This is a genomic window from Pyxidicoccus caerfyrddinensis (assembly GCF_010894405.1).
Classification (GTDB): domain Bacteria; phylum Myxococcota; class Myxococcia; order Myxococcales; family Myxococcaceae; genus Myxococcus; species Myxococcus caerfyrddinensis.
Genome location: NZ_JAAIYA010000022.1, coordinates 170,815 through 214,190, shown reverse-complemented (window position 1 = coordinate 214,190; position 43,376 = coordinate 170,815). Strand labels below are relative to the sequence as shown.

Below are 43,376 nucleotides of genomic sequence, written 5' to 3'. Positions count from 1 at the left end.
TCGACGTGGGCGTAGTGCCGGTTCTTCGTCTGGTACTCCACGTGCGCGGTGGAGATGGTGATACCGCGCTCACGCTCCTCCGGCGCCTTGTCGATCTGGTCGTACGCCATGAACGTGGCGCCGCCCGACTTCGCCAACACCTTGGTGATGGCGGCCGTCAGCGACGTCTTGCCGTGGTCCACGTGTCCGATCGTGCCGATGTTCACGTGGGGCTTGTTACGCTCGAACTTCTCCTTGGCCATGACCTCTCCTCGCGGGGCTGCCGGTCAGTGGACCCGGCGCGCGTCTCAATCTCGGAAAACAACTGCGAAGGTGCTGCGTCCTGCTCCAAACGTGCCGCAACGTCAACTGAAATCGCCCGGCGAGCACTCCGCCAGACGTACCGCGGTCACCGGTTGAGCGCCGTCTTCGGCGCGGGCGCGTAGTGACTGAACTGCATGGTGTACGTCGCCCTTCCCTGGCTGCGGCTGCGCAGGTCGGTCGAGTAGCCAAACATGGCGGCCAGGGGCACCTGTGCCTGGATGGCCTGCACCCGACCGGGCCGGGGCACCATCCCCAGCACCTTCCCGCGGCGGCCGTTCAGGTCGCCGATGACGTCGCCCATGAAGTCCTCGGGCGTGACGATCTCGCAGCTCATGATGGGCTCGAGCAGCACGGGCGTCGCGTTGCGCACGGCGTCCCGGAAGGCCAGGGAGCCGGCGATCTTGAAGGCCATCTCGCTGGAGTCCACGTCGTGCATGGAGCCGTCGTAGGCCTCCACCTTGACGTCGACCATGGGGTAGCCCGCCACCGGTCCGTTCTGCATGGACTCGGCGACGCCGTCCCGCACCGCGTCCACGAACTCCTTCGTCACCGCGCCGCCCGTCACCTTGTTCTCGAAGGCGAAGCCCTTGCCCGGCTCATTGGGCATGACGCGCAGCCAGATGTGGCCGTACTGGCCGCGGCCGCCCGTCTGGCGGATGTACTTCCCTTCCGCCTGCGTCTGGGTGGTGATGGTCTCCCGGTACGCCACCTGCGGCTTGCCGATGTTCGCGTCGACCTTGAACTCGCGCAGGAGCCGGTCGACGATGATTTCCAGGTGCAGCTCGCCCATGCCGGCGATGATGGTCTGCCCCGTCTCCTCGTTCGTCTTCACGCGGAAGGACGGGTCCTCCATCGCCAGTCGCTGCAGCGACTGGATGATCTTGTCCTGGTCCGCCGTCGACTTCGGCTCGATGGCGATGTCGATGACCGGCTCGGGGAACTCCATCCGCTCCAGGATGATGGGCTGCTTGTCGTCGCAGAGCGTGTCGCCGGTGCTGGCCAGCTTCAGGCCCACCACCGCGCAGATGTCGCCGGCGAAGCACTCGGTGAGCTCGTCCTTCTTGTCCGCGCGCATCTGCACCAGGCGGCTGACGCGCTCGCGCTTGCCCTTCACCGAGTTCCACACCGCCGTGCCCGCCTCGAGCCGTCCCGAGTAGACGCGCAAGAACGTCAGCGTCTGCGACTGGAACGCGGGGTCGTTCATGATCTTGAACGCCAGCGCGCTGAAGGGCGCGTCGTCCTTCGTCTCGCGGATGGCGTCGTCGCCCTTGGGCGTCTTGCCATGGATGGGCGGGACGTCGAGCGGGCTGGGCAGGTAGTCCACCACCGCGTCCAGCAGCGGCTGCACGCCCTTGTGGCGGAACGCCGAGCCGCAGAACACGGGGAACAGCTTCAGCCCCACGCAGCCCTTGCGGATGGCGCCGCGAATCTCGTCCTCGGTCAGCTCCTGGCCCTCGAGGAACTTCTCCGTCAGCGCGTCGTCCTGCTCGGCCGCGGCCTCGAGCAGCTCTCCGCGGGCCGCCTCGGCGGCCTCGCGGAACTCCTCGGGGATGTCCACCTCGTCGTAGCGGCTGCCCTGCTCCGAGTCGTGGAACACCAGCGCCTTCATCTTGATGAGGTCGATGACGCCGCGGAGCTTGTCCTCGGTGCCCAGCGGCAGCTGCATGCGCACCGCGCGCGCGCCGAGCTTGTCCTTGATGGTGCCCACGGACATCTCGAAGTCCGCGCCCACCCGGTCCATCTTGTTGATGAAGCAGATGCGGGGGACCTTGTACTTGTCCGCCTGGCGCCACACCGTCTCGGACTGCGGCTCCACGCCATTCACGCCGTCGAACACGGCGACGGCGCCGTCGAGCACGCGCAGCGAGCGCTCCACCTCGATGGTGAAGTCCACGTGTCCCGGCGTGTCGATGATGTTGACGCGGTAGCGCTGATCGTTGCGCGTCCAGAAGGCCGTAATCGCGGCGGACGTAATGGTGATGCCGCGCTCGCGCTCCTGCACCATCCAGTCGGTGGTGGTGGTCCCCTCGTGCACCTCGCCCATCCGGTGGATGGCGCCTGTGTAGAAGAGGATCCGCTCGGTGGTCGTCGTCTTGCCGGCATCGATGTGCGCCATGATGCCGATGTTGCGGTAGCGCTCGAGGGGATGCTCACGGGCCATGACTCAATACCTCTCCAAAAAGCGGGACGGGCCTCCACGCCGCGTCACCCACCGACCGGACGATTTCAGAGAACCTGCGCCATCTAACAAAACCGCCCGGATGCAGCATCTGCATCCGGGCGGCAACCGCGAAGCCTCGAGGGCCTACCAGCGGTAGTGAGCGAAGGCCTTGTTGGCCTCGGCCATCTTGTGCGTGTCTTCACGCTTCTTCACCGCGTTGCCGCGGTTGTTGGCGGCGTCCATGATCTCGCCGGCCAGCTTCTCCTGCATGGTCTTCTCGCCACGCGCCTTGGCGTAGCTGATGATCCACCGCATGCCGAGGGCGACGCGGCGATCCTGACGGACCTCGACGGGCACCTGGTAGGTGGCGCCACCGACGCGGCGGCTCTTCACCTCGAGCACCGGCTTGACGTTGTCGAGGGCCTTCTTGAACGTCTTGAGGGGGTCTTCCTTCGCGCGCTCTTCGATGAGGGCAAAGGCGCCGTAGCACACGCCCTCGGCGATGGACTTCTTCCCCTTCCGCATCAGGTCGTTGACGAACTTGGTGACCAGGCGGTCCTGGAACTTCGGATCCGGCAGAATCTTGCGCTTGGCGACTACGCGACGACGAGGCATCTCTTCTCTCTTCCCTTACGCCCCACTCCCACTTGGAGAGCAATCACAACGGGGCTTCATGAGCTGCTGGAGGAACTGCCAGGGACGCTCCCCAGGGTGTGGGGCAAGACGTCCGGAAACACTGCGCGACGAAGGTGGTCCGCGTGACGAGCGATCAGCTCGGACGCTTGGCTCCGTACTTGGAGCGGCTCTGCTTGCGACCCGCGACGCCCACGGAGTCCAGCGTTCCACGGATGATGTGGTAGCGGACGCCCGGGAGGTCCTTCACACGGCCACCGCGGATCATGACCACCGAGTGCTCCTGGAGGTTGTGACCCACGCCGGGGATGTAGGACGTGACCTCGATCCCGTTGGTCAGACGAACACGGGCCACCTTGCGGAGGGCCGAGTTCGGCTTCTTCGGGGTCGTGGTGTACACGCGCGTGCAGACGCCACGCTTCTGGGGGGACTCCTTGAGGGCCGGGCTCTTGCCCTTGACGACGAGCTTCTCGCGGCCCTTGCGAACCAGCTGGCTGATGGTCGGCAACTGATACCTCTTCTTCGGGGTTGGCCACCGCCAGACACACCAGGCGGCGCATATCTACCTACAGGACTACGGAAAGGGCCGCGAGTATAGGGAGGGACCCCTCCGTGTCAAGCACGGCCTGGACCCTGCCTATGAACCGGCAAGGCCCCGGAGGTCCATTCCCCAACGCCCGGAGCGCCAGAGCACCGCAGGTATACGGCGGGGCGGTCGTCTACTCCGCGTGCGGCTAGAAGTCGAGGACCATGACGATGGCGTCCTCGCCCTCGTCCACGTAGTAGTTCGGCCGGATGCCCACCGGGCGGAAGCCGAGCGACTTGTAGAGCTGGAGCGCGCCCTCGTTGCTGCGGCGCACCTCCAGCGTGGCCAGGGTGCAGCGCCGGTTCTTTCCCCGGGCGAGCACCTCGTCCATGACGGCCCGGGCCACCCCGCGCCGCCGGTGCTCCGGGGCGGTGGCCACGTTGAGCACGTGCACCTCGTCGTGGACGATCCAGAAGATGGCCAGCCCCAGCAGCAGCGGGCCGCCCTCCTTCAGTTCCTCCTCCACGAGGAGGATGGTGGACCACTCGTGCTGCAGCTCGCGCTGGAGCAGTTCCGGGGACCAGGGGTTCCTGAAGGCCTGCTTCTCCAGCGCCATCACCGCGGGCATGTCCGCCACCGTCATCTGCCGGATGACGAAGTCGGGCTTCCCGTGCGGCACGGAGTCTTCGCGCATCCGCCTCATCGCCGCGCCTCCCGCGCGAAGGGGGCCACCCGGCGCACCTGCGCCGAGGCCCGGACCTGGGTCAGCTCCTCCGCCGCCAGTACCCCGTACCGCTCTCGCACCAGCTTCTCCCGGATGGCCGCGCGCACCGCCTCGTAGTCCGAGGGGTACTCAGCCGCGTGCTGCTCGAAGTAGCGGCGGACCTCCGTCTCTCCCACCTGCGCGCGCAGGCGGATGCGGCTGTCCAGGATGCGCTCCGCCCGGAGCCCCCGGGCCAGGACGCCCTCCAGCGCGTTCTGATCCATGTCGTGTCGCGTGAGGAACCGGTGCAGCGCGGCCTCCCCGCCCACGCGAGCCTGGAACGCGGCCAGCCGCGCCTGGACCTCGGCCGGCTCGGCGGGGAACGCCTGGAGCCGGTCCGCGTTCAGCACCTGGAGCCGCTGGTTGATGATGAGCTCCAGGGCCCCTCGGAGCGTGTCCTCGTCGAGCGGGGCCTCCAGGGCCTGTACGCCCCCTCGCTGGACGAGCGCCACCCGGGCCTCGAAGCGCAGCTCGCTCAGGGTGAGCACCTGGCCCTCGATGATGGCCACCACCCGGTCGATGACGCGGGAGTCGGCTTCTGGCGCGGATGCGGTCCGGGCGTCCGGGGCTGGCGGGGGCGCGGCCCGGGCCCCCGCGACGGGCACGAACAGGAGCCAGACCACCAGCCACAGGGTTCCCGCTCCAGCCTGGCGCGGCGCTTCCATGGCCTCCCTCATCTTCCGGCGACTTTATACATCTCCCGCCAACCGGGCACTCCAAGCTGGCGCGCTCCCACCGGCTGGTTACGTTCAATCAGGTACATCACGGCGGGAACAAATGGCGGACGACTATTACCAGATTCTCGGTGTGGACCGGGGGGCCTCGGCGGAGGACGTCAAGAAGGCGTACCGCAAGCTCGCGCGCAAGTACCACCCGGACGTCAATCCGGGGAACAAGGCCTCCGAGGAGAAGTTCAAGCAGGTCAGCTCCGCCTTCGAGGTGCTGTCGGACGCGAAGAAGCGCAAGCTCTACGACGAGTTCGGCCCCGACGCGGAGAAGATTGGCTTCGATGAGAAGAAGGCGGAGGCCTACCGCGCCTACAAGTCCGCGGCCGCGAGCGGCGGCGGTGCGGGCGGCATGCCCTTCGGCGCCGAGGGCTTCGACCTGGGCGACCTCTTCAGCGACCTCTTTGGCGGCCGGGGCGGCGGCGGTGGCGCGGGCGGCTTCGACGCGGCCGACATGTTCGGCCGGCGCAGGGCTTCAGGCCCGGAGCGCGGCGAGGACCTGACGGCCCGCGTGCAGCTCACCCTGAACGAGGCCGTCGCCGGCACGGAGCGCACCCTCTCCATCTCCCGGCCCGGGCGCTGCTCGGCGTGCAGCGGCCGGGGCGACTCGGGGCGCATGGGCACCTGCCCCACCTGCAACGGCACCGGCCGGCCCCGGCGGGCGGGCCTCTTCGGCGGCAGCGGCGTGTGCCCCAACTGCCAGGGCACCGGGCGGGCGATGGAGCCCTGTCCCCAGTGTGGCGGCTCGGGCATCAAGGAGGAGACCACCCGGCTGACGGTGAAGATACCGGCCGGGGTGCAGACGGGCTCCAAGGTGCGGCTGTCCGGCCAGGGCGCCGCCGGCCCCCGGGGCGGCCCGCCGGGCGACCTCTACATCGAGACCGAGGTCGCCGAGCACCCGCTGGTGCGCCGCGAGGGCGACGACCTGCACATCGACCTGCCAGTCACCGTGCCGGAGGCGATTCTGGGCGCGGACGTGCGCGTGCCCACCTTCCAGGGGGAGGTGACGGTGAAGGTGCCCGCGGGCTCCCAGTCCGGACGGCGCATGCGCCTGAAGGGCCGCGGGGTGCCCTCCCTCAAGGGCGGGGCGCCTGGAGACTTCTACCTGCACCTCCAGGTCAAGGTGCCCGAGGACGCCAGCGCCGAGGCGCGTGCCGCCGCCGAGACACTTTCCCGCGCCTATCGCGACGATGTCCGCCGCGAGCTGACGCTCTGACCCTCTTGTCTCTTGTCCCAGGCGCCGCCTCGGCATAGACGGCACCTCCTACTTTCACGCTGTCGCAGGAAACGGAGCACACGCGCACATGGGCCTCTTAGACATCTTCACGGGCGGCTCGGGCCCCGACAAAGCCCTCAAGCTCAAGTCCAAGGTGACCCAGAAGTACGGGGACCCGGCGACACGGCAGAAGGCCATCGAGCAGCTGGGGGACATGAAGTTCCCCGAGGCTGTCAGCGTGCTGCTCAGCCGCTTCACCATCACCGTGGACCCGCTCACCACGGACGCCGACGAGAAGGAGCGCACGTTCGACCTCGTCAAGAGCTTCGGCAAGGACGCCGTGCCGCCCATCACCGAGTTCCTCGGCAAGAACGAGGCGGCCACCTCGTGGGCGCTGCGGCTGCTGGGTGAGCTCCTCACGGAGGACGAGGTGCTCGGCGCCTGCGTGGAGGCGCTCCGCCACCTGTCCGCGCACTACACGAAGAACCCCGAGAAGAAGGTCGTCCTCCTCCACCACGTCACGGGCAAGGCGGACCCTCGCATCGCCCCGGTGGTGCTGCCCTTCCTCGAGGACATGTCGGACGACGTGAAGATCGCCGCACTCAAGGCGCTCGGCTCCTTCAAGTACGAGCCGGCTCGCGAGCCCATGCTGAAGCTCCTCACCGCCGACGAGACGGCCCGCCGGGTGCAGACCTCCGCCCTGGCCGCGCTGGCCGAAGGCGGCTTCTCCGTGGACGGCTACCAGACGAAGGTGCAGCCGCTCCTGGTGGAGCCGTACGCCCTGGGTCAGGACGGCCGCATCCAGCGCCGGGCCTGAGGTCCGGGCTGTCGGGCAGACGACACGGCCACTGTCCTCCGGAAGGCCCTGCGAGTCAGGGCCGTTCCCTCGCGCGCGGAACATGGAGCAGGATCCTCACGTGCGCTCGAAGAAGAAGGGGCCGCTGGCCGAAGTCGTACCGCTGCGTCCCATTGCGAAGACTGTCAAGAAGCCCACCCGGCGGACGGTGAAGCCTGCCCCCCCGGTGGATGCCGATGTCGCCAACCGTGCCCTGCTGGAGATGGCGCGGCACCTGACCGACAACGCGGGGCCCACGGAGGCCCTGCGCTCCCACCTGCAAACCATCCACGCGCTGCTGAAGCCGAAGGTCTGCTACGTGGCCCGCCACTTCCCCTCCCGTGAGCAGCTCCACGTGGAGCACGTGCGCGGCCGCTACGACGACCGCGTCACCGCCGCCGTCCCGGGCGAGGGCGTCGTGGGGCGCGCCTTCGCCACGAAGACGCTGCTGCGCGAGGGCGACACCGTGGCCGTCCCGCTCGAGAGTCCCCAGGGCGTCACCGGCGTGCTGGTGGTGCTCGGGGCCCGGCGCGAGCCGTCCGACACGCTGCTGGAGTCGCTGGCCGCGCAGCTCACCGCGGCCTACGAGGTGGCGCGCCTGCGCGATGACAGCGCCCGCCGCAACAAGGACCTCCAGACGGCCATCGCCGGCCTCAAGAGCCTGGAGCAGAACCGCGAGGAGCTGCTCGGCAATGTCTCGCACGACTTGAAGAACCCGCTCACCACCATCAAGTCCTACCTGGCGATGATGGGGCGCGAGAAGCTGGGGCCCCTGACGGACTCCCAGCGCCGCGCGGTGCAGATCTGCGACCGGAACTCGGACCGCATGCTGCGCATGGTGAATGACCTGCTGCTCATGTCCCGGCTCCAGTCCGGAAAGATGCAGCTCAACCAGCGCCCCTTCGGCCTCAAGTCCGTGGCCGAAGAGGTGGTGCGCGCGCTGGGCGCCCTCGCGGAGCACTGCAAGGTGCGCGTCGTGATTCCGCCCTGCCCCGAGGTCTTCGTCCGTGGAGACCGCGAGCGCATCGCCGAGGCCATCCACAACCTCGTGGAGAACGGCATCCACCACAGCGAGGCGGACGACACCGTCGAGGTGCGCGTGTCCGCCGAGGACGGGCTGGCCACCTTCACCGTCAAGGACAGCGGCCCCGGCATGTCCGCCGAGGCGCTGGAGCACGTCTTCGACGCCTTCTACCGCGCGCAGCCGGGCATGCCCCGTCCTCCTGGCGCGGGCCTGGGCCTGCCGCTGGTGGGCAAGATTGTCGCCCTGCACGGCGGACGCATGGATGCCTCCAGCGTGCTCGGCGAGGGGAGCACCTTCCAGATGGTGCTGCCGATGTTCGCCGGGGCCGTCAGCACGCCGGAGATGAACCAGGCGGCGCCCAAGTCCGGCGGCATCCTCCTCGTCGAGGACGACGCCGACTGCCGCGAGGTCCTCCAGCAGGTGCTGGAGCAGGAGGGCTACCGGGTGATGGCCACCTCGGGGGCCTCGGAGGCGCGCTCCATCCTGTCCCACATCCGCCCGGCCATGGTGCTGCTCGACTTGCGGCTGAGCGAGGAGGACGGCCAGTCGGTGCTGCGCTTCATCCGGGGCAACGAGTCGCTGGCCGACATCGTCGTGTACATCATCTCGGGAGCCAGCGAGGTGGCGTCCCTCACCTCGGGCCAGGGGCTGGAGCGCATCGACGGCTTCTTCGAAAAGCCCCTGCAGCTGCCCAAGCTGCTGGACACGGTGTCCGCGGTGGTGCGGCCCAGCCGTCGGGCACCAGCCGTACCCTGAGTGACGGAATGAGCCTGGGCGCGAACAAGAGGTGGCCGGAAGGCCTCTCGGTTTGTCTAGTATCGCCGCGTTCCCATGAGCTCCTCCGTCTACTCCCGATACCGCGCCGCATTCGCCCAGGGCCTCGCCACGGCCCTGGGTGTGCCGGCGTCCGAGATTGAAGCGCAGATCAAGCCCGCCGAGCCCGCGCACGGTGACTTGAGCTTCGCCACCTTCCCCCTCGCCAAGGCGCAGAAGAAGGCGCCCCCCGCCATCGCCGCCGGGCTCGCCCAGTCGCTCAGCGTGCCAGGGCTCGAAATCAAGGCGGTGGGCCCGTACGTCAACGCGCGCTTCGCTCCCCTCCCCTTCACGGCCGAGGTCATCGACGCGGCGCGCTCGGCGGGGCTGGCCTACGGCGGTGACGCGGACGCGGGGCGCGGGAAGACGGTGGCCATCGACTACTCGTCGCCCAACATCGCCAAGCCCATCGGCTTCCACCACATCCGCACCACGTTCCTCGGCCACTGCATCGCCAACATCTACCGGGCGCTGGGCTGGAAGGTGGAAGGCATCAACTACCTGGGCGACTGGGGCAAGCAGTTCGGCCTCGTCGCGGTGGGCTTCCAGGAGTACGGCGACCCGGCCCGCATCGACGACATGGCGCACCTCGTGGAGGTGTACGTCCGGGCCAACAAGCGCGCCGAGGCGGAGCCCGAGTTCGACGAGAAGGCCCGCGAGTTCTTCCGGCGCATGGAGGCCGGCGACGCCGAGGCGCTCAAGCTCTGGAACCAGTTCCGCGAGACGAGCATCAAGGGCTTCAAGCAGATCTACGCGCGGATGGGCATCGAGTTCGAGCACATCGAGGGCGAGAGCCGCTACCAGGGGAAGATGGACGCGGTCATCGAGCAGATCGCGAAGAAGCCCGGCGTGAAGGAGTCGCAGGGTGCGCTCATCGTGGACCTGCCCTACGCCGACAACGAACCGCCCATCCTGCTGAAGAAGAACGACGGCAGCACGCTGTACGCCACGCGTGACCTGGCGGCGGCACAGGACAGGTACGAGCGCTTCCACTTCGACAAGTCGCTCTACGTCGTCGCGCAGGACCAGGCGCTGCACTTCCGCCAGGTGTTCCGCACGCTCAACGAGATGGGGCAGCCTTGGGCGGACCGCGTCGTGCACGTGGCCTTCGGCCGCATCCACGGCATGAGCACGCGCAAGGGCCAGGTGGTGCAGCTCAGCGAGGTGCTCGACGAGGCGAAGGAGCGCGCCTCCGCGAAGGTGAAGGAGAACATCGAGGCCGGCCGCATCCACACGGGCGACGCGGACCAGCTCTCCGAGCAGATCGGCCTGGGCGCCATCGCCTTCGGCGACCTCAAGCACAAGCGCGCCAGCGACTACACCTTCGACTGGGACGAGGTGCTCAGCTTCGAGGGCCACACGGGCCCCTATCTCCAGTACGCCCACGCGCGCACCGTCAGCGTGCTGCGCAAGGGGGGCGGCGCGCCCGCGAGCTACGACGCGGCCCTGCTGACGCTGCCCGAGGAGCAGGCGCTGCTGCGCGAAATCATGCGCCTGCCCGAGGTGGTGACCGACGCGGCCGAGCAGTACGAGCCGAGCCTGGTGGCGCGCCTGCTGCTGGACGTGGCCGCGGCCTTCAGCCGCTACTTCACCGCGGGCAACCAGGACCGCGAGAAGCGCATTCTCGTAGAGGACAATGATGCACTTCGCGCGGCGCGACTGGCCCTGACGGACGCGACCCGGGTTACGCTGGCGGCGGGCCTGACGCTGCTGGGCATTCCGACGCCGGACAACATGTAGCCGGGGGGCTACCGTGGACACCGTGCTGACTCAGACTGGGAATCAGGGTGAGGCCTCGCTGAAGGAAGAGTTCGGCCCCATGGGCCGGGCGCTGGGAGCCCGTTATCTGGACGGGGTCCACTTCTCCGCGGAGACCGAGGACGAGCTGCGCTCCCTCCACGCGAAGGGCTTCGTGGTGCACGTCATGCGCTCCACGGCGTGGGTGAACTTCCTCTACCTGACCTGGGCCATGGTCCGCCGGGCGCTGCCGCCCGTGCGGGCCGTCTGCAACCTGCGCCCGTGGTTCACCCGCCCCTGGCGGCAGACGAAGCACCAGGGCGACTACGCGCAGCGGTTCGAGTACGCACGGCAGACGGGCGGCAGCGGGCTCGTCTTCCTGCGCCGCACTGCGCTGCTGGCCCCCTCCGGGAAGGAGACGCGCGAGGACCCCTTCCCCTTCCTGGTGGCCATGGCGCGCCAGTCTGACCGGCCGGTGTACCTGGTGCCGGAGTTGTTCATCTGGGAGAAGCGCACCGCGCGCCTCAAGCCCAACTGGGTGGACATCGTGTTCGGGAGCCCGGAGGCACCGGGCTTCCTGCACTCGATGCTCGCCTTCTTCCGCAACTACAAGCGCGCGCAGTTCCGCGTGGGCGAGCCCATCGACCTGCGGCGCTTCGTGGAGGAGAACCCGAAGGACTCGGACGAGGTGCTGGCGCGCAAGGTGCGCAGCACGCTGCACGTCCACCTGGCCCGCGAGACGCGCGCCGTGTTCGGCCCGCCGGTGAAGCCCGCCGCCCGGGTCATCGACGAGACGCTGCGCGACAGGGCGCTGCGCAAGGTGCTGGACGAGCACGCGGCCTCGACGAACCGCAAGCAGGAGAGCGTGCTGCGCGAGGCCCGGCGCAACCTGGAGGCCATCGCCGCTCGGCCCAGCCCAACCACGCTGGCCTTCATCGCGCCCGTGCTGGAGTGGGTGTTCAACCGCATCTACGACGGCATCGAGGTGGACGAGGCGGGCCTGCACCGCGCACTCAAGGCCGCAGGCAAGGCACCGCTCGTGCTATGCCCCAGCCACAAGAGCCACGTCGACTACCTGGTGATGAGCTGGATTCTGTGGAGCCGCGGCTACACGGTGCCGCTGGTGGCCGCGGGCGCCAACCTCTCCTTCTGGCCGCTGGGCTCCATCTTCCGCCGCTGCGGCGCGTTCTTCCTGCGGCGCTCGTTCAAGGACGACAAGGTCTACTCGGCGGCCTTCAAGGCGTACGTCCGCAAGCTGGTGCATGACGGCACCCACCAGGAGTTCTTCCCCGAGGGCGGGCGCTCGCGCACGGGCAAGCTGCTGACCCCCAAGCTGGGCATGTTCACCTGGCAGGTGGAGTCCGTGCTCGAGGGCGCGCGCAACGACCTCATGTTCGTGCCGGTGGCCATCGACTACGAGAAGGTCGTGGAGTCCGGCAGCTACTCTAAGGAGCTGGCCGGCGGGGAGAAGAAGCCAGAGGACCTGAAGGCGCTGCTGAGCACGCCCAAGGTGCTGGCGGCGCGCTACGGGCGCATCCACCTGAGCTTCGACGAGCCCATCTCCCTGCAGGAGTTCATGCAGGCTCGCGGGCTCAACCCCGAAGAGCCGGTGACGGACGAGCAGAAGAAGAGCCTGGTGCGCGCGCTGGGCAACCGCGTGATGTACGGCATCAGCAAGGTGTCCACCGTCACGCCGCACGCACTGGTGAGCACGTCCCTGCTGGCGCACCGCCGGCGCGGCCTCACGCAGCGCGAGCTGGCGGACCGCATCAGCGTCCTGCGCCGCATCGCCCTGGAGGACGGCTCGCCGCTGTCCGTGGAGCTGCGCAACGCCCCGAGCAACCCCGAGACGATGGGCCCCATCCAGGACGCCATGCGCACCTTCATCTCCGACGAGATGGTGCGTACGCAGGAGGCGCGCGGCGAGGTCATCTACCAGGTGGAGGACGCCCGCCGCCCGGAGATGTCCTTCTACAAGAACACGCTGATGAACCTGATGGCCGCGCGCAGCCTCGTGGCCAACGCGCTGCTCGCCAGCGGCTCACCCGCGCCGTACGACTCGGTGAAGAACCGGGCGCTGTTCCTGTCGCGCCTCTTCAAGGTCGAGTTCATCTACCGGGTGGGCCTCACCTTCGACACCATCTTCGCGGAGACGGTGGAGCGGCTCGTGCGCATGGGCCTGGTGATGCACGAGGGTGGCACGCTGACGCTCGCTCCCGAGCCCCACGCGCGCCCGGAGCTGGAGTTCCTGGCGGACCTGCTGCGCGACTACCTGGAGGCGTACCTGCTGGCGGCGATGACGCTGGAGGACGTGGCCACGGGTGTGGCGCAGGACCGCAAGGCCTTCATCAAGCTCGCGCTCGAGACGGGCCGCGCGGAGTACCACGCGGGCCGCATCACCGCCGCCGAGTCTCTCGCCAAGGTCACCCTGGAGAACGCGGTGGCCTATCTGCTCGACCAGAAGTACCTCGTCGAGAAGGACAAGAAGCTCGAGGTGGCCACCACCGAGCAGGGTGAACGCAACCGGAAGCAGCTCGCCGACGACATCCGCGAGTACCTCAAGCGGGCATGAGTGTGCCGCCGCGGTCCCTCCTTCCCGGGGTGCTCTGCTCCGCGGCCCTGCTGTTCTCCTGCCGGAGCACGCCGCCGACGGCTCCAGACGCGCGTGCGCACGCCTGCGGCTCGTCCATCTCCGACGTGGCGTGGATGGCGGGCGACTGGCAGGGCCCGTCAGGTGCGGGAACGGTCGATGAGCATTGGACCCAGGCGTCGGGGGATTCCATGCTCGGGATGAGCCGCCTCGTGTCGCAGGGCAGGACGGTGTTCTTCGAGTACCTGCGCATCGAGGCGCGGCCGGACGGGCTCTATTACATCGCCCATCCGAAGGCCCGCCCGGGCGTCGAGTTCAAGCTCGTGCGCTGCTCGGAGGGGGAAGCCCTCTTCGAGAACCCCGAGCATGACCACCCGAAGCGCATCCTCTACCGGCGCGAGTCGGCGGACAGGCTCACCGCGCGCATCGAGGGTGACGAAGCTGGCAAGGCCGTGGCGGAGGACTTCCTCTACACGCGGATGTAGCTCACGGCCCGGTGGTGGTGCGGAAGGCCACGCGCACCTCGCCGGTCAGCGGGTTGCCCTCCAGGTCCGTGAGGCTGTCTCGCAGCACCAGTGTGTAGGCCGTGGCCGGCTGGAGCGGGCTGCCCTCCGCCGCCGTGGCCTCCACCATGTACGGCCGGTCTCCCCGCTCCACGTCCGCGTCCACGTCGGACACGGCTGGCGCGGCCACGGTGAGCGCCACCTCGTCCCGGCCCGCGAAGACGGCGATGCCCGGGCGCAGGGAGCGCGGGTCCATCGTCTCCGAGAAGGTGATGCGCAGCGTCCCGCCCGGCGCCACCGTGCCTCCCGCGATGGGCGTCGTGGACAGCACCTCTGGCGGGTCCGTGTCGCGGAGTGAGTAGATGGGGTCTCCGGGCTCCAGGCAGGCAGGGAGTCCGGTGAGCACCGGCACGGCCAGCGCCGCGAGCATGAAGCGACGGAGGCGCCCTTCCCGCCCGGAGCCCGCCGTCAGGGCGGTGCCGCCGCGCTCCAGGGCCGGCGCTTCGCTCGTGAGCCGCCGCCGCATCACCGGCACCCCTTCTCCGCCAGACTCTCCGGCGTGTGGCACTTGAGGCAGGCCCTGTCGTTGGCCCCCGCCAGCCGCTTGCAGGCCTGTGCGAAGCCCGCCGGGTGCGGGTTCACCTGCCGGCGCGTGGACAGCGACGAGTGACAGCTCGTGCACGACTCCTCGCGGTGGCAGGAGATGCAGCTCCCGATGTCCCTCGACGCGGCGATACCGTGGTGCTGCGGCCCGATGATTTCCACCCACGCCTGGTAGTCCGGGTGCACCTTCAGGTTGCGCGGCCGCAGCGAGGCATCCGCGTCCATGCCCACGCCCGTGCGCTCGTGGCACGCGACGCAGAAGGACTGGGCACGGTGGCAGCTCTCGCAGCGGGTCGTGCCCGCGCGCGCCTGCACCGGATGCAGCGTGATGAAATCATTGGGGTGCACGGACAGCGGCTTCTGCATGCCGTCATGGCACGTCTGGCAGTAGCTCTCGCTGTGGCACTGCTGGCACGTCAGCCGGTCCACCGTCGCGCGGGGGCCGTGGTTGAACTCGTAGCGCGGCCCGTGGTCCAGCCCCAGCGGGTTGCCCTGCATGGGACGCAGCAGCCCCGAGTCGAATGTGAGCCTCAACCGTCCAGACGCCTCCGTCGGGTGGCAGCTCTTGCACGTGTTGGAGGCCACGTTGCCGTCATGACACGTGAAGCACGTCGCCATCTTCGGCAGTTGCTGCCGCGTGGCGAGCTGCACGTCCTTCATCTCGCCGTGGCACACTGTGCAGTCCACCTTCTTCTCCACGTGCTGCTGGTGGCTGAAGCGCAGGTTGGCGGGCGGCACCAGCAGCTTCGCGGGCTCCATGCGCACCGTGGGGTCGAAGCCCGGGTGACACGTCGTGCACGAGGACGGCGGGTCCGTGGGCTTGCCCTTCCTCGCCGCGTCGATGTCGTGGCACGTCTCGCACTCCTCGTGCCCGGGGAGGTTGCGGTCCTTCGGGGACTGGCTGGTGCGCGCGGCGTCGTGGCAGGTGACGCACTCGGCGCCGGCCTCCAGGTGCTGCGCATGGTCGAAGCGCAGCGGCATGTGCTGCGCGGGGTACACGGCCAGGCTGCGCTCGCGGCCCGTGGCGGCCCAGGCCACGCCAGCGCCCACCAGCAGCGACAGCGCGGCCAGCCCCAGCAGCACGGTGCGGTTCGGACGGTGCGGCATCTACAGGCTCGCCTTCAGGTCGAAGAGCAGGAAGCCCTTCGTGTCCGAGTCGGTGAAGGAATTGATGTTCTGCTCCAGCACCAGCGACAGCCGCGCCGCGCGGGACAGCGGCCGGCTGGCCCATACCTGCGCGCCGTAGAAGTTGCCGCCCAGCCTCGGGTTGAAGCTGTCGAAGATGCGCGCGAAGGACAGCCGCCCGTCCAGCGTGAGGCCGTCACGGCCGAAGCTGTAGCCACCCGTCAGGTCCGCCCAGAGCTGGTCCCCACCGAAGCCCGTGCGGTACGTCACGTCCAGCGCCGAGCGGAAGTCGCCCTTGCGCAGCGCCGCACCGACCGCTCCGCCCACGCTGCGCGACTCCGGCGCGCCCTCTCCGTCCACCTGCGACGCGAGCCCCAGCGCCGGGTTGAGGTCCTCGTGGTACACGCTGCCGATTCCCTGCACGTAGTAGCGCAGCGCGCCCACGGGGAGGAAGTCCACGCGCAGCCGCGCCTCATCCCTTGGCGCCCACGCGAAGTAGTACCAGATGGAGTCCGCGGACAGCACCGGCGATAGCCGCATCGCCTCCGCGCTCACCGCGAAGCGCGTCTTGTCCCACCGCGCCTGCACCCGCACCTGCGCCGGCTTGCGCTGCAACAGGTCGTAGTCCACGCCGGCCACCGCGCTCACGCCCAGCCCGTGCACGTAGCGCATTTCCAGCGTGGCGCGCTCCAGGTCCGTCTTCCCCTCCACCATCGCCTTCCGGTAGCCCGCCGCCGCGTGGAAGCCGCCCAGGTCCTCCAGCAGCAGCTTCGCCCCGAACAGCGGCTCCAGCGCGTCCAGCGTCGCGTCACCCTCCCGCGTGCCGTCGAGCTGATACACCGACGAGCCGAGGACGCTCGCGCCCTTCACCCACAGCCCGCCGAAGGCCTCCGCGCCCAGCCCCAGCCGGCTCACGTACCGCATGCGCAGCCCGTCGAACGCGAGGATGTCCGTCACGTCCGCGTAGAGCTGCCGCCCCAGCCGGCCCTCGAAGCCGCCCTTCGCGTAGCGCACGTAGGCGTGGAGCAGCTCCGCGTCCTCGGACTTGAGCCCGTCCACCAACGCCGCCTCGCCGCGCGGCAGGCCGAAGTCCGCCCACACGCGCAGGTTGGACTCGAAGCCCATGTCCTGGCCGGTGACGAGCTCGAAGGCGTTGAGGCCCAGGTACTGGACGATGCGCCGGCGCGGCAGCAGCACCGGGTCCTCCGGCGTGGTGCCGCGCCACGCGCGAATCTGGTACGCCTGCGCCTCGGTGCGCGCCTCCACCTGGAACGCCGCCGCGTGCGACGTCGCCGCTCCCAGGCCGAGCCACAGGGTGCCCAGGGCCCCCAGGGTCCGTGAGCACCTGCACCACGTCCGCCGCGCTGTTCGAGCCAGGATGAAGGACGTCAACGTCCGGACAGTATAGGAAGCCGCAGTGCGGGCAGTCCGGCTTTTCGCAGCAAGGAGACGAAACGGTGGAAGATTCTGCTCCCAGCGACTCACAGCCTCCGCAGCCGCCCGAGCCTCCGGCGCCGCCGCAGGCCCGGACGAGCCCGCGCACGATGGCGGTGGCGGGCACCGCGCTCGCGCTGGCGCTCTTCCTCACCGTGGGCGGCTTCGTGCAGTTCATCAACCCGGCCTTCGGCATCTGGTTCACCGAGCTGTTCGTCTTCCTCGGCCTGGGCTGGATGATGCTGCGCTTCAACGGCTGGCGGCCCCGTGAGTACACCGGGCTGACGCCAGCGCCGCGCGCGGCCACCCTCTTCGGCTTCGTGCTGGGCGTGGCCAACTTCTTCGCGCTGGTGGTGCCCATCCAGTACGGGGCCCAGAGCCTCGCCCCGGAGTGGCTGACGAAGCTGTTCGACAGCTCGCGCCTCTTCGAGGGCCAGTCGCCCGTGGAGTTGGCGCTGCTCCTCACCGGCGTGTCCGTGGCCGCGCCGCTGTGCGAGGAGTTCTTCTTCCGCGGCATCCTCCAGCGGGGGCTGACGCCCGCGCCTCCGGCCTCTCCGGTGCGCGCGCTGGTGGTGACCGCCGTGGTGTTCAGTGCGTTCCACCTGGACCCGGTGGGCTTCGCCGCGCGCGTGGAACTGGGGCTGCTCTTCGGGTGGCTCTGCCTGCGCACCGGCTCGCTCTGGCCGAGCATCGCGGCGCACGCGGCCAACAACCTCGTGTCCTCCGTGCTCTTCCTCGTGGCGAAGGCACTGGGACAGGAGGGCACCGACTCGGAGACGGACCCTCGCGCCGTGCTGGCGCTCGCGGGCCTGGGCTTCATCGGCCTGTCCGCGCTGCTCACCGCCGCGCGCCACTACCCGGGGCTGCTGGGTGGGCAGGCCCGGGCCACCGACGAGGAGTCACGCGCGCCCGAGCCCCACCCTTCCCTGGCGGGGCTGCTGCTGCCGTGGGTGGTGGCAGCCACGCTGTCGCTGGTGGCGTTGGCCGCGGTGGATGCCCGTGGCATCTCCCTCAACTTCTACGACGCGCAGCACTCGCTGCCCGAGCTCGAGAAGGACTCGCCCCCCGGGCTCCAGGCCGAGCGAAAGGCCCTCCAGGTGCTCCGCGACGCCGCGCGCCGGGGCAAGTCGCCGATGGAGGCCTACTACGAGGAGCGCGAGCGGCAGGCCCGCGCACACCGCCGGGCCCTGGGCCTCCAGAAGGAGCCCTGACCCGGCGGCAGCGCCCCGCCGTCAGACGAAGCGGTACGAGCTGACGTGGAACACCGGGCCCACCATGGCGCTGGTGAGCAGGTCCTTGTCCACGCGGCCCTCGGCCTCGATTCGCTGGCCGTCCTTCTTGATCTTCCGGTCGCCACCCGCGAGCTGGTACGTGGTGCCGTCGTCGCCTTCCAGCACCCAAACGCCCGTCTCGATGTCACGGAAGACGACGCGTCCGGTGAGCTTCACGCCTCCTCCTTCTTGAGCATCGCGCGGGCGATGATGAGGCAGAGGACGGTGTTGAAGCCCAGCCACGGCTTCGCCAGGAAGGTGAAGGGCATCCACGCCAGCGCCGGAGCCCCCGCCCACGCGGAGTACGCGAGGAAGCCCGCGAAGCCGAGCGCCAGGCCACCCGTCGCCGCGCGCAGGCCGCGCCACTTGATGGACGGCAGCGAGAGCAGCAGCGGGATGAGCGCGCTGTAGAACAGCGGGTTCACCGTCTTGCCACGGCCGAAGATGATGCGCTCCCAGTCGGGGATGGGCAGCGAGGCCACATTCACCACGTCACCCGCCGCGCCCTCCGCGCCACCGAACCAGTTCTTCAGGAAGAAGGCACCCACCGTGGACAGCAGCAGCGGGAGGATGAACGCGGGCTTGAAGAGCACGTTGAGGTAGCCGGGACGGGCGCCACCGCGCAGCGTCAGCAGCACGAAGGCCAGCAGCGCCAGCGCCCAGTACAGCGGCGGCCACTGGGACAGCCCGCCGCGCAGCGACGCCAGCGAGGCCTCCGCGTTGAGCAGACCGTGGCCGTACTGCTCGCTCCACGCCTGGTCCGCGACCTTCTTCGCGCCCGCGTACAGCGCCTTCTCCACCTCGTCCGGGCCCTTGGCGCCGGCCGCGTACAGCATCGCGGCCACCGCGGCCACGTGCGGGGTGGCCATGCTGGTGCCCTGGTAGGAGGCGTAGACGGACTGCGCCGGATTGCGCGGGTCGATGGTGTTCTGGAGGATGCCGCCCTGGTCGCCGCGGCGCTTGTCACCACCCGGCGCGGCGATGTCCAGTTCCTTGCCATAGGACGAGTACGGCGCGAGCACGCCATCCGGCCCCACCGCGGAAACGGCCACCGCGCCCGGGTAGGCCGCGGGGAACTCCACGCGCGCGCGCCCGCCGTTGCCGGCCGCCGCGACCACGGTGACGCCCTTCTTGCGCGCGTACTCCACCGCGCTGGCCATCACCTGCGAGTAGCCGCCGCCGCCCAGGGACATGTTGATGACGTTGGCGCCCTTGTCCGCCGCGAAGCGGATGGCGTCCGCGATGTCCGCCGTGGTGCCGCCACCGAAGTGGTTGAGCACCTTCACCGGCATCAGCGTCGCCTCGAAGGCCACGCCCGCCACGCCTTCCTTGTTGTTGGTGGCCTGGGCGATGGTGCCCGCCACGTGCGTGCCGTGCCCGTGGTCGTCGTTGGCGTGCTCGTCGTCGTTCACGAAGTCGTAGCCCTTCACGAACTTCGCGCCCTTGAGGTCCGGCACCTGCTTGAACTCGTCGTAATCCTCGTAGGCGATGCCGGTGTCGAGCACCGCCACCACCACGCCCTTGCCGTGGTTGCGATCCCACGCCTTGGGCATGTCGATCATCCGGAGGTTCCACTGCTCCGAGTACTTGGGGTCGTTCGGCGTGAAGCTCGCGCGGACCTCCATCAGCGGCTCGGCGTACTCCACGTTGGGGTTCTGCCGGATGCGGGCCAGGGTGCCCTCGACGTCATCCACGCCCACCGCCAGGGTGAGGGCCTCGTCGGCGCTCTCCACGGAGTTGAGCTCCAGGTCCACGCCCCAGTCGGCCTCCCAGGCGTCGAACTCGGCCTTGGTGGTGCCGTCCTTGAAGTCCACGACGATGGCGCCATCCACCACGTCCATGGGCTCGAGCGCTTCGGCCGCGACGGCTTCCGCTTCCGCCGGTGGCGGCGCCTGCTCATCCGAGCGAGATGCGCACGCGGTCGCCAGCGTCACGGCCAGCACCGCGCCACCCAGGGTCCATCGCACCATCCGCATCGGGCTACTCCTTGAGGAACGAGGCTCTTCCAGAAGACCCCTACGAACGAACGACGAAACGATTGGGTCTGCACTCACAGTCTGTACGCCCCCTCTCCCGGCGTGCAAGGGCCCGGAGGTAAAGAAACGTGAAGAAGTCCACGGGGTTGCACGGGCATCGGTCATCCGCCGGAGAGCCGGCGCAGCCAGGCGGCCACGGCCCGTCCGACCTGGGGGAGGTTGCGCTGGAAGGTCGCCCCGGCATCGTCGATGACCTCTAAATCGCCCCCCGCCTGGGCGACAGCGGCGGATACCCTGGCCCGGGGCAGTCGGGCGTCCTGCTCCCCCTGGATGACCAGGAGCGGGCACGCCACCCGGCCCAGGGCGTCCGGGGCCACGTCCGCGGGCGCCACCAGGCACAGGCCCCCCACGGAGGGGTGCTTCGCCTGGAGCGCCAGGGCCACCTGCGCCCCGCCATGGAGCGAGGCCACCGCCAGCGCCGACGTGCCCGCGTTCTCCATCAGCATGCGCATGGCCGCCTCGGCGTCCTCCAGGAGCGCCAGGTCCTTGCCCCGCGTGCCCTGGCTGGCGCCCACGCCCCGGTGGTTGAAGCGCAGCGTGGGGAAGCCCGCGTTGGCCGCCGCCCAGACCAGTTCCGACGCGATGACGTGGTCCATGCCGCCGCCCTCGTCCGGACGGGGCGGAATCACCAGCAGCGGCGGCGCGCGGGTGCCCCGGTGCGCGGTGCCCTCCATCACCTCGCGGCCCACCGGAACCAGCGTGGCACGCTCCAGGAACTGACCTTTCTGGACCATGCTCCCACCTTAACCCTCCAGGTGCGCGGCGGCCCGGCCCAGGCGCGTGGGCACATCTCCCCACACTTGAATCATCCAGCCCCACGCAACTTCCCGGGTCCTCGGGTGAGAATGGAGAACACCGACGTCCACGTCCTCACCCCTGAGCACCCCGCAGGAGCCCCCAGCATGAGCCTCATCGAGCGCGGCCGGAACCTCATCACGAAGATTGGCACCGGCACCCAGAAGGCTGTCGATACCGCCCAGACGGCGGCGAACACGGTGAAGACCACGGCGTCCAACGTGGGCCAGAAGGTCGCCACCGTGGTGGACGGCTTCGAGAGCAAGAGCGCCCAGGCGGTCAACACCATCGCCGGCGTCTTCACCGCTCCGGCGGGCGCGAAGGACAAGGCGTACGACGGCAAGCTGGTGGGCGCGGGGGGCCAGACGTTCGAGCCCGGCACGCCGCTGAGCCAGATTCCCGCCGTCACGCCGCGCAACAACCCGAACGCGACGACCACCGTCATCTACGTCAACGGCATCTCCACGGACAAGAACGGCCAGTCCGCGGAGCTGCAGGCCATCGCGGACAAGTCGGGCATGCGCGCCATCGGCATCCACAACGCCACCGAGGGCATGGTCTCCGACCTCCTCCAGTGCGTGAAGGACAAGCTGGACAAGGGCAAGAACCCCGCCGTCGACACGCTGGCGGACACCATCTACTCCGAGCTGAAGGCGGGCCGCTCGGTGAACCTGATGGGCTACAGCCACGGCGGGCTCATCACCTCGCGGGCGCTCAACGACGTGGCGCGCCGGCTGCGCATCGAAGATGGGATGTCCAAGCCGCAGGTGGAGCAGACGATGAGCCGCCTCAACGTGGAGACGTTCGGCGCCGCCGCCTGCACCTACCCGGACGGCCCCAACTACGTGCACTACGTCAACGACAAGGACCTCGTCCCCACCCTCTTCGGCCTCGGCGGGAGCGGCAAGAGCCCGGCGGACCTGCTGCGCGACGCGGGCCGCGGCGCCAAGGTGCACTACTTCTCCGAGAAGGGCGCGTTCAGCGGCGCGCACGCGCTGGCGGACACGTACCTGAAGCACCGCGTGCCCTTCGAGGAGGGCCGGGCCGGCCGCTTCTAACGCGAGTCATGGTATGTAGGCGCTCATGAACATCGAAGAGGCGCAGCGACTGGTACAGGCCTTCATGCGGACCCAGGGCGAGCAGCAGAGCCCGGGCCTCAACCCGCAGGGGTTCGGTGGTCTCGCCAAGGGCGAGGCGCAGCTGTACTTCGAGTTCGTCCCCACGTCGGGCGAGCTCAAGTGCAGCGCGCTCATCTACCGCTTCCGCGACGCACCCCGGCCCGGCGTCCTCGACGGCTTCCTCGCCGAGGAGAAGGCCGGCACGGACACCGGCGGTGGCAAGGTGGACTTCGAGAAGGAGAGCAAGAGCCTCTTCCTCAGCCGCACGTACGGCACCGTCCCGCCGGACCAGTCGTTCGAGCTCGGCATGAACAAGCTGATGGCCGCGAGCCTCGCCTGGGGCGGCCCGGTCTTCGAGCGCGTCGCCGCGAAGGTGATTCCCGCCAAGAAGTAGCCAGCGGCGCGCCGGACCCGAGGGCGACGAGGTGCTGGACCTCGTCGCCACCCGTGTCTCCGGGCCGCGCTACACCGACTGCAGCACGTAGAACTTGAGGTACTTCCCCTCGGGGAACTGCAGGCGCACGGGGTGGTCCGGCGGCTGGTAGCGCTCCTCGACGAGCGCCAGGTCCACGCCCGACTTGAAGCCTGCCTCGCGCACCGCGCCCATGAAGTCATCCGGCGTCACGCGCGCCGAGCACGACGCCGTGGCCAGCAGCCCGCCCGGACGGAGGATGCCCAGCGCCTGCCGGTTGAGGGACGCATAGCCGTCGATGGCCGCCTGCACCGCGCGCTGGCTCTTCGCGAAGGCCGGCGGGTCCAGGATGATGAAGTCGAACGTGCGGCCCTCTTCCTTGAACGACTGGATGATCTTGAAGACATCCGCCGCCAGGAAGTCGTGCTTCTCCGCGGGCAGCCCGTTGCGCGTGAAGTTCTCACGGGCGAGCGCGATGGCGTCCGGGTCCAGGTCCACGGAGAACACGCTCTTGGCCCCGCCCAGCGCCGCGTTGACGGAGAAGCCGCCGCTGAAGCTGAAGCAGTTGAGCACGTCGCGGCCCTTCGACAGCCGCCGGATGAGGTAGCGGTTCTCCCTCTGGTCCAGGAAGAAGCCCGTCTTCTGGCCGCGCCACGCGTCCACCATGAACGTCGCGCCGCGCTCGCGGATGGGGATGAGCTCCGGCGCCTCGTGGCCGTAGAGCATCTTCCCGGAGCCACGGCCCTCGTCCTCGTCCACGTCGTCGCGCCCCACCTCGTCGCGGCCGAGCACGCCCTTGAGTCCGGGCACGCCCGCCTTCAGCGCCTCGAGGATAAGCGGCCGGTAGGGCGTGAGCCCCGCGGAGTACAGCTTCATCACCGCCCAGCCCGCGTAGAGGTCCACCACCACGCCCGGCAGCCCGTCGCCCTCGCCGTGAATCAGGCGGTAGCTGTCCGTGTCGGTCAGGTCGATGAGGGACGTGCGCGCGTTCAGTGCCTGCCGCACCCGGCGGGTGATGAAGGCCGCGTCCACCGCCTCGCGTGGGTCTCTCGTCAGCACGCGCACGGCGATGGCGGAGTGCGGGTCGTAGTACCCGCGCGCCACGAACTTCCCATTCTCCGTCAGGTCCACCACGCAGCCGGCCGGAATCTTCGGCACGTGCTCCAGCGCCTTGCGGAACACCCACGGGTGCCCCGCGCGCAGGTGGCGCCCCAGTCCTCGCGCCAGCTCCAGCTTCACGACATTCACGGTGTCACTCCTCAAAGGGCCGCGCGGGCCCGGCGGGCGAGGATGGCTCTTGCCAGCTCCTCGAAGCCCCGCCCCTCGGCCGCCCGGGTGATGAAGGCCGGCGGCGCGTCAATCCGGTCCAGGACGGAGCGAACATTGGCCACGCCCACGCCCAGTGCAAATGCTGCGAACATCGGGGCGTCGTTGAAAGAATCCCCCGCGTACACGTAGCGCCCGTCCGCCGGCTCCAGCCGCTCGCCCCACGCCACCTTCGCGAAGCGCCGCGTCGCGCTCAGCTTGTCGAAGCGGCCCAGCCAGCAGTTGACGTGCACCGACGAGCGCACCGCCGTCACCCCTCGCGCCGTCAGCAGGGACTCGATGCGAGACGCGCCGTCTTCTCCCAGGCGCGCCTCCTCGTTGTAGTCCACCGCGAGGTCCACCTCGGTGTACGCGCTGTCCAGCGACAGCCGGGCCCCGGGGACCTGCTTCAACACCCGCGCCACCTCCGCCTGGAGCCGCTTCCGGTTGGCCACTCGCTGGGCGGGGGCCTCCGCGTACACCTTCCGCATGCGCCCGTGCTTCCCCTTCAGGAAGAACAGGCCGCCGTTCTCCACGATGACGCCGTCCACGGGGAGCTGCCGCGCCCACGCCTCACCCCACCCCGCCGGCCGGCCGCTCACCAGCACCACGTGCAGCCCGGCGGCGGACAGGCGCTCGAGCGCCCGCACCGTGTCCGAGCGCAGCTTGTGCCCCGTGGTGAGCGTGCCGTCCACGTCCGTGAAGATTCCCTCCACGCGGGACAGGTCCGCCTCGCGCAGCGGGCGCGGCGTGGCCACCTTGCTGGACGCCGCCATCACATCACGTCCAGCTGGGCCAGGAGCCCCTGGAAGGACTCGATGGTGGCGCGCAGGTCCGCCAGGGAGAGCTGGCCAATCTGCAGCTTGCGCGCCTTGCGCAGGAAGGCGTCCAGCTCGGAGTCCCGGCCGTAGAGGGACTGGGCGCTGCCTGCCGCTTCCGCCAGCGCGCGCGCGGCACCGGCCGGGTCCGAGCCCACCAGCGACAGGGCCCGCTCCAGCCGCACGCCGCAGGAGGCCCACACTTCACGGTCGTGGATGATGAGCACCTGACGCTGATTCACGGCGGACAGGCCGCGCACGAACTCCTCGAGCTGCTCCACCACCACGACCAGCTCCGGCCGGGAGGGGTTGGGGAGGATGGACAGGCGGCCCACCTCGGCGCGCATCTCCACGATGTGGCGCTTGTCCTGCGCGCGGAGGTTCCGGTACGCGGCGGTGCGGCCGAAGGCGTCCAGCTCCGTCTGGAGCTGCTGCGCGTTCCACTGCACGTCCTCGGGCTCGGCCTCGCGGACCTTCTTGAGCCGCGCGGAGATGATGCGGGCCAGGTCGGAGGTAATCGCGCGCACCGTCACCGCGGCCTTCACCTCGGCTTCGTACCCGGGCACCACCTGCGCCCGCGTCACCTCTCCGAAGGTGCTCACCGACTCGTAGACGAGGTTGCTCATCTGCTCGCGGAAGCGGGCGCGGAAGCGCTGGATTTCCGACAGCAGCGTCCACCGGTCGCTCACCACGGCCGGGTTGCGCATCGCCTCACCGAGCTGGGTGACGCCCTGCGCAATCTGGCTCATCGCCTCCCGGAGCAGGCTGGCGGGGTCGTCCACGCCGCCCGGTCCCTTGCCGACCTCGTCCGCCGCGCGGCTCACGGTGTCGGCGATGCCGCCCAGCGGCTGCACGGGGAACTGCTCGCGGATGACGTTGAGCAGCGCGTTGACGTCCATCACCGTGTCGCGGATGACGGGCGCCATCTCCTCCCACAGCGACAGGTCCGGGGACGAGTCCACGACGGGCGTCTCGTACTTCACCAGGTCCATGTCGCTCAGCCGGGCGATGGCCTGGGCCGCGGCGGCATACACCTTGCGCAGGCGGCCGGCGAACGCACGGTCGGGGACGGACTTGAGGATTTCTTCGAGCCTCGGGGACAGGGAGGCCGGGGCATTTTCAGCGGCTTCGGACACGGGACACACACTCTACTAGCGCTCGACTTCGGCGCGGGGGAGTTCTAGCACTCGCCTTCAGGCACGGCCGCTGATTCGGGAGCGCTACGGGATGATTCAGGTCTGTCTGATGAAGGACGGTCAGCTTGTCACCGGAGGGGAGGAGCTCCTCTCCCAGGACGGCCGGAAGTGGATCGACGTGCAGAAGCCGACCGAGGAAATCATGGGCCGGCTGGCGGAGCGCTTCGGCCTGCACAAGCTGGCCGTGGAGGACTGCCTCCACCTGGACCAGCGACCCAAGCTGGAGGAATACCCCAACCACCAGTTCATCGTCCTCCAAGGCTTCTCCGTGGACAGCAAGGACGTGTGTGACTTGACGCTGCACGAGCACCACTTCTTCCTGTCTCACGACTGGCTCATCAGCGTCCACGAGTTCCCCTTCGCCGGGCTGGAAGCGGTGAGAAAGCGCGTGCTGGACGACCCGAAGGCGACGCTGGAGCGGGGCACGGACTTCGTCCTCTACATGCTGGCGGACGGGCTGGTGGATGCGCAGTTCCCCATCCTGGACACGTTCAGCGACGAGCTGGAGGACCTGGAGGTCGCCATCTTCGAAAATGTAGAGAAGTCACACCTGCAACGCATCTTCGAAATGAAGCGGATGCTGGTGACGGTGCGCCGGGTGCTGTCGCCCCAGCGAGACGTGGTGGGGCTGTTGTCGCGCCGGGGCCTGCCCAACATCCATGACCGGACGACGCTCTACTTCCGCGACGTGTACGACCACCTGGTGCGGTTGTACGAGCAGATCGACGCGGGCCGGGACATCGTGGGCAACGTGATGGACGGCTACCTCTCCATGGTGGCCAACAAGACGAACGACATCTCCAAGCAGCTCACCATCTTCGCCACCCTCTTCCTGCCCCTGTCCTTCATCGTCGGGTTCTTCGGGCAGAACTTCGAGCAGATCACCTCGCGCGGTTGGTATTACGCCATGTGGGCGATGCTCATCGGGTTCCCGGTGGCGCTCATCCTGTGGTTCAGGCACAAGCAGTGGCTCTGACGTCTCCGACGTTTCACGGAGGAAGCGCATGCTGACGGTGACCGTCGACGGAATCCCCCTGCACTACCGGGACGTGGGCCAGGGGCGGCCCGTCCTGCTGCTGCACGCCTTCCCGCTCAGCGGTGATGCGTTCGACAAGCAGGTGAAGGCGCTGTCGGGGCGCTACCGCTTCATCATCCCGGACCACCGGGGCTTCGGGCAGAGCAAGCTGGGGGACGGCCCCACGGAGATGTCTCGCATCGCGCGGGACGCACTGTCGCTATTGGACTCGCTGAAGCTGGACACCGTGGTGGTGGGCGGCGTGTCCATGGGCGGTTACGCGGCCATGGCGCTGCTGCGCGAGGACGCGGGCCGGGTGGGCGGGCTGGTGCTGGTGGACACGCAGGCCACGCCGGATGACGAGGCCGGCAAGGCGCGCCGCGAGGCCTCCGCGCAGGAGGCGCTGGAGAAGGGCGCGGACCCGCTCATCCAGTCCCTGCTGCCGAAGCTGGTCGCCGCGGGGCCGGACTCTCCGGTAGGGCGCGAGGTGGCGGCGCTGATGCGCACGGCGTCTCGCGAGGGGCTCGCCGCCGCGCAGCGGGGCATGGCGCTGCGGCCGGACAGCAAGGACATGCTGGCGCGCTACGCGGGCCCCGCGCTGGTGGTGGTGGGCGAGCATGACGCCATCACCCCGCCGGAGAAGGCGATGGCGATGGCGGACCTCATCACCGGCGCGAAGCTGGAAGTCATCCCCGGCGCCGCGCACCTGCCCAACCAGGAGCAGCCCGAGCGCTTCAACGCGGTCCTGGACGCATTCCTCTCTTCGCTCTGAAGGCTCGCACTGGCGGCGGGTCCACCCGGCGTGCGAGCATCCCGCACGAAGTGGGCCTCTTCCGCGCGGGAGTGTGAGAGTGGAGCGCATGTACCTGAAGGACGTGGAGACGCACGAGTCGGACGGCCACTACGGCCGGCTCATCCGGAAGATGCGTGAGGCGGGCGCACCCGTCCCGCAGATCTGGCACCTGTTCGCCTTCAAGCCGCGGATGACGGAGGCACTCTCCGTCTTCACCCAGGAGGTGATGCGCGGCCCCTCTCCCCTGTCAGCGGGCCTCCGGGAGCTCATTGCCGCGTACACCTCGCGCGGCAACGAATGTTTGTTTTGAACGGGCTCTCACGCCGCGGTCGCGGCGGAACTGCTGGGCAGCACGGATGTGGTGAAGGCGGTGCTGGAGGACGTGGGCTCGGCGCCCATCTCCGACGCCGAGAAGGCGCTGTTCGCCTTCGTGGACAGGCTCAATCTCCAATCAGCGCAGGTTCGCCAGGAGGACATCGACGCGTTGAAGGCGGTGGGCTGGACGGACGAGGCCATCTACGACGCCATCTCGGTGTGCGCGTTGTTCAACTTCTACAACCGCTGGATTGACGGCACCGGTGTCCAGGGGATGCCCGCGGAGATGTATCACCGCAACGCGCAGCGGCTGGCGCAGGGCGGGTACGTCGACTCGCCCCTGACTCCGCCGAAGAAGTAGCGCGCGGGACTTCAGCGTCCGCGCCGGGCGCGGCGGGTGGCCTCCTCGAGGACGTGCTCCTTGAGGAGGTAGCCGAAGCCCGCGTTGCGCAGGCGGAGGACCAGGTCGTCCCGGGTGGTGTTGAAGCGCTCGGCGGCGCCCTCCAGCTTCCAGCCGGACAGGGCCAGCTGCTGGAGCAGGTACGCCCGCCGCGTCTGGGCCGCGGAGAGGCGGTACGTCTTGAGGTACTCCAGCGTGCCGTCGTCGCGGACGATGGCCTCGCCCAGGTGGTTCTCCTCCGAGGGCTTGAGACTGGTGTGGAAGCGCTGCAGGAGGAACGGCCCGGCCTCGTAGATGCGCTCGGACGTCACGTCCGTACCGAAGAGGCCGCCCGCCATGAAGGCGTGGAAGTCCGCCCAGTCATCGCGCATGCGCGTCACCGCCGCGCGCAAGTCATCCAGGCTGGAGATGCGCGCGTCGTCCAGGGACAGCCCGAGCTCGGGCGCCGCGCCGAGGAAGCCGTACTGGAGGAGCAGCTCGCCGTAGAAGTCCTCCAGCAGCGTGCGGTGCAGCACGCGGTAGTCGTCCGGGTGCGAGACGACGAAGGCGGACAGGAGCACGTCAGCGTTGAAGAGGAGCAGGCCCACCTGCCGCTCGTGGACCTCGAAGGTGCGCAGCGCGCCGTCCAGCGCGGAGCTGGCCCAGCCGGGCACCGCGCTCTCGATGCGGGGGCTCAGTCCGTGGGACAGCGCCTCGCGGGAGTACTCCGTCCACGCCACGTCCGGCCCGCCGAAGTGCAGGGCCAGGAAGCCCTCCATGGCCAGGTGCAGCGGCAGCATGCGGAGCTGGTTGCGGTCCTCGCGGTGCACCATGCGGTGCAGGAGCCGGACGGAGAAGGGGCCCACCTTCACGCGCTTCCCGTCGGGCGCCTGGAGCTGCGTGCCCTGGACGGCATCCGCCTGGCGCTGGCCCCACGTCACCACCAGCCCGTGCGGGACGTACGTGCAGTACTTGAGGCCGGGCGCCTTCAGCTCGCCCTCCAGCGAGACGACGGTGAGGTGGTCGTCATAGGTCCGGCGGTTGAAGCGAAGGTCATCCCGCACCGAGTCCCGCAGCACGGGCACCAGCCGGATGCCTCCCCACACCTGGGAGGGCGCCAGCCGCAGCCCGGCGGGCTCCAGCTTCGCGAGCAGTCGCGCGTCCCTCATCCCTCGCCCTCCTCTGCCACGACCGGTTCCACCGGGGCTGCGACGGCGGCGTCTCGCTGCCGCCTGCGGGCATCGCGCTCCCGCAGTCCCCGCACGCGTGCGGACAGGTAGCCCTCCAGCTCCGACAGCGGGGCTGTGCCCTCGGCGAAGCGCGCGAAGCCCAGCACGGTGGGCAGGTCCTCCGCGTCGCGAACGCCCACGGTGGGCACAGCCGTGCCAAAGGAGCGCGGTGCGTACTCCTCAGCGTCGAACACCGGGTTGACGTGCACCAGCGCCGTGCGGCGCGCCGGGTCCAGCTTCGCGCGGTAGACGCGCGTCAGCTCGGCCACGGCCTTCGGCGGGTCGTTGTCGTAGCCGTCGGAGACGATGACCACCAGCTCCGCGCCCCACGCCAGCGCCTCCAACAGCGGCGTGGTGATGTCCGTCTGCCCTCGTGCCTGGACCTGCACCACGTCCTCCACCGGGCACGTCCAGAAGGCGCGGTAGTCGCGCGACGCGGCGGACAGCAGGTAGTGCGCGGCCAACGCCACGCCCAGCGGCCGGCGGCGCTTCTCCAGCGAGCCGGAGGAGGAGTAGCTGCTGTCCAGCACCGCGGCCACCCGGCCCAGCGAGACGGGCGCCCGGCCCAGCACACGCGCCGCCGCTCGCTCCAGCGCGGTGTGCAGCGCGTCGCGCCGCGTCCGCCGCTCCTCCTGCTTCAGCGACAGGATGTAGAGGGCCAGCTTCGTCAGCGGGGCCCGCTCCAGGTCCACCGCGGGTGCCTTGCCTCCATCACGCGCCGCGGACTCCTGGAGGCGCAGGCGCTCCGCCGGGGTGAGGCGCGGTTCGATGCGCTGGAGGAACACATCCCGGGGGATGCCGTGCTTCGCGGCCAGTCCCTCCGCCACCGTGTACGGCAGCGCATAGACGGCGTCCTGCGTGTAGTGGGCCTGGCGGAAGGCCTCCAGCAAGGGCTGGGTGTACGTGCGCTTCTTCCAGCCGTGGATGAGGAAGGGGCCCAGCTCGCCGGGGAGCTTCACGTGCCCGTGCACCACCGCCGCGCGCAGCTTGGAGCGGTACTTCACCGCGTCGAAGGCCAGGTCGGCGCGGCCCTCCAGGTACTCACGGACGATGGCGCGGGCCCGGCGGTTGTTGATGCGCCGCGCGCGCAGGGACTCCAGCACGCGAAAGGCGCGCGGCGGGGGCAGCGCGCGAAGGGTGGCGGCGATGAGGGCGCCCTCCTCCTCGCGGTCCTCCGGCGCAGCGGGACTGCCGCTGGCCAGCAGGTTGAGGACGATCTGCGCCTGGTTGAAGTGGTTGATGCCGGCCGCGAGCGTACGCGCGTAGAGGCGGCGGTAGTTGCCCAGGATGTACTGGTGCAGGAACTCGATGGAGACGGACTGGCCGCGCGCGTCGCCGTAGAACTCCCGCTGTCCGGTGCAGGAGAAGCACGCGTTGACGAACATCACCAGGTCCTCGCGGGCGACCTGTTCGCTGCGGACTTCCATCACCGCGGCCATCGTTCGCACTTCCTCCCCGGGCTCCGGGGCTGGGATGGAAGCGCCGCTCGGGGAAGAGGGATACGACCAGCGTGTCAGGCTCCAAAGGCTTGAATCGGAAGTCGCATCGGAGTCCCGCGAGCGGCACTCCCACGCTACCACACGCCACGGCTGGAGAATCCTGACGGCCCGGACCCGCTCGGGCTGCGAGGCTCAGGGCTGGCAGGTGACCTCGTCACCTTCGACCTTGCACGAGGAGCAGGTGGACGTCTCCTCCAGCACGCCCTGGCGGCACTCGAGGACGGCCAGGCCGTCCGAGCGGCACACTCCCTTGCCCTCGGCGCTGGAGGCGCAGGCGTCGCCGGCCCGGTTGTTGGACGTGTCGCAGCGGACGGCGTCATCCGTCTCGCGGCAGCCCAGCGGGCCGCGGCAGGGCACCTCGCGCCAGGTGCCGCTGCGGCACTCCAGCGCGAGGACGTCTTCCTGACAGATGAAACCACTCCCTTCACAGCTGTCTCCCGCACCCTGGCTGCAGCCGGCGAAGAGGAGGGAGCCAACGACGGACACGGCGACAAGGAGAGAGCGGTTCATGAGCGTGCGGCCAATATTTCGAGCGTACCGCTCCCGGTCAACCACCCAGTGTCTCCTGGAAGAAACGGCGGAAGTTTCCACCGGCGACACGTTCCACCCAGGACTCTGGATGGCGTTGCAGTAGCGCCTCGGTGAGCAGACGCAGGTCCGTGACGTCCTTCATGCCCCGGGGGAGCGCCACCATGCCGTCGTAGTCGGAGCCCAGCCCCACGCCCTCCACGCCCATGACGTCCACCGCGTGCTCGATGTGGCGGACCACGTCGGCCACCGAGTCGCCGCCCAGGTACACGGGGGCGAAGATGATGCCCACCACCCCACCCCGGTCCGCGATGCGCCGCAGGGCCGCGTCGGAGAGGTTGCGCCAGCCGCCCCCCGCCGCCCGCACGCCCGTGTGCGAACAGAAGTACCGCACCGTGGGGTGAGCGAAGAGGTCCTCGAGCGTGCTCTCCGAGGCATGCGCCACGTCCACGCTCAGCCCCAGCCGCGCCATCTCCTCCATCACCTCGCGGCCCAGCGGCGTCAGCCCCCGGTTGCCCATCATCGGGAACGAGGAGCCGCCCAAGTCGTTGTTGGACAGGTGGGTGAGCCCCATGAAGCGAACCCCGAGCCGGTGCAGCTCCGCCAGCCGCTCCACCTTCCCTTCAATGGCGTGCCCGCCCTCCACGCCCAGCACCGCGGACAGCCGCCCGTGCGCGAGGTTGTCCTCCAGCGCGGCCCCGGTGGTGGTGATGCGCGCCGCGTCCCCGGAGCGACGGCAGAACTCCTCCATGCGCTCAATCTGCCAGAGCGCCCGCGTCCACTCGCTCGCGCGCGCCTCGCGAGGCCACCCCCGCCACGCGGCGAACACGGGGAAGCCGCCGATGAAGGGGAAGCCCCGGGTGACGATGGTGAAGCACTGCAGCTTCACCCCCGCCTCCCGCAGGCGGGGGAAGTCCACGTGCCCTTCCTCGGAGCGGGCCGTCAAGTCACGGTTCCACATCAGGGAATCCGCATGCCCGTCCGCGATGCACCAGCGCTGGTGGAGCTCAGTCACGTCACCCATGCACGGCAGTCTGCCCGGCCGGGCGCGCGTGACAAGCACCACCCGCGTGCGGGTGCCCGTGCCCGACAGGCCCGAGGGCCCCGGGCCTGCCCACCGCCCGCTCACGCGTCGCGCGGGGAGTCCGCCCGCCGGCTGGAGTCCGGCCGCGCGGAGTCGTCCCACCGCAGCACGTCCGCGGACCTGCGCCGGGAGCGGGCGTCACGGCGCACCTGGGCGCCCTCGCGCTCCGCCTCACGGGGGCCGTAGCTGTAGCCCAGCCCGCCCAGCACGCCGCGCAGCGCGTCCCGCAGCTCCAGGCCGGACTGGAAGCGCTCCGCCGGCTCACGCCGCAAGAGCCGCGCGAGGATGGAGCGCATGGGGCCGGACAGTCCCCGCGTGGCGCGCTCCACGTGCTCCGGGGCGAGGCACGCCATGCGCGCGGCCATCATGGGCGCCGGCAGCCAGCTGGGCACCTCCGCGAGGAGCGCCTCCGCCTCCGGGACGGGCCCCGCCGCCAGCGCCGCGCGCTCCACGTCCTCCAAATCCAGCAGGTGCAGCCCGGTGAGCAGCTCCAGCAGCACCACGCCCAGGGAGAACAGGTCCGAGCGCCCATCCAGGGGCTGGCGCGCGAGCGCCTCCGGGGAGGCATACGCCAGGTCCCCCCGGACGACGTGGCCCTCCGTGCCCACGCGCCCCGGCAGCTTCGCCCACGCCATGGCGAAGTCCGCCAGCTTCACCCGGCCGTGCACGTCCAGCCGCAGCGTGCGCGGGGACACGTCCCGGTGGACGATGCCCAGCGGCTGGCCCCGCGCGTCCTCCAGGGAGTGGGCGTGGTGCAGCGCGTCCGCGACCTCCGCGCCCACGTAGGCGCCGAAGGCCTCCGAGAAGGGCCGCCGCCGCAGCGCCGCGAAGCTGGTGAGCGTCTCCAGGCTGTGGCCCTCCACGTACTCCATGACGAGGTGGGGCGAGCCCTCATGGACGCGCACCAGGAACACCTGGGCAATGGCGGGATGGCTGAGCTGCATCAGCAGCTTCACCTCTTCCCGCAGGCGCGCGCGCCCGTGGGTGTCCCCCGCGTCCTGCAGCCGCTTGACGACCACGAGGTCACCGGGCGTGTCCGCGTAGTGCCGGCGCGCGAGCAGCATCTCCCCCGGGCCCCGGGGGCCGAGGAAGCGGACCAGCTCATAGGAAGTGGCCCCGGTGGTGAAGAGGATGAAGGGCTTGGAAGACGGGTGCTCGGGGTGATGGGTGGTCATAGGCTCCTGGGCAGGAAGTCCTCCCCTGGGTTGGGAAGGCGTGAGAATACCTCACGGGTTCCTCCTACCACCCACGTCCGACACACCCTCCCAACCTCCCAACACGGATTCGCGAATAAAAGGGAACGGCCCCCGCCGGAGCGGGAGCCGTCCGAGCCGGCCCGTGAGGAAACGGACCGGCCACTGCGCCTTGCGTGGTGCTACTGCTTCTTCTGCACCGGCTTCGTGACGGTCAGCTCACGGGCCACCATGTCCTTGCCGTCCATGACGTAGGAGGCGCGGACCTGGGTACCCTCGGTGATGTCGTCCAGCTTCACCGGCACGTTGTTCTGCAGGATGCGCGTCTGGTCGTTCGTCTTCAGCTTGAGCTGCTTGTTGTTCGTGGTGTCCACCAGGGTGAGCGAGTCACCGCTCGTGGAGAGCACGCGGCCCTGGACGTTGGCGGCCGCCGCGGCGGACGTGCCGGCCATGCCGGAGCCGCCCTGCGCCACGTCTTCCTGACGCTCACGCGCGTCCTCGTTCAGGTCCTCCTGACGGTTGGCCTGGGCCTCGGCGAGGTCCTGCTGCTCCTCGCGGACGTCCTTCTGCGCGTCGGCGACTTCCTCATTCGCGTCCTGCCGCGCGCCAGCGATGTCCCGCGACTCCTCCTGGCGGGCCTCGGCCGTTTCCTTCGCGGCCTCCTGCTGGGCCTCGGCAACGTCGCGACGCTCGGACTCGACGTTGTCACGCTTGCAACCAGAAACCATCGCCAGACCCGCCACCGCGGTGACCGCCATCATGAGCTTGCGCATAGTTCGTTCCCTTTCCCTTGGAGTTCCCATGGAGCCGGGGACCATGTCCTCCGGCGTTGGGCAGAAAGTGAGCGTCGTTCCCCTCCTTGCACAGGGCTTGCCGCTGGCGATTCACGGACACAGGGGAAGCCTCCGGGCCACTCGGCGCCCGGCCGCCCGGCCGCTTCCGAAGGAACAATGTCGGCAGTCACACGGCGGGTGGGAACGCGAGTTCCCACCATGCGTCAGGAACCGCCGTCGGCGCCGCCGTCCGGCACGCCCGCGTCAACCCCACCGTCGAAGCACAGCGGAGCGCCGCCCGCCGCCCAGCGGGCGATGAGCGCGCGCTGCTCCGCCGTGGGAAGGGGCACGGTGCTGGGAGACGGCGGCATGTCCTGGGTCACCGAAGCCCGCTGCCGGATGCGCTCCGCCTTCGCCTGCGCGCCCGGGAGCCCGCCCGCGTCTGGCGCGTAGTAGTCCAGCCGGAACGAGGTCTGGTTGCTGTCGCGCGTGTCCGCGCCGTGGCACGAGCTGACGCAACTGGCGGCCATGATGGGCTGGATGTCCGCGCACCACGTGGGCACCGGCCCCGCGTCCTCCTCGCCGCCGTCGGAAAGTCCCGGCAGGCCCAGCACCTCGCAGGTGCGCCCCTCACCCGGCCGCACCGCGACACAGGAGTGCGTGCCCGGGCAGTCCCACGCGGCCTCGCACTTCTTGCCGGTGAAGTCCGCCACGTCGATGGTGCAGGCCAGGGCCGCGCAGAGGGACAGCGACGCGCTCGCGAGGAGTCTCTTCATGGCGTGGCTCCGGCGTCCACGCCGGCATCCGACGTGGACGACGGCGGGTAGATGACCTCGCAGCGCCCCTTCCCTTCCGAGCCGTCCACGCACCGGTAGAGCTCGGGGCAGCCGGTGTCGTCCGCGCATTGCCGGTCGGCGACCTCGTCCACGTCGATGGAGCAGGCGGTGGCGACCAGCGTGGTGGCGAGAACGAGCAGTCGAGGAGGAAGGCGGGCAGCCAAGGAGGGCTCGGTCAGAAGTGGTAGGTGAGGCTCGCCGCTTCGGCGGCCGGCTGGGGGAGCAGCTCCAGCACCAGCCCGTACAGGACGGCGGCGCCCGCGGTGGCGTAGAGGAGGTTGGCGGAGGCCGCGGCGGTGCGCGCTCTGTCGAGCGTGACGCGCGCGTCGTGAGCGGACTCCAGGCTCTGGGCCCGCCGGGCCTCTCCCTGCGCGAAGAAGCCCAGCCCCAGCCCGCCCAGCGCCAGCACGCCCCCCGCCACGAAGGCATACCGGTGGCCATGAAGGACGGGCGTGGGCGCACGCACCGGCGCGTCCACCGCGGCGGGCTCGGCGGCTCGGGCGGCGCTGGCAGGCACGGCGAGCGTCAACAGCAGCACGGAGGCGACGAGCCTGCTGGGAGCCATGAGCATGACGCCGAGTATAGGCGTGACGCGGGCGAACACGTCCATGAGAGAGCGCGTTGACAGCGTGGAGGCCCCCCTGTAGTCCGTGCCCAGGTCCCCGTCGCAAGGAGCCGTGACGCCGTGCAGGTCTGGGTCAACGGAGAGACACGCGAAGTGCCGGAGGGCACCACCCTCACGGCGCTGCTGGAGTCGCTCCAGGTGGGCGGTCCCGGTGTGGCCGTGGAGGTGAACGCGGAGGTGGTGCGCCGCGCCCGCCATCCCGAGCATCACCTCCAGGCGGGAGACCGTGTCGAAATCGTCACCTTCGTCGGCGGCGGCTAGGAGACTTCCATGAGCATCCAGGACAAGCCCTTCACCCTCGCGGGTGTCACCTTCGGCTCGCGTCTCATCCTCGGCACGGGGAAGTACCCCAGCCACGACATCATGAAGCAGTGCCACGAGCAGTCCGGCACGGAGATGGTGACGGTGGCCGTGCGCCGGCTGGATTTGAAGGCCACGGGCGACGCGTCGCTGATGAGCTGGATTGACCGCAACCGCCTGCGCCTGCTCCCCAACACCGCGCTCTGCTACACGGCGGACGACGCGGTGCGCACCTGCCGGCTCGCCGAGGAGCTGGGCATGAGCAAGTGGGTGAAGCTCGAGGTGCTCGGCGACGAGAAGACGCTCTACCCGGACGTCGAGGAGACGGTGAAGGCGGCGCGCATCCTGGTGAAGGAAGGCTTCACCGTGCTGCCGTACACCAGCGACGACCCGATTACGGCGCGCAAGCTGGAGGACGCGGGCTGCGCGGCGGTGATGCCGCTGGCCGCCCCCATCGGCAGCGGGCTGGGCATCCGCAACCCGCACAACATCCGCCTCATCATGGAGACGGTGAAGGTCCCCGTCATCGTCGACGCGGGCGTGGGCACGGCGTCGGACGCGGCCATCGCCATGGAACTGGGCGTGGACGCCATCCTGATGAACACAGCCATCGCCGGGGCGAAGGACCCGGTGCGCATGGCGGTGGCCATGAAGAAGGCCGTGGAGGCGGGCCGCGACGCGTACCTCGCCGGCCGCATCCCCCGGAAGGCCTACGGCTCCGCGTCCAGTCCCCTCGACGGCATCCACCACCAGTAGGCCTGGGCCCGTGGTCGCGCTGTCCCCCCGGCTCGTCGTCATCACCGACTGGCGCCTGCCTGGCGAGCGGCTCTTGAGCGCACTCGCCCGTGCGCTGGAGGCGGGCCCGGAGGTGGCAGTGCAGCACCGCCACCCCGAGGCCAGCGGGCGCCAGTTCCTCGAAGAGGCCCGCCTGCTCGCCGGGCTTTGCGCGGCGCGAGGCAATCCGCTGTTCATCAACGGCCGCATGGATGTCGCGCTCCTCGTGGGCGCGCACCTGCACCTGCCCGCCCACGGCCCAACACCCGAGGACGTGCGTCCCCACCTGCCCGCGGGCCGGCTCGTCAGCGTGGCCGTCCATGACGAAGCGGAGGCCCGGGCGGCGCGCGGCGCGGACCTGGCGCTGGTGAGCCCGGTGTTCGCTCCCGGCTCCAAGCCCGGGGACACCCGGGCGACGCTGGGCCCCGACGGCTTCGCGGCCCTGGCCGCGGTGCTCGCCTGCCCTGCGCTGGCGCTCGGCGGCATCACCCCCGAGCGGGCGCGGGAGGTGCGGGGCTCGGCGGGCTTCGCCGTCATCTCCTCGGTGCTGGAGGCGGAGGACCCGAAGGCGGAGGCCCGAGCCCTGCTGGCCGCATGCCCGGCGCAGGCTATGCTGCGCCTTCCGTGAGCCCCACACCCGTTCCCGAGCTGCGCCCCCTCGCCATGGGGGAGATGATCGACCGTGCCGCCACCTTCTGGCGTGCCCACCTCAAGCCGCTCTTCGTGCTGAGCTTCGGCTTCTCGCTGGTGAACTACATCGCGATGAAGGCCACCGTCCTCTCGGGCCAGCGACTGACGCCGATGCTCTACTCGAGCGACGCGCAGGCCCAGGCCCAGAAGGACCCCATGGGCCTCATGGGCGAAGCGGGCCTCTCCATGGGGCTGTGGATGGTCCTCCTCATGTTCCTCTTCTGGAGCTACTGGCTGGCCACCCTGGCGGCGTCCCGGTACGTGGTGTCCGCGCAGCTCGGCGAGCCCGTGAGCCCGGCGGACGGCCTGCGCCGCGCCTTCTCCCGCGTGGGCTCGATGACGGGCGCATATCTCCTGTCCATGGCGTGGGCGGGGCTGATGACGGTGCTGCTGCTGGCGCCGGGCGCCATCGTCGGCGGCATGGCCGCCGCGGCGTCAATCATGGGCTCCAACACGCTGGCCATCGTGCTGGCGGTGGTGGGCGTCCTGCTCGCGGTCCTCGGGCTCATCGCCGCGATGCTCTGGTACTTCCTGCGCTTCCTGCTGCTGCCGCCGGTCATGGCCATGGAGGACCTGGGAGCGTGGGACTCATTCAAGCGCTCCGGGGAGCTGCTGTCCGGCCGCATCGAGCCGGGCTTCCTCGGCCGGGTGGTGGTGCGAGCCATGATTCTCTACACGGTGATGAGCCTCATCCTCATCTCGGTGCAGCTCGTCTCCAGCATCCCGTCGTGGCTGGTGATGGTGCCGTATGGCAACCCCTTCGACGCGGGGACCATGGCGCGCACGCCCCAGCTCATGCTGGTGCCCGCGGAGCTGGTGCAGGTGGTGGCGCAGTCGTGCTTCACGCCCATCTACTTCGTCTTCTGCTCGCTCTTCTATCTGGACATGCGCGTGCGCCGGGAGGCCCTGGACCTGGAGCGGCGCATGGACTCGCCGCCGGCCACGCCGACGCTGGCCGTCTGACGCGCCTTCGCCCCGCGAGCCTCCCGTGACGACGAGCCTGTCCCTGCTGATGCTGCTGGCCACCCTGCCCTGCGCGGAGCGTGAGCGCACCGCGCGGCTGCTGGAGGAGACGGCGGCCACACGGCCCTCGGATCTGCCCGCGGTGGTGGACGGGCTGGCCGCGAGCATGGGCGGAATGCCGCTGCCCTCCCCCGAGCAGGACGCGCCCGCGACCGAGCGCGCGAAGCAGCTCACGGGCTTCCTGGAGCGGGCGTGCGCACTGCAGGAAGCGGAGCGTGGTGCACCGGCCGCGCTGCCACCGGGTGAGCCGGCGCGACTGAAGGCCATCCTCGACCGGCCGGAGTTCTCGCGGGCCCGCCAGCGTCACGGCGACCTGGTGAAGCGGCTGATGCGCGAGCTGGAGGCCTGGATGGAGGGCCTCTTCGAGTCCAACGAGGCCCAGAGCTTCGCGGTCGCCACGCGCGCGGTGATGCTGGGACTGGCGCTCGCGCTGGTGCTGTGGGGCGCGCTACGGCTGGCCGCGCGCCGGAGAGGGAAGGCCGCGGCGCCTCTCGCGTCGACGCTGGCCGAGGCGCCGCTGGTGCTGGACTCGCCGGGAGAGCACCTGCGGCGGGCCCGCGCGGCGCTGGGCGCGGATGCGCGCGAGGCGATTCGCGAGGGACTGCTGGGACTGCTGTCGGCGCTGGAGCAGCGGCGGCTGGCGCGGCCGGACCGGGTGAAGACGAATCGAGAGCTGGCGGCGGAGCTGCCCGCGCGGGGCGCGCCCGCGACGGTGGTGAGCGAGGTGGAGCGACTGGTGGGCTGGTACGACCGGGCCTTCTACTCGCTCGCGCCGGTGCCGCCGGATGAGGCGGCGAGCTTCGTCGCGGCGGTGGAGCACCTCAACGGCACCCTGCCGGCGGAGGTCTCCCGGTGAAGAACCTCCGCATCACGGCCATCTTCGGCGTGCTCATCGCCCTGGCGCTGGCGGTGGGCCTGTCCACCCGCGCGGACTCGCCGGAGTCGGTGGTGCCCACCGTGGAGAACACCGGCGCCCAGGGCGCCCGCGCGCTCTACCTCTACCTGCGCGAGGGCGGGCGCCCCGTCGACGCGTACACCGCCTCGCTGGAGTCGCTCCCCTCCGGCACGCGCACGCTGGTGCTGGCGTCACCGGAGGGCCGGCCGGTGTCACAGGAAGAGGTCTCCGCGCTGGAGCAGTTCACCCGGGGCGGCGGCACGCTCGTCTACCTGTCCCCGCGCGAGCTGGGCAAACACCAGGCCGCGCTGGAGGACTGGCTCCGATTGGATTCGGGCCCACTGATGCCGGCGAGCAGTCGCGGTCTCGACTCCACGCTGGCGGACGCGGGCGGCACCACGGTGGATATCTGGCTCGCCGCGGGTCCCCTGCGCGGACTCTCCGGCCTCCGCGTGTCCCAGGACCGGGGCCTGCGCATGCTCCACGACGACGCCGTGCCCCTGGCGGGCCTGGGCGGTGCAGTGGCCGTGTGGCGATGGCCGCTCGGCAAGGGCGAGGTGTACGTGCTCGCGGGCGCGGACCTCGCGGAGAACCGGCGACTGGAGCTGCTCGACAACCTGCGCTTCTGGGACGAGCTCGCGGCCCGCGGCCCGCTGCTGTTCGACGAGTACCACCACCAGCTCGCGCCCCCGCCGCCGCTGTCTCGCGGCATCTGGGTATTCGTCGCGCAGGTGCTGCTGGTGGGCCTGCTCTACGCCGTGTCCCGGGGCACGCGCTTCGGCGCGGCCCGGCCCCTGCGCCAGGAGCGACACCGCTCGGCGCTGGAGTACGTGCGAAGCATGGGCTGGCTGATGCGCCGCGCGAAGGTGGAGCGCGAGCTGCTCCCCGAGCTGGACCGCACGCTGCGGCAGCTCATGCAGGAGCGGCTGGGAATCCCCCTCGCGCTGTCGGACGCGGACGCGGCCCGCCTCATGGAGCGCGGGGGGAAGGACTACCTCGATGCGAAGGCGGACCTCACGCAGACGCTCGCGCAGCCGGACATCCGTCCGTCCGACTACGCGCGCGTGGCCCGCCACTACGCGCACCTGGAGCGCGTGGTGACGGGCCGTGAGTCAGAGGCTCGCGAGGACGCGGCCTAGAGGTCCTTCCCGTCGGCCACGAGGGCGGCGCCCACGTGGTGGCGGATCTCCTCGACGCGAGCGTCCCAGCTCTCGTTGAAGATCTTGTCCGCGCGCTCGCGGCTGGGGCCGGGCCCTTCCGCGAGGCACTCGTCGACCTTGCGCACGAAGTCCTCGGTGTTCGAGGCAATCTTGCACAGGCCCACCTTGCGGACCTCGGGCAGGTCCGTGGACACCACCGGCAGGCCCGAGGCGAGGTACTCGCGCACCTTCAGCGGATTGGCATTCAGCGTCAGCTCGCTGACCTTGAAGGGCATCAGCGCCACATCGAAGGCCTTGCTGTAGCCCGGCAGGTCCGCGTACGGCTTGCGGCCCAGCATGTGGATGTTGGGCTCGGCGCGCAGCTTCGAGTCATCGCAGTCCGGCGTCGTCTTGCCGATGATGACCACCGAGCCCTCCGGATGGGCGCGGGCGGTGGCGATGATGGCCTCCTGATCCACCCAGTCCGCCACCAGGCCGAAGAAGCCGATGACGGGCTTGGGCAGGTTGGCGATGTCCGCCGGAATCGTGGTGGCCGGATCACACGCCTTCACGAAGTGCGTGAAGTCCGTGCCGTGCCGCACCAGCACCGTGCGCGGGTTGATCTTCGACTTGTTCTCCCGCAGGCGCTCCGCCGAGGTGATGCAGATGTCCGCGCGGCGCAACAGGCGCTCCTCCAGCTCCGCGATGTGCTTGCCGTTGGTGTCCGCGAAGGCGGCGAACTCGTCCACGCAGTGGTAGACGACGAACTCCTCGCCCAGCGTGCCGGACACCGGCGCGGACGCCGGCAGGAAGCTCCAGGAGATGGGCTTCTTGAAGTTCAGCTGCTTCATCGCCCGCAGCACCTGGAGCCGCAGCAGGTGCCGGTTCGCGTTGCGCACCAGCTCCGAGCCATAGAAGGGAATCGCCAGCGGCGACAGCACGAAGAGGTTGGGCTGCACCTCCTTGATGCCCTCGGTGAACTTCTCCAGCTTGTTGAAGATGCGCTTCGCATCGTGAGCGTTGGCGCGCGGCGCACGGTTGCCGATGCTGTTCACCCAGAGGATGCGGTTCTCCCGCGAGAGAATCTTCATGATGTGGACCTTGGACAGCGGGTCCCCATCCCAGTCATTGGAGAACACCACCAGGTCGCGCCCGCGGAGGGCCCGCCGCGACAGGTCCATGTCATCACTGCGCCGCATGTCTCGTCTCTCCTGTATCGAAGGCTTCGTCGTCTGACTTCTTGAAAGGAATTGCGTCGGTGTAGAGGGCGAGCAGCTCCGGCCCCGCATCCACCGTCGGGTGCAGCGCCGGGCCCACCGCCACGGCCTCGCGCACCGCGCGGGCCAGGTCCTGTGCGTCATCTGCTGCGAACACCCGCGTCCCCTCGGGACGGGTGCACACGTCGCTGGCCACGCAGGGCACGCCCAGGGCCAGCGCCTCGCGCACGGAGATGGAGTCTCCGTCGTGCGTGGTGGGCCGGAGGAAGGCATCACTGCGGGCCATCAGCCCCAGCGCCGCCGAGTGCTCCAGTTCCCCCAGCACCTCGAGGTTCCCCGCCACGCCCATTTCACGCGCGTCGCGGATGAACTCCTCTGAATCCGTCCCCGGCCCGAAGAGGGCCAGGCCCACGTCCGGGTGCTCCTTCGCGATGAGCTTCAGCGCGCGGAACGCCAGCTTCCGCCCGTACACGGGCGAAGGGTGGTGCGCCATGGCGAGCAGCGGCCTGCGCCGGGCCCGCGCCGCGTCCACCACCGCCGGTACCGTCCCCGGCCTCACCTGCGAGGACAGGAAGGCGGGATGGACGACGACCTTCTCCTCCGGCACGCCGCACGCGACGATGGAGTCCCTCACCGCCTGGGACACCGCCACGACGCGCGCGTAGCCGGCCAGCGCCATGCGAGCGAAGTTGCGCCGGGCCGCGGACGCCGCCAGGTAGTCCGGCAGCAGCCCCGAGTGGAGGGTGATGATGCGGGCCGACCGGGACCCCGGCAGCCCGCCCACCATGCCCGCCAGCACCCAGGCCTTCGGGTTGTTGCCGCTCGTGTGGACGTGCACCGTCCACCCCGAGGAGATGAACCCCGCCAGCCGCAGGGCGAAAGAAGCGGGACTGCGCGTCGGGATGACGTCCGGAGCCGGCCGGCCGCCCTTCCCGATGTCCAGTACCTTCGTTTCGACCCCGCAGCCGCGCAGGTAACCGTGTAGCTGTTGTACGTGGATGGCTACACCGCCATACGGAGGCGGGTAGTCCCCGACGAGGAGCACTTTCATGAAGTCCTCCCCTATTGCCGCATGGAAGCGGGGGGAGGCACCGCGGACAGCGGCGCGCGCTGGGGCAAGAGCCCCA

General features: G+C 70.1%; 46 protein-coding genes (1 of these 46 running past the window's edge). 19 read left to right on the top strand and 27 right to left on the bottom strand.

Annotated features, from left to right (window positions below; genetic code table 11):
• The 6 genes from G4D86_RS39180 to G4D86_RS39155 form a co-directional block, all read right to left on the bottom strand.
• Nucleotides 1-242: GTP-binding protein (locus tag G4D86_RS39180; RefSeq protein WP_240360719.1), on the bottom strand; the 242-nt coding region annotated here is incomplete at its 3' end.
• Nucleotides 243-388: 146 nt separating this feature from the next.
• Nucleotides 389-2,464, bottom strand: coding sequence for an elongation factor G (fusA, locus tag G4D86_RS39175; protein WP_163999401.1), 2,076 nt, complete (start codon nucleotides 2,462-2,464; stop codon nucleotides 389-391).
• A 144-nt stretch (nucleotides 2,465-2,608) separates the two neighbouring features.
• A complete protein-coding gene (gene rpsG, locus G4D86_RS39170) occupies nucleotides 2,609-3,079 on the bottom strand; it encodes a 30S ribosomal protein S7 (protein ID WP_044191600.1) in 471 nt (156 codons plus the stop codon).
• Between the two features lie 154 nt (nucleotides 3,080-3,233).
• Complete coding sequence (rpsL, locus tag G4D86_RS39165) at nucleotides 3,234-3,605, bottom strand: 30S ribosomal protein S12 (protein ID WP_044191602.1); 372 nt, start codon at nucleotides 3,603-3,605, stop codon at nucleotides 3,234-3,236.
• A 226-nt stretch (nucleotides 3,606-3,831) separates the two neighbouring features.
• On the bottom strand, nucleotides 3,832-4,326 hold the full coding sequence (gene rimI / locus G4D86_RS39160; RefSeq protein WP_163999400.1) for a ribosomal protein S18-alanine N-acetyltransferase: 495 nt from the start codon (nucleotides 4,324-4,326) through the stop codon (nucleotides 3,832-3,834).
• Complete coding sequence (locus G4D86_RS39155) at nucleotides 4,323-5,051, bottom strand: hypothetical protein (RefSeq protein WP_205520144.1); 729 nt, start codon at nucleotides 5,049-5,051, stop codon at nucleotides 4,323-4,325. The genes rimI and G4D86_RS39155 overlap by 4 nt, the downstream gene beginning before the upstream one ends.
• A 112-nt stretch (nucleotides 5,052-5,163) precedes the next feature.
• Here G4D86_RS39155 and dnaJ point away from each other — a divergent pair, with 112 nt between their 5' ends.
• From dnaJ to G4D86_RS39125, 6 genes are all read left to right on the top strand, one after another.
• Nucleotides 5,164-6,327: a molecular chaperone DnaJ gene (dnaJ, locus tag G4D86_RS39150; RefSeq protein WP_163999398.1), complete on the top strand. Its 1,164-nt coding sequence runs from the start codon at nucleotides 5,164-5,166 to the stop codon at nucleotides 6,325-6,327.
• A gap of 88 nt (nucleotides 6,328-6,415) precedes the next feature.
• Nucleotides 6,416-7,144, top strand: a complete 729-nt coding sequence (locus G4D86_RS39145) for a HEAT repeat domain-containing protein (RefSeq protein ID WP_163999397.1) — start codon at nucleotides 6,416-6,418, stop codon at nucleotides 7,142-7,144.
• A gap of 100 nt (nucleotides 7,145-7,244) precedes the next feature.
• Nucleotides 7,245-8,942 carry a hybrid sensor histidine kinase/response regulator gene (locus G4D86_RS39140; protein WP_163999396.1) on the top strand — a complete coding sequence of 566 codons (1,698 nt, stop codon included), beginning with the start codon at nucleotides 7,245-7,247 and terminating at the stop codon, nucleotides 8,940-8,942.
• A 75-nt stretch (nucleotides 8,943-9,017) separates the two neighbouring features.
• A complete protein-coding gene (gene argS / locus G4D86_RS39135) occupies nucleotides 9,018-10,739 on the top strand; it encodes an arginine--tRNA ligase (RefSeq protein ID WP_163999395.1) in 1,722 nt (573 codons plus the stop codon).
• A 79-nt stretch (nucleotides 10,740-10,818) separates the two neighbouring features.
• Nucleotides 10,819-13,308, top strand: a complete 2,490-nt coding sequence (locus tag G4D86_RS39130; RefSeq protein WP_420821883.1) for a 1-acyl-sn-glycerol-3-phosphate acyltransferase — start codon at nucleotides 10,819-10,821, stop codon at nucleotides 13,306-13,308.
• Nucleotides 13,305-13,811 carry a DUF6265 family protein gene (locus G4D86_RS39125; protein WP_338050638.1) on the top strand — a complete coding sequence of 169 codons (507 nt, stop codon included), beginning with the start codon at nucleotides 13,305-13,307 and terminating at the stop codon, nucleotides 13,809-13,811. The genes G4D86_RS39130 and G4D86_RS39125 overlap by 4 nt, the downstream gene beginning before the upstream one ends.
• 1 nt (nucleotide 13,812) lies before the next feature.
• On the opposite strand, the gene G4D86_RS39120 is transcribed toward G4D86_RS39125, so the two are convergent.
• The 3 genes from G4D86_RS39120 to G4D86_RS39110 are packed head-to-tail and all read right to left on the bottom strand — an operon-like array spanning nucleotide 13,813 to nucleotide 16,949.
• Nucleotides 13,813-14,355 (bottom strand): Ig-like domain-containing domain, encoded by a 543-nt coding sequence (locus G4D86_RS39120; RefSeq protein WP_240360718.1) that lies wholly within the window; start codon nucleotides 14,353-14,355, stop codon nucleotides 13,813-13,815.
• On the bottom strand, nucleotides 14,355-15,539 hold the full coding sequence (locus G4D86_RS39115; protein ID WP_163999392.1) for a cytochrome c3 family protein: 1,185 nt from the start codon (nucleotides 15,537-15,539) through the stop codon (nucleotides 14,355-14,357). Before G4D86_RS39115 ends, G4D86_RS39120 begins: the two co-directional genes overlap by 1 nt.
• Nucleotides 15,540-16,949 carry a hypothetical protein gene (locus G4D86_RS39110; RefSeq protein WP_240360717.1) on the bottom strand — a complete coding sequence of 470 codons (1,410 nt, stop codon included), beginning with the start codon at nucleotides 16,947-16,949 and terminating at the stop codon, nucleotides 15,540-15,542.
• A 65-nt stretch (nucleotides 16,950-17,014) separates the two neighbouring features.
• On the opposite strand from G4D86_RS39110, the gene G4D86_RS39105 reads away from it, so the two are divergent.
• Nucleotides 17,015-18,202, top strand: coding sequence for a type II CAAX endopeptidase family protein (locus G4D86_RS39105; RefSeq protein ID WP_240360716.1), 1,188 nt, complete (start codon nucleotides 17,015-17,017; stop codon nucleotides 18,200-18,202).
• Between the two features lie 21 nt (nucleotides 18,203-18,223).
• Here G4D86_RS39105 and G4D86_RS39100 read toward each other — a convergent pair whose 3' ends face one another.
• From G4D86_RS39100 to G4D86_RS39090, 3 genes are all read right to left on the bottom strand, one after another.
• A complete protein-coding gene (locus tag G4D86_RS39100; RefSeq protein WP_163999391.1) occupies nucleotides 18,224-18,439 on the bottom strand; it encodes a DUF5818 domain-containing protein in 216 nt (71 codons plus the stop codon).
• The gene (locus tag G4D86_RS39095; RefSeq protein ID WP_163999390.1) at nucleotides 18,436-20,238 is read right to left on the bottom strand and encodes a S8 family serine peptidase; all 1,803 of its coding nucleotides are present in this window, start codon (nucleotides 20,236-20,238) and stop codon (nucleotides 18,436-18,438) included. Before G4D86_RS39095 ends, G4D86_RS39100 begins: the two co-directional genes overlap by 4 nt.
• Nucleotides 20,239-20,399: 161 nt before the next feature.
• Nucleotides 20,400-21,032 carry an alpha/beta hydrolase gene (locus G4D86_RS39090; protein WP_163999389.1) on the bottom strand — a complete coding sequence of 211 codons (633 nt, stop codon included), beginning with the start codon at nucleotides 21,030-21,032 and terminating at the stop codon, nucleotides 20,400-20,402.
• 168 nt (nucleotides 21,033-21,200) lie between these two features.
• Between G4D86_RS39090 and G4D86_RS39085 the strand changes: the two genes are divergently transcribed.
• Together G4D86_RS39085 and G4D86_RS39080 are read left to right on the top strand one after the other, a co-directional pair.
• On the top strand, nucleotides 21,201-22,151 hold the full coding sequence (locus G4D86_RS39085) for a hypothetical protein (protein WP_163999388.1): 951 nt from the start codon (nucleotides 21,201-21,203) through the stop codon (nucleotides 22,149-22,151).
• A gap of 25 nt (nucleotides 22,152-22,176) precedes the next feature.
• Complete coding sequence (locus tag G4D86_RS39080; protein WP_163999387.1) at nucleotides 22,177-22,605, top strand: hypothetical protein; 429 nt, start codon at nucleotides 22,177-22,179, stop codon at nucleotides 22,603-22,605.
• A 69-nt stretch (nucleotides 22,606-22,674) separates the two neighbouring features.
• Here G4D86_RS39080 and G4D86_RS39075 read toward each other — a convergent pair whose 3' ends face one another.
• Genes G4D86_RS39075 through G4D86_RS39065 form a run of 3 tightly spaced genes read right to left on the bottom strand, consistent with a single transcriptional unit; the run spans nucleotide 22,675 to nucleotide 25,891 of the window.
• Entirely contained in the window at nucleotides 22,675-23,871 is a 1,197-nt protein-coding gene (locus G4D86_RS39075; protein WP_163999386.1) for a class I SAM-dependent rRNA methyltransferase, read from the bottom strand.
• A gap of 11 nt (nucleotides 23,872-23,882) precedes the next feature.
• Nucleotides 23,883-24,704 carry an HAD-IIB family hydrolase gene (locus tag G4D86_RS39070; protein ID WP_163999385.1) on the bottom strand — a complete coding sequence of 274 codons (822 nt, stop codon included), beginning with the start codon at nucleotides 24,702-24,704 and terminating at the stop codon, nucleotides 23,883-23,885.
• Complete coding sequence (locus G4D86_RS39065) at nucleotides 24,704-25,891, bottom strand: hypothetical protein (protein WP_163999384.1); 1,188 nt, start codon at nucleotides 25,889-25,891, stop codon at nucleotides 24,704-24,706. The genes G4D86_RS39070 and G4D86_RS39065 overlap by 1 nt, the downstream gene beginning before the upstream one ends.
• Before the next feature lie 82 nt (nucleotides 25,892-25,973).
• Here G4D86_RS39065 and corA point away from each other — a divergent pair, with 82 nt between their 5' ends.
• From corA to G4D86_RS39045, 4 genes are all read left to right on the top strand, one after another.
• A complete protein-coding gene (corA, locus tag G4D86_RS39060; RefSeq protein WP_163999383.1) occupies nucleotides 25,974-26,918 on the top strand; it encodes a magnesium/cobalt transporter CorA in 945 nt (314 codons plus the stop codon).
• A gap of 28 nt (nucleotides 26,919-26,946) precedes the next feature.
• Entirely contained in the window at nucleotides 26,947-27,729 is a 783-nt protein-coding gene (locus G4D86_RS39055) for an alpha/beta fold hydrolase (protein ID WP_163999382.1), read from the top strand.
• Nucleotides 27,730-27,817: 88 nt separating this feature from the next.
• A complete protein-coding gene (locus G4D86_RS39050; RefSeq protein ID WP_240360722.1) occupies nucleotides 27,818-28,060 on the top strand; it encodes a carboxymuconolactone decarboxylase family protein in 243 nt (80 codons plus the stop codon).
• A gap of 51 nt (nucleotides 28,061-28,111) precedes the next feature.
• Nucleotides 28,112-28,426: a carboxymuconolactone decarboxylase family protein gene (locus tag G4D86_RS39045; RefSeq protein ID WP_163999380.1), complete on the top strand. Its 315-nt coding sequence runs from the start codon at nucleotides 28,112-28,114 to the stop codon at nucleotides 28,424-28,426.
• An 11-nt stretch (nucleotides 28,427-28,437) separates the two neighbouring features.
• Here the strand turns inward: G4D86_RS39045 and G4D86_RS39040 are convergent, their stop codons facing one another.
• The 9 genes from G4D86_RS39040 to G4D86_RS39000 all read right to left on the bottom strand — a co-directional run bounded on the left by G4D86_RS39040 (nucleotide 28,438) and on the right by G4D86_RS39000 (nucleotide 36,196).
• Nucleotides 28,438-29,613 carry an ARPP-2 domain-containing protein gene (locus G4D86_RS39040; protein WP_163999379.1) on the bottom strand — a complete coding sequence of 392 codons (1,176 nt, stop codon included), beginning with the start codon at nucleotides 29,611-29,613 and terminating at the stop codon, nucleotides 28,438-28,440.
• Nucleotides 29,610-31,112 (bottom strand): hypothetical protein, encoded by a 1,503-nt coding sequence (locus G4D86_RS39035; RefSeq protein WP_163999378.1) that lies wholly within the window; start codon nucleotides 31,110-31,112, stop codon nucleotides 29,610-29,612. The genes G4D86_RS39040 and G4D86_RS39035 overlap by 4 nt, the downstream gene beginning before the upstream one ends.
• Before the next feature lie 192 nt (nucleotides 31,113-31,304).
• Nucleotides 31,305-31,682 carry a hypothetical protein gene (locus G4D86_RS39030; RefSeq protein WP_163999377.1) on the bottom strand — a complete coding sequence of 126 codons (378 nt, stop codon included), beginning with the start codon at nucleotides 31,680-31,682 and terminating at the stop codon, nucleotides 31,305-31,307.
• A gap of 37 nt (nucleotides 31,683-31,719) precedes the next feature.
• Nucleotides 31,720-32,724 (bottom strand): dipeptidase, encoded by a 1,005-nt coding sequence (locus G4D86_RS39025; protein ID WP_163999376.1) that lies wholly within the window; start codon nucleotides 32,722-32,724, stop codon nucleotides 31,720-31,722.
• A gap of 101 nt (nucleotides 32,725-32,825) precedes the next feature.
• Complete coding sequence (locus G4D86_RS39020) at nucleotides 32,826-33,959, bottom strand: serine/threonine-protein kinase (protein ID WP_163999375.1); 1,134 nt, start codon at nucleotides 33,957-33,959, stop codon at nucleotides 32,826-32,828.
• 200 nt (nucleotides 33,960-34,159) lie between these two features.
• A complete protein-coding gene (locus G4D86_RS39015) occupies nucleotides 34,160-34,750 on the bottom strand; it encodes a hypothetical protein (RefSeq protein ID WP_163999374.1) in 591 nt (196 codons plus the stop codon).
• Nucleotides 34,751-34,974: 224 nt separating this feature from the next.
• Entirely contained in the window at nucleotides 34,975-35,526 is a 552-nt protein-coding gene (locus G4D86_RS39010; protein WP_163999373.1) for a hypothetical protein, read from the bottom strand.
• A complete protein-coding gene (locus G4D86_RS39005) occupies nucleotides 35,523-35,750 on the bottom strand; it encodes a hypothetical protein (protein WP_163999372.1) in 228 nt (75 codons plus the stop codon). The genes G4D86_RS39010 and G4D86_RS39005 overlap by 4 nt, the downstream gene beginning before the upstream one ends.
• An 11-nt stretch (nucleotides 35,751-35,761) precedes the next feature.
• Nucleotides 35,762-36,196, bottom strand: a complete 435-nt coding sequence (locus G4D86_RS39000) for a hypothetical protein (RefSeq protein WP_240360715.1) — start codon at nucleotides 36,194-36,196, stop codon at nucleotides 35,762-35,764.
• Nucleotides 36,197-36,271: 75 nt separating this feature from the next.
• Between G4D86_RS39000 and thiS the strand changes: the two genes are divergently transcribed.
• The 6 genes from thiS to G4D86_RS38970 are packed head-to-tail and all read left to right on the top strand — an operon-like array spanning nucleotide 36,272 to nucleotide 41,032.
• Nucleotides 36,272-36,472, top strand: coding sequence for a sulfur carrier protein ThiS (gene thiS, locus G4D86_RS38995; protein ID WP_163999371.1), 201 nt, complete (start codon nucleotides 36,272-36,274; stop codon nucleotides 36,470-36,472).
• Nucleotides 36,473-36,481: 9 nt separating this feature from the next.
• Entirely contained in the window at nucleotides 36,482-37,267 is a 786-nt protein-coding gene (locus G4D86_RS38990; RefSeq protein ID WP_163999370.1) for a thiazole synthase, read from the top strand.
• A 10-nt stretch (nucleotides 37,268-37,277) separates the two neighbouring features.
• Nucleotides 37,278-37,913 carry a thiamine phosphate synthase gene (locus G4D86_RS38985; RefSeq protein ID WP_163999369.1) on the top strand — a complete coding sequence of 212 codons (636 nt, stop codon included), beginning with the start codon at nucleotides 37,278-37,280 and terminating at the stop codon, nucleotides 37,911-37,913.
• Nucleotides 37,910-38,938, top strand: a complete 1,029-nt coding sequence (locus G4D86_RS38980; protein WP_240360714.1) for a hypothetical protein — start codon at nucleotides 37,910-37,912, stop codon at nucleotides 38,936-38,938. Before G4D86_RS38985 ends, G4D86_RS38980 begins: the two co-directional genes overlap by 4 nt.
• A 49-nt stretch (nucleotides 38,939-38,987) precedes the next feature.
• A complete protein-coding gene (locus tag G4D86_RS38975; protein WP_163999413.1) occupies nucleotides 38,988-39,854 on the top strand; it encodes a DUF4129 domain-containing protein in 867 nt (288 codons plus the stop codon).
• Complete coding sequence (locus G4D86_RS38970) at nucleotides 39,851-41,032, top strand: DUF4350 domain-containing protein (RefSeq protein ID WP_163999367.1); 1,182 nt, start codon at nucleotides 39,851-39,853, stop codon at nucleotides 41,030-41,032. The genes G4D86_RS38975 and G4D86_RS38970 overlap by 4 nt, the downstream gene beginning before the upstream one ends.
• Here G4D86_RS38970 and exoP read toward each other — a convergent pair.
• The 3 genes in view from exoP to G4D86_RS38955 are tightly spaced (at most 11 nt apart) and all read right to left on the bottom strand, a layout consistent with a single transcriptional unit that may run on beyond the window.
• Nucleotides 41,029-42,231, bottom strand: coding sequence for a spore coat polysaccharide biosynthesis glycosyltransferase ExoP (gene exoP / locus G4D86_RS38965; RefSeq protein WP_163999366.1), 1,203 nt, complete (start codon nucleotides 42,229-42,231; stop codon nucleotides 41,029-41,031). The two genes, G4D86_RS38970 and exoP, sit on opposite strands and share 4 nt — an antisense overlap.
• Nucleotides 42,218-43,300, bottom strand: coding sequence for a glycosyltransferase family 4 protein (locus tag G4D86_RS38960; RefSeq protein ID WP_163999365.1), 1,083 nt, complete (start codon nucleotides 43,298-43,300; stop codon nucleotides 42,218-42,220). Before G4D86_RS38960 ends, exoP begins: the two co-directional genes overlap by 14 nt.
• An 11-nt stretch (nucleotides 43,301-43,311) precedes the next feature.
• Nucleotides 43,312-43,376, bottom strand: the end of a protein-coding gene (locus tag G4D86_RS38955) for a serine O-acetyltransferase (RefSeq protein WP_163999364.1). 454 nt of this gene lie beyond the right edge of the window; only the last 65 of its 519 coding nucleotides appear in the window; the start codon falls outside the window, past its right edge; it ends in the stop codon at nucleotides 43,312-43,314.

Bases quoted from the DNA above. Each gene is read 5' to 3' on its own strand.
- fusA (WP_163999401.1), bottom strand. From the start codon at position 2,464: ATGGCCCGTGAGCATCCCCTCGAGCGCTACCGCAACATCGGCATCATG.
- rpsG (WP_044191600.1), bottom strand. From the start codon at position 3,079: ATGCCTCGTCGTCGCGTAGTCGCCAAGCGCAAGATTCTGCCGGATCCG.
- rimI (WP_163999400.1), bottom strand. From the start codon at position 4,326: ATGAGGCGGATGCGCGAAGACTCCGTGCCGCACGGGAAGCCCGACTTC.
- G4D86_RS39155 (WP_205520144.1), bottom strand. From the start codon at position 5,051: ATGGAAGCGCCGCGCCAGGCTGGAGCGGGAACCCTGTGGCTGGTGGTC.
- dnaJ (WP_163999398.1), top strand. From the start codon at position 5,164: ATGGCGGACGACTATTACCAGATTCTCGGTGTGGACCGGGGGGCCTCG.
- G4D86_RS39145 (WP_163999397.1), top strand. From the start codon at position 6,416: ATGGGCCTCTTAGACATCTTCACGGGCGGCTCGGGCCCCGACAAAGCC.
- argS (WP_163999395.1), top strand. From the start codon at position 9,018: ATGAGCTCCTCCGTCTACTCCCGATACCGCGCCGCATTCGCCCAGGGC.
- G4D86_RS39130 (WP_420821883.1), top strand. From the start codon at position 10,819: ATGGGCCGGGCGCTGGGAGCCCGTTATCTGGACGGGGTCCACTTCTCC.
- G4D86_RS39125 (WP_338050638.1), top strand. From the start codon at position 13,305: ATGAGTGTGCCGCCGCGGTCCCTCCTTCCCGGGGTGCTCTGCTCCGCG.
- G4D86_RS39120 (WP_240360718.1), bottom strand. From the start codon at position 14,355: ATGCGGCGGCGGCTCACGAGCGAAGCGCCGGCCCTGGAGCGCGGCGGC.
- G4D86_RS39115 (WP_163999392.1), bottom strand. From the start codon at position 15,539: ATGCCGCACCGTCCGAACCGCACCGTGCTGCTGGGGCTGGCCGCGCTG.
- G4D86_RS39095 (WP_163999390.1), bottom strand. From the start codon at position 20,238: ATGCGGATGGTGCGATGGACCCTGGGTGGCGCGGTGCTGGCCGTGACG.
- G4D86_RS39090 (WP_163999389.1), bottom strand. From the start codon at position 21,032: ATGGTCCAGAAAGGTCAGTTCCTGGAGCGTGCCACGCTGGTTCCGGTG.
- G4D86_RS39085 (WP_163999388.1), top strand. From the start codon at position 21,201: ATGAGCCTCATCGAGCGCGGCCGGAACCTCATCACGAAGATTGGCACC.
- G4D86_RS39080 (WP_163999387.1), top strand. From the start codon at position 22,177: ATGAACATCGAAGAGGCGCAGCGACTGGTACAGGCCTTCATGCGGACC.
- G4D86_RS39070 (WP_163999385.1), bottom strand. From the start codon at position 24,704: ATGGCGGCGTCCAGCAAGGTGGCCACGCCGCGCCCGCTGCGCGAGGCG.
- corA (WP_163999383.1), top strand. From the start codon at position 25,974: ATGATTCAGGTCTGTCTGATGAAGGACGGTCAGCTTGTCACCGGAGGG.
- G4D86_RS39055 (WP_163999382.1), top strand. From the start codon at position 26,947: ATGCTGACGGTGACCGTCGACGGAATCCCCCTGCACTACCGGGACGTG.
- G4D86_RS39050 (WP_240360722.1), top strand. From the start codon at position 27,818: ATGTACCTGAAGGACGTGGAGACGCACGAGTCGGACGGCCACTACGGC.
- G4D86_RS39040 (WP_163999379.1), bottom strand. From the start codon at position 29,613: ATGAGGGACGCGCGACTGCTCGCGAAGCTGGAGCCCGCCGGGCTGCGG.
- G4D86_RS39035 (WP_163999378.1), bottom strand. From the start codon at position 31,112: ATGGCCGCGGTGATGGAAGTCCGCAGCGAACAGGTCGCCCGCGAGGAC.
- G4D86_RS39030 (WP_163999377.1), bottom strand. From the start codon at position 31,682: ATGAACCGCTCTCTCCTTGTCGCCGTGTCCGTCGTTGGCTCCCTCCTC.
- G4D86_RS39025 (WP_163999376.1), bottom strand. From the start codon at position 32,724: ATGGGTGACGTGACTGAGCTCCACCAGCGCTGGTGCATCGCGGACGGG.
- G4D86_RS39020 (WP_163999375.1), bottom strand. From the start codon at position 33,959: ATGACCACCCATCACCCCGAGCACCCGTCTTCCAAGCCCTTCATCCTC.
- G4D86_RS39015 (WP_163999374.1), bottom strand. From the start codon at position 34,750: ATGCGCAAGCTCATGATGGCGGTCACCGCGGTGGCGGGTCTGGCGATG.
- G4D86_RS39010 (WP_163999373.1), bottom strand. From the start codon at position 35,526: ATGAAGAGACTCCTCGCGAGCGCGTCGCTGTCCCTCTGCGCGGCCCTG.
- G4D86_RS39000 (WP_240360715.1), bottom strand. From the start codon at position 36,196: ATGGACGTGTTCGCCCGCGTCACGCCTATACTCGGCGTCATGCTCATG.
- G4D86_RS38990 (WP_163999370.1), top strand. From the start codon at position 36,482: ATGAGCATCCAGGACAAGCCCTTCACCCTCGCGGGTGTCACCTTCGGC.
- G4D86_RS38975 (WP_163999413.1), top strand. From the start codon at position 38,988: ATGCTGCTGGCCACCCTGCCCTGCGCGGAGCGTGAGCGCACCGCGCGG.
- exoP (WP_163999366.1), bottom strand. From the start codon at position 42,231: ATGCGGCGCAGTGATGACATGGACCTGTCGCGGCGGGCCCTCCGCGGG.
- G4D86_RS38960 (WP_163999365.1), bottom strand. From the start codon at position 43,300: ATGAAAGTGCTCCTCGTCGGGGACTACCCGCCTCCGTATGGCGGTGTA.